Annotated in this window: 56 protein-coding genes; 29 read left to right on the top strand and 27 right to left on the bottom strand. The window is 71.4% G+C overall.

Annotated elements, in window-relative coordinates:
* The 7 genes from E1286_RS14405 to E1286_RS14375 form a co-directional block, all read left to right on the top strand.
* A partial coding sequence (locus E1286_RS14405) for a cellulose binding domain-containing protein (RefSeq protein ID WP_187368165.1) occupies positions 1–546 on the top strand: 546 nt, incomplete at its 5' end.
* Entirely contained in the window at positions 543–1,067 is a 525-nt protein-coding gene (locus E1286_RS14400; protein WP_132612603.1) for a hypothetical protein, read from the top strand. The genes E1286_RS14405 and E1286_RS14400, both read left to right, overlap by 4 nt.
* Positions 1,068–1,413: 346 nt before the next feature.
* The gene (locus E1286_RS14395; protein ID WP_246074856.1) at positions 1,414–3,729 is read left to right on the top strand and encodes a glycoside hydrolase family 6 protein; all 2,316 of its coding nucleotides are present in this window, start codon (positions 1,414–1,416) and stop codon (positions 3,727–3,729) included.
* 204 nt (positions 3,730–3,933) lie between these two features.
* Positions 3,934–4,830 (top strand): M23 family metallopeptidase, encoded by an 897-nt coding sequence (locus E1286_RS14390; protein WP_132612601.1) that lies wholly within the window; start codon positions 3,934–3,936, stop codon positions 4,828–4,830.
* A gap of 131 nt (positions 4,831–4,961) precedes the next feature.
* Positions 4,962–5,495 (top strand): PadR family transcriptional regulator, encoded by a 534-nt coding sequence (locus E1286_RS14385; protein ID WP_132612599.1) that lies wholly within the window; start codon positions 4,962–4,964, stop codon positions 5,493–5,495.
* On the top strand, positions 5,492–6,232 hold the full coding sequence (locus E1286_RS14380) for an ABC transporter ATP-binding protein (protein ID WP_132612597.1): 741 nt from the start codon (positions 5,492–5,494) through the stop codon (positions 6,230–6,232). The genes E1286_RS14385 and E1286_RS14380 overlap by 4 nt, the downstream gene beginning before the upstream one ends.
* Before the next feature lie 5 nt (positions 6,233–6,237).
* Positions 6,238–8,022 carry an ABC transporter permease gene (locus E1286_RS14375; protein ID WP_132612595.1) on the top strand — a complete coding sequence of 595 codons (1,785 nt, stop codon included), beginning with the start codon at positions 6,238–6,240 and terminating at the stop codon, positions 8,020–8,022.
* Here the strand turns inward: E1286_RS14375 and E1286_RS14370 are convergent.
* From E1286_RS14370 to E1286_RS14350, 5 genes are all read right to left on the bottom strand, one after another.
* The gene (locus E1286_RS14370; protein ID WP_132612593.1) at positions 8,019–8,417 is read right to left on the bottom strand and encodes a DnaJ family domain-containing protein; all 399 of its coding nucleotides are present in this window, start codon (positions 8,415–8,417) and stop codon (positions 8,019–8,021) included. The genes E1286_RS14375 and E1286_RS14370 overlap by 4 nt on opposite strands.
* Before the next feature lie 11 nt (positions 8,418–8,428).
* Positions 8,429–9,328, bottom strand: coding sequence for a dihydropteroate synthase (gene folP / locus E1286_RS14365; protein WP_223189951.1), 900 nt, complete (start codon positions 9,326–9,328; stop codon positions 8,429–8,431).
* A 78-nt stretch (positions 9,329–9,406) separates the two neighbouring features.
* The gene (locus E1286_RS14360) at positions 9,407–9,871 is read right to left on the bottom strand and encodes an ATP-binding protein (RefSeq protein ID WP_132612591.1); all 465 of its coding nucleotides are present in this window, start codon (positions 9,869–9,871) and stop codon (positions 9,407–9,409) included.
* Positions 9,872–9,973: 102 nt separating this feature from the next.
* Positions 9,974–11,023, bottom strand: coding sequence for an NAD-dependent epimerase/dehydratase family protein (locus tag E1286_RS14355; RefSeq protein WP_132612589.1), 1,050 nt, complete (start codon positions 11,021–11,023; stop codon positions 9,974–9,976).
* 52 nt (positions 11,024–11,075) lie between these two features.
* Positions 11,076–12,257, bottom strand: a complete 1,182-nt coding sequence (locus tag E1286_RS14350; protein WP_132612587.1) for a zinc-dependent alcohol dehydrogenase — start codon at positions 12,255–12,257, stop codon at positions 11,076–11,078.
* A 189-nt stretch (positions 12,258–12,446) separates the two neighbouring features.
* Here E1286_RS14350 and E1286_RS14345 point away from each other — a divergent pair, with 189 nt between their 5' ends.
* Genes E1286_RS14345 through E1286_RS14330 form a run of 4 tightly spaced genes read left to right on the top strand, consistent with a single transcriptional unit; the run spans position 12,447 to position 18,530 of the window.
* Positions 12,447–13,496, top strand: coding sequence for a polyprenyl synthetase family protein (locus tag E1286_RS14345; RefSeq protein WP_132612585.1), 1,050 nt, complete (start codon positions 12,447–12,449; stop codon positions 13,494–13,496).
* A 46-nt stretch (positions 13,497–13,542) separates the two neighbouring features.
* Positions 13,543–14,952 carry a family 2B encapsulin nanocompartment shell protein gene (locus E1286_RS14340; protein WP_132612583.1) on the top strand — a complete coding sequence of 470 codons (1,410 nt, stop codon included), beginning with the start codon at positions 13,543–13,545 and terminating at the stop codon, positions 14,950–14,952.
* A 3-nt stretch (positions 14,953–14,955) separates the two neighbouring features.
* Entirely contained in the window at positions 14,956–16,338 is a 1,383-nt protein-coding gene (locus E1286_RS14335; protein ID WP_132612581.1) for a family 2B encapsulin nanocompartment shell protein, read from the top strand.
* 2 nt (positions 16,339–16,340) lie between these two features.
* A complete protein-coding gene (locus E1286_RS14330) occupies positions 16,341–18,530 on the top strand; it encodes a terpene synthase family protein (protein ID WP_132612579.1) in 2,190 nt (729 codons plus the stop codon).
* Here E1286_RS14330 and E1286_RS14325 read toward each other — a convergent pair.
* Positions 18,496–18,825 (bottom strand): STAS domain-containing protein, encoded by a 330-nt coding sequence (locus E1286_RS14325; RefSeq protein ID WP_132612577.1) that lies wholly within the window; start codon positions 18,823–18,825, stop codon positions 18,496–18,498. The genes E1286_RS14330 and E1286_RS14325 overlap by 35 nt on opposite strands.
* Before the next feature lie 781 nt (positions 18,826–19,606).
* On the opposite strand from E1286_RS14325, the gene E1286_RS14320 reads away from it, so the two are divergent.
* Positions 19,607–20,173, top strand: a complete 567-nt coding sequence (locus tag E1286_RS14320; protein ID WP_132612575.1) for a C40 family peptidase — start codon at positions 19,607–19,609, stop codon at positions 20,171–20,173.
* Between the two features lie 224 nt (positions 20,174–20,397).
* On the opposite strand, the gene E1286_RS14315 is transcribed toward E1286_RS14320, so the two are convergent.
* Positions 20,398–20,667, bottom strand: coding sequence for a hypothetical protein (locus E1286_RS14315; protein ID WP_132612573.1), 270 nt, complete (start codon positions 20,665–20,667; stop codon positions 20,398–20,400).
* A gap of 399 nt (positions 20,668–21,066) precedes the next feature.
* Between E1286_RS14315 and E1286_RS14310 the strand changes: the two genes are divergently transcribed.
* Positions 21,067–21,564 carry a hypothetical protein gene (locus tag E1286_RS14310; RefSeq protein ID WP_132612571.1) on the top strand — a complete coding sequence of 166 codons (498 nt, stop codon included), beginning with the start codon at positions 21,067–21,069 and terminating at the stop codon, positions 21,562–21,564.
* Between the two features lie 65 nt (positions 21,565–21,629).
* On the opposite strand, the gene E1286_RS14305 is transcribed toward E1286_RS14310, so the two are convergent.
* Positions 21,630–22,076: a MarR family winged helix-turn-helix transcriptional regulator gene (locus E1286_RS14305; protein WP_132612569.1), complete on the bottom strand. Its 447-nt coding sequence runs from the start codon at positions 22,074–22,076 to the stop codon at positions 21,630–21,632.
* Positions 22,073–22,690: a DJ-1/PfpI family protein gene (locus E1286_RS14300; protein ID WP_132612567.1), complete on the bottom strand. Its 618-nt coding sequence runs from the start codon at positions 22,688–22,690 to the stop codon at positions 22,073–22,075. The genes E1286_RS14305 and E1286_RS14300 overlap by 4 nt, the downstream gene beginning before the upstream one ends.
* A gap of 61 nt (positions 22,691–22,751) precedes the next feature.
* On the opposite strand from E1286_RS14300, the gene mads6 reads away from it, so the two are divergent.
* Together mads6 and E1286_RS14290 are read left to right on the top strand one after the other, a co-directional pair.
* On the top strand, positions 22,752–24,098 hold the full coding sequence (gene mads6, locus E1286_RS14295) for a methylation-associated defense system protein kinase MAD6 (RefSeq protein WP_132612565.1): 1,347 nt from the start codon (positions 22,752–22,754) through the stop codon (positions 24,096–24,098).
* Positions 24,095–24,616 carry a GNAT family N-acetyltransferase gene (locus tag E1286_RS14290; RefSeq protein WP_132612563.1) on the top strand — a complete coding sequence of 174 codons (522 nt, stop codon included), beginning with the start codon at positions 24,095–24,097 and terminating at the stop codon, positions 24,614–24,616. Before mads6 ends, E1286_RS14290 begins: the two co-directional genes overlap by 4 nt.
* Position 24,617: 1 nt before the next feature.
* Here E1286_RS14290 and E1286_RS14285 read toward each other — a convergent pair whose 3' ends face one another.
* Positions 24,618–27,323 carry an AfsR/SARP family transcriptional regulator gene (locus tag E1286_RS14285; protein ID WP_132612561.1) on the bottom strand — a complete coding sequence of 902 codons (2,706 nt, stop codon included), beginning with the start codon at positions 27,321–27,323 and terminating at the stop codon, positions 24,618–24,620.
* Positions 27,324–27,435: 112 nt separating this feature from the next.
* Here E1286_RS14285 and E1286_RS14280 point away from each other — a divergent pair, with 112 nt between their 5' ends.
* Positions 27,436–28,359 (top strand): M23 family metallopeptidase, encoded by a 924-nt coding sequence (locus tag E1286_RS14280; RefSeq protein ID WP_132612559.1) that lies wholly within the window; start codon positions 27,436–27,438, stop codon positions 28,357–28,359.
* 12 nt (positions 28,360–28,371) lie between these two features.
* Here E1286_RS14280 and E1286_RS14275 read toward each other — a convergent pair whose 3' ends face one another.
* Positions 28,372–29,175, bottom strand: a complete 804-nt coding sequence (locus E1286_RS14275; protein WP_132612557.1) for an FKBP-type peptidyl-prolyl cis-trans isomerase — start codon at positions 29,173–29,175, stop codon at positions 28,372–28,374.
* Between the two features lie 170 nt (positions 29,176–29,345).
* Here E1286_RS14275 and E1286_RS14270 point away from each other — a divergent pair, with 170 nt between their 5' ends.
* Positions 29,346–30,383, top strand: coding sequence for a DUF2293 domain-containing protein (locus tag E1286_RS14270; protein ID WP_132612555.1), 1,038 nt, complete (start codon positions 29,346–29,348; stop codon positions 30,381–30,383).
* A gap of 10 nt (positions 30,384–30,393) precedes the next feature.
* Complete coding sequence (locus tag E1286_RS14265) at positions 30,394–30,768, top strand: MmcQ/YjbR family DNA-binding protein (protein ID WP_132612553.1); 375 nt, start codon at positions 30,394–30,396, stop codon at positions 30,766–30,768.
* On the opposite strand, the gene kynU is transcribed toward E1286_RS14265, so the two are convergent.
* Genes kynU through E1286_RS14235 form a run of 6 tightly spaced genes read right to left on the bottom strand, consistent with a single transcriptional unit; the run spans position 30,761 to position 36,100 of the window.
* Positions 30,761–31,957 (bottom strand): kynureninase, encoded by a 1,197-nt coding sequence (gene kynU, locus E1286_RS14260; protein ID WP_132612551.1) that lies wholly within the window; start codon positions 31,955–31,957, stop codon positions 30,761–30,763. The two genes, E1286_RS14265 and kynU, sit on opposite strands and share 8 nt — an antisense overlap.
* A gap of 4 nt (positions 31,958–31,961) precedes the next feature.
* Positions 31,962–32,960 (bottom strand): amidohydrolase family protein, encoded by a 999-nt coding sequence (locus E1286_RS14255; protein ID WP_132612549.1) that lies wholly within the window; start codon positions 32,958–32,960, stop codon positions 31,962–31,964.
* Positions 32,961–33,476, bottom strand: a complete 516-nt coding sequence (locus E1286_RS14250) for a 3-hydroxyanthranilate 3,4-dioxygenase (protein ID WP_132612547.1) — start codon at positions 33,474–33,476, stop codon at positions 32,961–32,963. It abuts the gene before it with no gap.
* Entirely contained in the window at positions 33,473–33,904 is a 432-nt protein-coding gene (locus tag E1286_RS14245) for a RidA family protein (RefSeq protein WP_132612545.1), read from the bottom strand. Before E1286_RS14245 ends, E1286_RS14250 begins: the two co-directional genes overlap by 4 nt.
* On the bottom strand, positions 33,901–34,698 hold the full coding sequence (locus E1286_RS14240; protein ID WP_132612543.1) for a 2-keto-4-pentenoate hydratase: 798 nt from the start codon (positions 34,696–34,698) through the stop codon (positions 33,901–33,903). The genes E1286_RS14245 and E1286_RS14240 overlap by 4 nt, the downstream gene beginning before the upstream one ends.
* Complete coding sequence (locus E1286_RS14235; protein WP_132612541.1) at positions 34,691–36,100, bottom strand: aldehyde dehydrogenase family protein; 1,410 nt, start codon at positions 36,098–36,100, stop codon at positions 34,691–34,693. Before E1286_RS14235 ends, E1286_RS14240 begins: the two co-directional genes overlap by 8 nt.
* A gap of 99 nt (positions 36,101–36,199) precedes the next feature.
* Here E1286_RS14235 and E1286_RS14230 point away from each other — a divergent pair, with 99 nt between their 5' ends.
* The 3 genes from E1286_RS14230 to E1286_RS14220 all read left to right on the top strand — a co-directional run bounded on the left by E1286_RS14230 (position 36,200) and on the right by E1286_RS14220 (position 38,405).
* Positions 36,200–36,904 carry a dienelactone hydrolase family protein gene (locus tag E1286_RS14230; RefSeq protein ID WP_132612539.1) on the top strand — a complete coding sequence of 235 codons (705 nt, stop codon included), beginning with the start codon at positions 36,200–36,202 and terminating at the stop codon, positions 36,902–36,904.
* Between the two features lie 119 nt (positions 36,905–37,023).
* The gene (locus E1286_RS14225; RefSeq protein WP_223189949.1) at positions 37,024–37,500 is read left to right on the top strand and encodes a VanZ family protein; all 477 of its coding nucleotides are present in this window, start codon (positions 37,024–37,026) and stop codon (positions 37,498–37,500) included.
* A gap of 152 nt (positions 37,501–37,652) precedes the next feature.
* The gene (locus tag E1286_RS14220; protein WP_132612535.1) at positions 37,653–38,405 is read left to right on the top strand and encodes a GntR family transcriptional regulator; all 753 of its coding nucleotides are present in this window, start codon (positions 37,653–37,655) and stop codon (positions 38,403–38,405) included.
* Positions 38,406–38,910: 505 nt separating this feature from the next.
* On the opposite strand, the gene E1286_RS14210 is transcribed toward E1286_RS14220, so the two are convergent.
* Entirely contained in the window at positions 38,911–39,957 is a 1,047-nt protein-coding gene (locus tag E1286_RS14210) for a hypothetical protein (RefSeq protein WP_132612531.1), read from the bottom strand.
* Positions 39,958–40,104: 147 nt separating this feature from the next.
* Between E1286_RS14210 and E1286_RS14205 the strand changes: the two genes are divergently transcribed.
* Entirely contained in the window at positions 40,105–40,626 is a 522-nt protein-coding gene (locus E1286_RS14205) for a gamma carbonic anhydrase family protein (RefSeq protein ID WP_187368164.1), read from the top strand.
* Here the strand turns inward: E1286_RS14205 and E1286_RS14200 are convergent.
* Positions 40,598–41,479, bottom strand: coding sequence for a hypothetical protein (locus E1286_RS14200; protein WP_132612527.1), 882 nt, complete (start codon positions 41,477–41,479; stop codon positions 40,598–40,600). The two genes, E1286_RS14205 and E1286_RS14200, sit on opposite strands and share 29 nt — an antisense overlap.
* A gap of 74 nt (positions 41,480–41,553) precedes the next feature.
* On the opposite strand from E1286_RS14200, the gene E1286_RS14195 reads away from it, so the two are divergent.
* A complete protein-coding gene (locus E1286_RS14195) occupies positions 41,554–42,894 on the top strand; it encodes a hypothetical protein (RefSeq protein ID WP_132612607.1) in 1,341 nt (446 codons plus the stop codon).
* A gap of 483 nt (positions 42,895–43,377) precedes the next feature.
* Here the strand turns inward: E1286_RS14195 and E1286_RS14185 are convergent, their stop codons facing one another.
* The 7 genes from E1286_RS14185 to E1286_RS14155 all read right to left on the bottom strand — a co-directional run bounded on the left by E1286_RS14185 (position 43,378) and on the right by E1286_RS14155 (position 50,071).
* Positions 43,378–43,659: a metal-sensitive transcriptional regulator gene (locus E1286_RS14185; RefSeq protein ID WP_043615428.1), complete on the bottom strand. Its 282-nt coding sequence runs from the start codon at positions 43,657–43,659 to the stop codon at positions 43,378–43,380.
* Between the two features lie 27 nt (positions 43,660–43,686).
* On the bottom strand, positions 43,687–44,751 hold the full coding sequence (locus E1286_RS14180; RefSeq protein WP_132612525.1) for a glycosyltransferase: 1,065 nt from the start codon (positions 44,749–44,751) through the stop codon (positions 43,687–43,689).
* Complete coding sequence (locus E1286_RS14175; RefSeq protein ID WP_132612523.1) at positions 44,748–45,542, bottom strand: hypothetical protein; 795 nt, start codon at positions 45,540–45,542, stop codon at positions 44,748–44,750. The genes E1286_RS14180 and E1286_RS14175 overlap by 4 nt, the downstream gene beginning before the upstream one ends.
* Before the next feature lie 148 nt (positions 45,543–45,690).
* Positions 45,691–47,796, bottom strand: coding sequence for a (Fe-S)-binding protein (locus E1286_RS14170; protein WP_132612521.1), 2,106 nt, complete (start codon positions 47,794–47,796; stop codon positions 45,691–45,693).
* A 114-nt stretch (positions 47,797–47,910) separates the two neighbouring features.
* Positions 47,911–48,498 (bottom strand): TetR/AcrR family transcriptional regulator, encoded by a 588-nt coding sequence (locus E1286_RS14165; protein ID WP_132612519.1) that lies wholly within the window; start codon positions 48,496–48,498, stop codon positions 47,911–47,913.
* On the bottom strand, positions 48,495–49,265 hold the full coding sequence (locus E1286_RS14160) for a class I SAM-dependent methyltransferase (RefSeq protein ID WP_132612517.1): 771 nt from the start codon (positions 49,263–49,265) through the stop codon (positions 48,495–48,497). Before E1286_RS14160 ends, E1286_RS14165 begins: the two co-directional genes overlap by 4 nt.
* Positions 49,262–50,071 carry a sugar phosphate isomerase/epimerase family protein gene (locus tag E1286_RS14155; protein WP_132612515.1) on the bottom strand — a complete coding sequence of 270 codons (810 nt, stop codon included), beginning with the start codon at positions 50,069–50,071 and terminating at the stop codon, positions 49,262–49,264. The genes E1286_RS14160 and E1286_RS14155 overlap by 4 nt, the downstream gene beginning before the upstream one ends.
* 91 nt (positions 50,072–50,162) lie before the next feature.
* Here E1286_RS14155 and E1286_RS14150 point away from each other — a divergent pair, with 91 nt between their 5' ends.
* From E1286_RS14150 to disA, 5 genes are all read left to right on the top strand, one after another.
* Positions 50,163–50,861, top strand: a complete 699-nt coding sequence (locus tag E1286_RS14150) for a class I SAM-dependent methyltransferase (RefSeq protein ID WP_132612513.1) — start codon at positions 50,163–50,165, stop codon at positions 50,859–50,861.
* A 118-nt stretch (positions 50,862–50,979) separates the two neighbouring features.
* Positions 50,980–51,348: a MerR family transcriptional regulator gene (locus E1286_RS14145; RefSeq protein ID WP_132612511.1), complete on the top strand. Its 369-nt coding sequence runs from the start codon at positions 50,980–50,982 to the stop codon at positions 51,346–51,348.
* 3 nt (positions 51,349–51,351) lie between these two features.
* A complete protein-coding gene (trxA, locus tag E1286_RS14140; protein ID WP_132612509.1) occupies positions 51,352–51,657 on the top strand; it encodes a thioredoxin in 306 nt (101 codons plus the stop codon).
* A gap of 41 nt (positions 51,658–51,698) precedes the next feature.
* Positions 51,699–53,105 (top strand): DNA repair protein RadA, encoded by a 1,407-nt coding sequence (gene radA, locus E1286_RS14135; protein ID WP_132612507.1) that lies wholly within the window; start codon positions 51,699–51,701, stop codon positions 53,103–53,105.
* Between the two features lie 41 nt (positions 53,106–53,146).
* The gene (gene disA, locus E1286_RS14130) at positions 53,147–54,223 is read left to right on the top strand and encodes a DNA integrity scanning diadenylate cyclase DisA (RefSeq protein ID WP_132612505.1); all 1,077 of its coding nucleotides are present in this window, start codon (positions 53,147–53,149) and stop codon (positions 54,221–54,223) included.
* A 197-nt stretch (positions 54,224–54,420) separates the two neighbouring features.
* On the opposite strand, the gene E1286_RS14125 is transcribed toward disA, so the two are convergent.
* Complete coding sequence (locus E1286_RS14125) at positions 54,421–55,098, bottom strand: hypothetical protein (RefSeq protein WP_132612503.1); 678 nt, start codon at positions 55,096–55,098, stop codon at positions 54,421–54,423.
* 79 nt (positions 55,099–55,177) lie between these two features.
* Here E1286_RS14125 and E1286_RS14120 point away from each other — a divergent pair, with 79 nt between their 5' ends.
* Positions 55,178–56,053: an HhH-GPD family protein gene (locus E1286_RS14120; RefSeq protein WP_187368163.1), complete on the top strand. Its 876-nt coding sequence runs from the start codon at positions 55,178–55,180 to the stop codon at positions 56,051–56,053.
* Positions 56,054–56,060 lie beyond the last annotated feature (7 nt).

Below are 56,060 nucleotides of genomic sequence, written 5' to 3'. Positions count from 1 at the left end.
ATAAGAGACAGCTACTGGAACACCCAGCTCCCGTCCGGCAAGTCCGGCCGGCACATCATCTTCACCCACTGGATCCGTTCCGACAGCAACGAGAACTTCTACAGCTGCTCCGACGTCGTCTTCGACGGCGGCAACGGCGAGGTGACCGGCGTCGGCCCCGGCGGCAGCGGCCCCGGCCCGTCGCAGCCGCCCACCGAGCCGCCCACCGAGCCGCCTACCGAGCCGCCACTGTCGAACGGCGCCTGCACCGCAACCTGGCGGGCCACCGACACCGGCTGGGCCGGCCACTTCCAGGGTGAGGTGACCGTCCGCAACACCGGCGCCGGCGCGATCAACGGCTGGACGGTGAAGTGGGCCTACACCGGCGGCCAGGGCTTCGACGGCTCGCCGTGGAACGGCGTGCTCACCGGCCGGCCACCGAACGTGACGGTCGGGAACGCCCCCTACAACGGCACGCTCGCGCCGAACGCCACCACCACGTTCGGCTTCAACGCCACCGGCTCGATCCCGAGCCCCGCTCCCGCCCTGACCTGCACGAGCCCGTGATCAAGCAGCGTCGCGGGCTCCTCGCGGCGATCGTCACCCTGGCCGGTCTGGTGCTGGCCGGGGTGACGCTGTTCGCCGCCAGGCAGCCGTCGTCACAGCTCGACGAGGAGCTCGCCGCCCAGGTGACCCTGGCCCTGGAAGGGGCCTCGCCCGGCGAGCACCACGCCCACGGCCACAGCTTCGACTCCCAGGTGGTGTGCGCCGTGGAGCCGTTCGGCGTCGAACCGGCGGACGCCGACTCGCTGGTCGAGGTGCGGTGGGTGTACGCCCGCCACATGTGCGCGATCACCGGGGAGAGCCCCGACTGGGCCGCCTCCGTACGGGCCGCCGGGCCGATCGCCGTCGAGATGGGCATCCCGCCCCGGATCGTGGTGCCGGAGCCGGGCGCCGGCTACCCGGAGCGGGTCCGGCGGATCGTCCCCGAGCGCTACCACGAGGAGGCGTTCGCGGACTTCTCCGACGACGCGGCGATCGAGGCGGCCCGCGAGCGGTTCGCGCCGGCCACCTCGGCCTCCCGATGAGCCGGCGAACGCAGAACGGACGCGGCCGGCAGGAGAAGCCGGCCGCGGCCGTCCCATTCGGGCGGCGGGGTGATGCCGGAGGAGCCTGCGCCGTAGACGGATCCAGGCCGCACTGTCGATGGGCCGTCGACGGAAGAATCCCCCGCGACGCCTCTCACCAGGCCGGCCGGATGAAAATTTCACCCTGTTCCGGGACGTTCGGCGAGCGTGCGGGGCGGCCGGCGCCTGCCCGGCCGCCGGCCGCTGTACAGGGCGGCGGGGGCGGCACACGATGGGAGCGCTCCCAGCCACCTGACCCTGGAGATGATCGCCTGTGAGACTCCACCGCGGCCTCCGCAGATGGGCCGTGACGACGACCGCCGTGAGCGTCGCGGCCCTGGGAATCGTCGTCGGCCAGGGCACGGCCGCGAACGCCGCCGTCGCCTGCGACGTCACCTACACCGCCAACTCGTGGACGAGCAGCCCCGGCCAGGGCGGCTTCACCGCGAGCATCACGTTGCGCAACACCGGTGACCCGCTCACGTCGTGGTCGCTGACCTTCGACTACCCCACGACCACCCAGCGGTACACGCCCAGCGGCTGGGGTGCGAACTGGAGCCAGCCGGGCACCCGCGTGACGGGGACGAACCTGGCGTACAACGGCAACCTGGCCACCGGGGCCTCCCTCAGCATCGGCTTCAACGGCACCTGGTCGGGCAGCAACCCGAACCCGGCGTCGTTCAGCGTCAACGGCACCTCCTGCGGCGGCACGACGCCGACCACCCCGTCGGTGGTCACCTCGGCCGGCTCGATCGCGGTGGACGAGGGCGGCACGGCGACGTTCACGGCCCGGCTGTCGGCGGCCCCACCCGCGAACGTCACCGTCACCACCACCAGGACCGGCGGCGACGCCGACCTCACCGTCTCCTCCGGTGCGAGCCTGACCTTCACCCCGCAGAACTGGGACACCCCGCAGGCGGTCACCCTGGCCGCCGCCCAGGACGCCGACACGACCGCGGGGACGGCCGCGTTCAGCCTCGCCGGCACCGGCGTGACCGGCGCCACGGTCAACGCGACCGAGGTGGACGACGACGCCACGGTGGAGCAGGCGATCATCGTGACCCCGGCGTCGGTGACCGTGCCGGAGGGCTCGACCGGCACGTACACCGTGCGCCTGGCCGCCCGGCCCGACGCGAACGTGACCGTCACCACGACCGCGGGCGGCGGCGACGCGAGCCTCACCGTCTCCTCCGGGGCCGGCCTCACCTTCACCCCGCAGAACTGGGACACCCCGCAGGCCGTCACCCTGGCCGCCGCCCAGGACGCCGACACGGCGAACGGCAGCCGTACGTTCACCGTCGCCGCCCCCGGCCTGACCTCGCGCACGGTCACCGCCACCGAGGCCGACGACGACGGCGGCAGCACGCCGGGCCACGTCGAGAACCCTTACGCCGGGGCCACCGGCTACGTCAACCCGAACTGGGCGGCCAAGGCCGCGGCCGAGCCCGGCGGCGACGCCGTCTCCGACCTCTCCACCGCCGTGTGGATGGACCGCATCGCCGCCATCGCCGGATCGTCGTCGGCCATGGGCCTGCGCGCCCACATGGACGAGGCCGTCCGGCAGGACGCCGCCAACGGCTCGGCGCCGCTGACCATCCAGGTCGTCGTCTACAACCTGCCGAACCGTGACTGCTCGGCGCTGGCCTCCAGCGGCGAGCTGCTCATCGCCGAGGACGGGTTCAACCGCTACAGGACGCAGTACGTCGACCCGATCGCCGCCATCCTCCGCGACCCCGCGTACGCGAACCTGCGCATCGTCACGATCATCGAGCCCGACTCCCTGCCGAACCTGGTCACCAACCTGAGCGTGCCCAAGTGCCAGGAGGCCAACGGCACCGGCGGCTACGTGGACGGCGTCCGCTACGCCCTCGACCGGCTGCACGCCATCCCGAACGTCTACACGTACGTGGACGCCGGGCACCACGGCTGGCTCGGCTGGGACTCGAACTTCACCCCGACGGTGAACCTCTTCCACAGCATGGCCACCGGCACCGCCGCGGGCGTGGACAGCGTGGACGGCTTCATCGTCAACACCGCCAACTACTCGGCCACCACCGAACCGCACTTCACGGTCAGCACCACCGTGAACGGCACGTCCGTCCGGGACTCGACCTGGGTGGACTGGAACCAGTACGTCGACGAGCAGGGCTTCGCCACCGCCCTGCGGGCCGCGCTCGTCAGCCGCGGCTTCGACGACGGGCTCGGCATGCTGATCGACACATCGCGCAACGGCTGGGGCGGCAGCGCCCGCCCGACCGGCCCGAGCACCTCCACCGACGTGGACGTCTTCGTCGACCAGTCACGCGTCGACCGGCGCATCCACGCCGGCAACTGGTGCAACCAGAGCGGCGCCGGCATGGGCGTCCGGCCCACCGCGAGCCCCGCGGCCGGCTTCGACGCCTACGTCTGGGTCAAGCCGCCGGGCGAGTCGGACGGATCCAGCAGGGAGATCGAGAACGACGAGGGCAAGCGCTTCGACCGGATGTGCGACCCGACGTACACGGGCAACGACCTGAACGGCAACAACCCGACGGGCGCCCTCGCCGACGCCCCGCTGTCAGGCCGCTGGTTCTCCGCCCAGTTCCGCGAACTCCTCCAGAACGCCTATCCGCCCATCAACTGACCCACCGAGGACGAAACCACCCCGACCCCTTCCCCAGCAGGAGAGGCCCGGCCCCAGGCCTCTCCTGCGCGTCGATCCGTCATCAACAAGACGTCGTAAAGTTTTCATTCCAACAGGGATTGATGAAGAGAAGTTTCGGGTCTATCTTCCTGATCAACGGGGCGCCCCCACTTACCCACCTGTCCAGAGAGGTGAGTAGTCCCCATGATCAGTTCCCTCAGCCGATCACCGATCCGCACATCCGCCGCCCTGGCCCTGCTGGTCACCCTGGCGGCGGCCCTGATCCCCCAGGCCGCATCGGCGCGGAGCACCGGCGTCCTCGCCAGCCACAAAAGCCCGTTCAACTGCGGAAAGACGTTCTACGCCAACAACTGGACCCCCTCGCACAACCCGTCAGGCTCCATCGACTGGCAGAGTTACGGGAGCGACGCCATCAACGGCGAGACCGTACGCGCCACCGCCGGAGGCACCGCCTACTTCAACGACGCGGGTAGCACCAGCTACGGCAAGTGGGTGGAGGTCCGTCACAGCGACGGCACCAGGACCCGCTACGCCCACCTGGCCACGATGGTGCGCGCGGCCGGCGGCTCGATGAGCGTCGGCCAGGGCACCGTGATCGGCACCGTCGGCTCGACGGGCGGCAGCACCGCCCCGCACCTGCACTACGAGCAGCGAACCTCCTCCGGCGCGGTCGACACCAGCCCGACCGTGGACGGCGTGACCGTGTCCCTGGGCCAGAAGAAGGCCATCACCAGCACCAACACCTGCGGCGGCGGGGCCAACCCCCACACGCCGGAGGAGGTCTGCGGCAGCGGTTACGCGGTCATCGACTCGGCCGCTCTCACCGGTGGCCGCACGTACCTGCTCTACAACTCCAGCAACGGCTACAACTGCGTCACGACGCTGAAGACGACGAATGTCGGCACCGCCTCGTCGATGTCGGCCTTCCTCGAACCGCAGGGCGAGGCCAGGGCGACCGACTCAGGCAGCTACGGCTACTACGCCGGGCCTGTCAGGCTTTCTGCTCCGGGACAGTGCGTCAGGTGGGGCGGCTCGATCGGCAGCAGCTCGTACACGAGTCCCTTCGAACACTGCGACTGAGCCAGAACTCCCGCTGATCGCATGACCGCCGGGCCCAGGACTACTCCTGGGCCCGGCTTCGTGGTTCTCGCGCTGGTTTGACGCCCCTTACGGCTAACCGCTATCTATTGGCTAACCGTTAGGGGGTCCGCGTGCAAGACGCAGTGCTGGCGATGCTCGCCAAAGAGCCGTCACACGGGTACGACCTGCGCGCCCGGCTGCGGCAGAGCCTCGGCCCGCTGGGCGAGTCGATGAACCCCGGCCAGATCTACGTGACGCTGGCCCGGCTGGAAAAGGCCGGGCTCGTCATCTGTGAGCGGGCGGGCGGCCTGCCCGAGCGGCCGGAGCGCAAGGTTTACGCGCTGACGCCGGCCGGGCAGCAACGGGTGACGGCCTGGCTGGCCGAGGTGGGCTGGCCGAAACCGGACCTGGCGGAGTTTCATCTCAAGCTCGCCGCTGCCGCCTCGGCCCGGCTGGCCGACCCGGTGGAGCTCATCGCGGCGCAGCGCCGTGAGTTGCTGCGCCGCTTGCGTGAGGCGCAGCACGCCGCGCTGGCCGAGCCGGCGGGGGCGGGCGCCGGCCTGCTGCTGGAAGGGGTCGTGCTGCGGTTGCAGGCGGACCTGCGCTGGCTGGATGCCTGTGAGCGGGTCTGGTCCAAGGTCGATGACGAAGTCGAGGGTGGATGAACGTGTCAGGTGCCGCGGTCCGGGCCTGCGGCCTGGTGAAGACGCATGGTCAGGGGCAGAGCCGGGTCCGCGCGGTGGACGAGGTCGACCTGGAGGTGCCTCAGGGACAGATGCTGGCGGTGATGGGCCCCAGCGGCTGCGGGAAATCCACGCTGCTGCACCTGCTCGGCGGCCTGGAGCGGCCCACCGGTGGGGAGGTGTGGGTGGCCGGGCGGCGCATCGACACCATGAGCGAGCGAGCCTTGGCGCGGCTGCGGCGCCGGTCGGTGGGGTTCATCTTCCAGGCCTTCCACCTGGTGGAGGAGTTGTCGGCGGCTGAGAACGTGGAGCTGCCCGCGCTGCTGGCCGGGCGCTCGCGCCGCCAGGCCAGGCGGCGCGCGAGCCTGCTGCTGGAACGGGTCGGGCTCGCCGAGCGCGCCCGGCATCTGCCGTCGCAGCTGTCCGGCGGGCAGCGTCAGCGCGTCGCCGTCGCTCGCGCGCTGGTCAACGACCCGCTGATGGTCCTGGCCGACGAGCCGACCGGCAACCTCGACACCGCGGCGACCCTCGACGTGCTGAGGATCTTCGAGGAGCTGCGTTCCGCGGGGCAGACCTTCGTGATCGTCACGCATGACGAACGGGTGGCGGCCACAGCGGATCGGCTGGTCTCGATGCGCGACGGGATGTTCGTCGACGACACCTGGCTGGCCGGCTCCCACGCGCGCGGGCTCGGCGGGTTGATCGGGCTGGAGGGCTGAACGTCATGGGCTCCATCGTGCTCGTCGCGCGACTCGTGCTGGCCGACCTCCGCAGGCACAAGGCCCAGGCCGCGATGCTCCTGCTCGCGGTGACCGTGGCCACCGCCACGATGGCCCTGGGCCTGTCCGTGCGCGACGTGAGCGAGGCGCTGTACGAGCAGACCCGCGCGGCCACCGCCGGGCCGGACGTGGTGGCGCTCTCCGGCGACACGGGCCCCGCCGTGGCCTCGGCCCTGGCCTCGCTGGCGGACGCTCCCGAAGTGGTCGCCCACCATGGCCCCTACCGCGTCGTCTACGCCGATCTCACCGCACGCGGCCTCAGCTCCAACGTGGTGGTGCACGGCTTCGCCGACAAGCCCGGCGCGGTCAACCGGCCGCTGGTGACCTCGGGCCGCTGGGTACGCTCCGGCGGCACGGTCCTCGAACGCGGTTTCGCCACCGCGCTGGGCGTCGGCGCCGGCGACCGCGTCACCATCGCCGGCCGGTCGTACCCGGTCGTCGGGATCGCCGTCACCGCGGCCACCTCCGTCTACCCCGGGGCGGCGCAGATCGGCCCGGGCGGCGGCCCCACCGACTACAGCGGCCTGGCCTGGATGACCCGATCAGACGCCAGGAAACTGGCGTCGTCCCGGGATCTCCCGGTGACCATGGCCCTGGACCTCAAGCTGCGCGACCCCGCCGCCACCGAGACCTTCAGCGACGCCCACCGCGACTCCGCCGTGAGGATCAACTTCCGCTCCTGGCAGTTCACGGCCCAGCAGGACATGGGCATCCTCAAGCACAGCCAGCCGATCCTGGTCGTCGGCAGCTACCTGATCAGCTTCCTGGCCATCACCGGAGTGGCCGCGCTGGCCGCGGGACGCGCCGCCGAGCAGACGCGCCGGGCCGGGCTGCTCAAGGCCGTCGGCGCCGCCCCGGGTCTGATCGCCACCGTCCTGCTCACCGAGTACCTGGCCCTGGCGCTGGCCGGCGACGCGCTGGGACTGGTGGTCGCCCGCCTGACCGCGCCCGTCATCGCCGGCCCCACCGCCAGCCGGATCGGCGATGTGGCCGGGCCGACCGCCGCCACCGTGGCGACGGCGACCGTCCTCGCCGTGGCGGTGGCGGTGCTGTCCACCCTGCGCCCCACGCTGCGCGCCCTGCGCACGGCGACCGTCACGGCGCTGACCGCCACCGCGCACCAGCCCCGTCACCGCCCCTGGATCACCGCGCTGTCCGCGCTGCTGCCCACGCCGCTGCTGCTCGGGCTGCGGCTGACCGCCCGCAGACCGGGCCGCGCCGTGCTGCAGGCGTGCTCCACCGCCACCACGGTGATCGCGATCGTCGCCCTGCTGACCATCCACGCCCAGACGGAGAGGGGCTACGGGCTGGACGGCTCCGCCGCCCTGCCCAACCTGCGCGGCGAGCACGACCGCCACCTGATGCTGGCCGTCGCCATCCTGCTGGTCGCACTCGCCGTCGTGAACACCATCACCTTCACCTGGACCACTGCCATGGAGGCCCGGGCGAACATGGCCATCGCCCGCACGCTCGGCGCCACCCCCGGGCAGATCACCGCGGGACTGTCCACCGCCCAACTCCTGCCCAGCCTGCCCGGCGCCATCGTCGGCGTTCCCCTGGGCACCGGCCTGCTCTCGCTCTTCGCCGCCAGGAACGCGGTGGACGCCCCCTCCTCCTGGCTGCTCGGCGCCGCACTCGCGACCCTCCTGGCGACGGCGGCGTTCACCGCCCTGCCCGCACGCCTGGCGGCGCGCCGCCCCGTGGCGCAGGCCCTCAGCGCCGAAGGCTAGCGCTGCCCGCGCCACTCCGAGACGACCGCGTCCACGTCGTACGGCATCAGGTTGAGCGGAGGGCCGGACAGGCCGGTTCTGATCGCTTCGCGGATCTTGTGGTTGATGTCCTCGACGATCTGCCGCACCTCGGTCTCGGAACGGGCCCCGCGCGCCTCGGCCAGCGCCTCCTCCGCCTCCTTGCGCAGCGCCAGGGTGGGCGGCAGGGGCATCGACAACCCCTCGCTCTCGATCTTCTGCTTGATCCACCACATCTCGTCGAGGTGCCGGTCGAGCCCGGGCAGCGGCTTGCCCTTGCCCGGCAGGTCGTTGAACTCGCCCCGCTCCTCGGCCTCGCGGATCTGCCGGTCGATCCAGGTCTCGAAGGGGAAGCCGACGGGCTTGCGTTCGGTCACGTACGCTCTCCTCACGCGAGGTTGTGACTTGGTGCCATGGGGCCGCGCCACCCGAGCACGGCCTCGGTCATGCGTACGGACGCGACCGTCGCGGCCACGTCGTGCACGCGCAGGATGCGGGCGCCTTTGAGGATGGAGACGACGTTGGCGGCGATCGTGCCCTCGGTCCGCTGCCCCTGGGGCCGGTCGAGGGTCTCGCCGATGAAGTCCTTGTTGGACAGCGCCACCAGCGTCGGGTATCCGATCGCGGTGATCTCCTCGAGCCGGCGCGTCAGCTCCAGGGAGTGGAAGGTGTTCTTGTTCAGGTCGTGCCCGGGATCAATGACGATCTTGTCGGGCCCGACACCGGCCTTCAGCGCGTACGCGACCCGCTCCTGCAGGTACGCGGCCACCTCGGCGACGACGTCGGCGTAGCTCGGCCGCAGGACCCGCCGGCCGGGGCCGCCGAGGCTGTGCGTGACGACCACGGCGGCGCCCGTCTCGGCCGCGACCTCGGCCATGCCCGGCTCGCGCAGCCCGTTGGTGTCGTTGATGACGTCGGCCCCGGCCTCGACGGCCGCCCTGGCCACCTCGGGCCGGTGGGTGTCGACCGAGATCACGGCGTCGGTGGCGGCCCTGACCCGGGTGATGACCGGCACGACCCGCTCGATCTCCTCGGCGGCCTCGATCGGGTCCTGTGCGGCGCTGAAGGCGAACCCGCCGATGTCGACCCAGTCGGCGCCCTGCTCCACGGCCTTGACGGCGGCCGACACCGCGCTGTCGAGCGCGAAGGTGCGGCCCTGGTCGTGGAAGGAGTTGGGCGTGCGGTTGACGATGGCCATGATCGCCACCTGGCGCTCGAAGTCGAACTCCCGCCGACCGATGCGCCGGACGGGAGAGATGATCCCGGGGGAAAGCTTCTCGCCGCTCAACGTAGTGATCCCTTTCCGTCCCCTCGAGACTACCTGGCGGCCCGCCGGCTCAGATGGGCCAGGTCAGACGGGGCGGGATCAGGTGCCGAAACGGCCGAGCAGCCGGGATCCGGGCGCCGACACCCGGATCCCTCGCATGCCCCCGCGGACGCGCCGGCGCGGTAACCGCATGGTCAGCCGGACCGTGGTGCCGCCGGGGCCGGTGCGGAAGTCGGCCTCGTCGCACAGGCGGCGGATCAGGAAGATGCCCCGTCCGTAGTCGGCGCGTTCGGACGGCGTGCGGTCCTCCCGTACGTACGCCTCGGGGATGCCGGCGCCGTGGTCGGTCGTCTCGGAGCAGATGACGCCGTTCACCGTCCACAGCTTGAGAAAGCCGCGGCCGCCCGCGTGCTCCACGACGTTGACCACGCTCTCGTGCACGGCCAGTACGAAGTCGTCCCTGCGTGAGCCGTGCAGCCCCGCCTGTTCGGCCTTCTCCGCCACCGCTCGGCGCAGCCGGGTCACGTCGACCTCGGTGAAGGGTTCGGCCATCAGCGTGCGCATGCGTCTCCTCGTGTCATGACCGACGACACGGAAGCCGCGCTGCGCGGCCTCGCGCAGCCCCCTCCCTCGCCTGCGGGGAACGGGCTGCGCGAGGTCATGACGTCACGGCCGCCGGCCGATCCCCGTCGCGAGCTCGCGTACCCGGCCCGCCGGCCCCTTGTCGGGCGCCAGCGGGGCGGTCTCCATGCCGGCGCCGTCGTGCAGTCCGTCGAACAGTTCGCGCAGGGCCTGCAGGGACGAGTGCCGCGGCGTCCACCCCAGCACCTCTCTGGCCCGGTCGGTCTTCATGATCGGCATCCGCAGGACGAGCTCCAGCAGCCCCGGCGCGGCGGGCAGCAGCCGCAGGTGCCAGCCCGCGGCCATGACCGCCTTGGCCATGCGCTCCGGCACCCGCACCGTGCGGGCCCCGAGCAGCCCGGCGAGCTCGTTCGGGCCGATCACCGGCTCCGCCGCCAGGTTGAACGCGCCCCGCGCCCGCCCGGTAACGGCCAGCCGGTACGCCTGCGCGGCGTCCTCGGCGTGCAGCACCTGCATCCGCAGCCCGGGGATGTCAGGGACGAACGGGATCCGTCCGGTCTTGACCAGCCGCCCGGGCACGAACGGTCCGCCGAACAACCTCCGCTGCTCGGTGGCCGCCGCCCGCTGGAAGATGAACCCGGGACGCATCCGCACCACGCGGACGGTCGGGTGGTCGTGCTCGAAGACGTCGAGCACCCGCTCGACGTACGCCTTCTCCCGCCCGTACGCGGCGCCGGGCCAGCCGTGTGTGGGCCAGCTCTCGTCCACCGGCTGGTCCTTGGGCGCCGGCGAGTACGCCCCCACGGAGGAGGCGTGCACCAGGGACGGCACTCCGGCCTCGGCGACCGCGCGGAAGACCCGCATGCTGCCCAGCACGTTGGCCCGCCACGTGACCGCGGGGCTCCTGGTCGGCTGGAACAGCCACGCCAGGTGCACCACCGCGTCGGCGCCGTCGAAGATCCGCGTCAGGTCGGCGGTGGCCACGTCGGCCTGACGCCAGTCGGTGCGATCGACCCGCCAGCCGGGCAGCCGCCGGGCGACACCCACGATCGAGGTCACGCTGTCGTCCGCGGCCAGTGCGCGCACCACGGAGGTGCCGACGTTCCCGGTGGCTCCCACCACAACGACTCTCATGCGTGCTCCGCTGCCCGGGGCGGGGCCCGTGAAACGCGCGTGAACTGCCCCGTTACGGCTTCAGCAGGATCTTGACCGCGCCGTCGGCCTTCTTCTGGAACATCTCGTACGCCTCGGGCGCCTGCTCCAGCGGCATCCGGTGGGTGGTGAAGTCCATCACGCCGAGCGGGTCGGTGTCGTCGGTGAGCAGCGGCATGAGCGCGCTGATCCACTTCCTGACGTTCGCCTGGCCCATGCGGATGGTGATGCCCTTGTCGAACATGCGCAGCATCGGCATCGGGTCGGTCATGCCGCCGTAGACGCCGGTGATGGAGATGACGCCACCGCGGCGGACGGAGTCGATGGCCTGGTTGAGCGCCGCGAGCCGGTCCACGCCGGCGTTCGCCATGAGCGGCGCGGCGACCACGTCGGGCAGCAGCCCGGTGATCGTCTGGGCGAGCTTGGCGGCGGGCGAGCCGTGCGCCTCCATGCCGACGGCGTCGATGACGGAGTCGGTGCCGCGCCCGTCCGTACGCTGCCGGATCTCCCCCGGCACGTCGGACACCTCGCTGGCGTCGACGACCTCGATGCCGTGGCGGCGGGCCATCTCCAGGCGGGCGGTGACGCCGTCCACGCCGATGACGCGGTGGCCCAGGTGGCGGGCGATGCGGGCGCTCATCTGGCCGATGGGGCCGAGGCCGAAGACGGCCACGCTGCCGCCCTCGGGGATGTGGGCGTACTCGACGGCCTGCCAGGAGGTCGGCAGCACGTCGGACAGGTACACGAAGCGCTCGTCCGGCGGCCCCTCCGGGACCTTGATCGGGCCGAACTGGGCCTCGGGCACCCGCAGGTACTCGGCCTGCCCGCCGGGCACGTGGCCGTAGAGCTTGGTGTAGCCGAACAGCGCCGCGCCCATGCCGTGCTCGCGCACCTGGGTGGTCTCGCACTGCGCGTAGAGCTCCATCCCGCACATGTGGCAGTGACCGCAGGCGATGTTGAACGGGATGACGACGCGGTCGCCGGGCTTGATGGTGCTGATGCCGGACCCGACCTCCTCGACGATCCCCATGGGCTCGTGCCCGAGGATGTCGCCTTCGGCCATGAACGGCCCGAGCACCTCGTACAGGTGCAGGTCGGAGCCGCAGATGCCGCTGCTGGTGACCCTGATGATCGCGTCGTTCGGTTCCTTGATGGCCGGGTCGGGGACCTCCTCCACCCGTACGTCGCGCTTGCCGTGCCAGGTGACTGCTTTCATGCTCGTCTCCTTCACTGCCGGGGGCACAACTGCCGCATACCCCTACATAGAGCCTCAAACGGCGAGCCTTTCTGGGCCGGTCGGTACATCTGAGGCAAGAGAAATCTCGAGTGGCGGAAGACTCTTTACACGATCCGTATTCGATGAGTAACTGATGGTAGTCACCGACGTACCGAAGGAGCCGCACCCATGCCGGTGGGCCTCACCCAGCAGACCTTGGGTTCACGTATCGACGAACGCCTCAGCGGCTTTCTGGGGTCCTGCCGGACTCCCATCTCCGATCCCGGCGTCGAGGCGGCGTACACGCTGCTGACCGACTTCATCCTGGGCGGCGGCAAGCGCGTGCGGCCTCAGCTGTGCTACTGGGGCTGGCGCGGCGCCGGCGGCGACGACTGCGACGAGATCGTCAGCGCCGCCGCGGCCCTGGAGCTGTGCCACGCGGGCCTGCTCATCCACGACGACATCATGGACGACAGCGACCTGCGCCGGGGCCGGTTCACCGTGCACCGCAACCTCGCCCTGCTGCACCGCGGCCCGGGCGCCGACGCGTTCGGCCGGGCCGGCGGCATCCTGCTCGGCACGCTCAGCCTCGCCTGGGCCGACGCGCTGCTGTCGTCGTGCGGCATCGACCCGATACGGCTGCGCGCCGCCCACCACCTGTTCGACGCCATGCGCACGGAGGTCATCAGCGGCCAGTACCTCGACGTCCTCGCCCAGCTCCGCTCCGGGGCCACCGAGGCCGAGGCTCTGACGGTGATCCGCTACAAGAGCGCCAAATACACCGTCGAACGGCCGCTGCAGATCGGCGGCGCCCTGGCCGGCGCCGACCTCGACCTGCTCGACGCCTACTCGCGGTTCGGTGTGCCGCTCGGGGAGGCGTTCCAACTGCGCGACGACGTGCTGGGCACGTTCGGCTCGTCGCGGGAGACCGGCAAGTCCGCGCTCGACGACCTGCGCGAGGGCAAGCAGACGGTGATGTTCGCCTACGCCGTCCAGCAGGCCACCCCCGCCCAGCTCGCCCATCTGCGGACCTGGCACGGCAACCCCGAGCTGACCGAGGACCGCGCCGCCGAGCTGCGCCGGATCCTCGTCGAGACCGGCGCGCTGGCCAGGGTCGAGACGCTGATCGGCGAGCGGGTGCGGGAGGCCATGTCGGCCCTCGCCGAGGCGCGCGTCGCCCCCGAGGCGGCCGACGAGCTGGCGCTGATGGCCGACCGGCTCGCCCACCGCACCAAGTGATCTTTCCTCCCACCACCAGGCCGCACTCTGAGATTGGCGGAACACCATGACGGAAACGACGCACTCGACCATGCCCGGAAACGGGGACGGGCAGCTCAGTCTGAGCACCGACGCCGCGAGGCAACTTTCGACCACGACCAAGACCCCGCCGCAGATGCAGGAGATCACCTCCCGCTGGCTGCTGCGGCTGCTGCCGTGGGTGCAGTGTTCCGGCGGCGTGTTCCGGGTCAACCGCAGGCTCACCTACACACTGGGTGACGGCCGGATCACCTTCACCGCGACCGGGTCGGAGGTGCGGGTCATCCCGGCCGAGCTCACCGAGCTGCCCCTGTTGCGCGGCTTCGACGACATGGAGGTGCTCGAAGCGCTGGCCGGCCGTTTCACCCAGCGGGAGGTCGAGGCGGGCGAGAGGATCGTCTCCGAGGGCGCTCCCGCCGACCGGCTCGTGCTGATCGTCCACGGCCGCGTGGCCAAGATCGGGCGCGGCGCGTACGGCGACGAGCAGGACCTCGGCGTGCTGGCCGACGGCGACCACCTCGGCGAGCAGTCCCTGACCGACGGCGGCGAGTACGCCTTCACCGCGCGCGCCAAGACGGCCACCACCGTGCTCAGCCTCTCCCGGCACGACTTCGACCAGATCGCCGCGCAGTCCCCCGCCCTGCGCGAGCACGTCGACACATGGCGCGCCGGCGGCTCGCGCGCCACCAACGACTACGGCGAGGCCGCCATCGACCTGTCCGCCGGCCACGTCGGCGAGGCTGTGCTACCCGGCACGTTCGTCGACTACGAGCAGAGCCCCCGCGAGTACGAACTGAGCGTGGCCCAGACCGTCCTGCGCGTGCACAGCCGGGTCTCGGACCTGTACAACCAGCCGATGAACCAGCTGGAGCAGCAGCTGCGGCTGACGATCGAGGCCCTGCGCGAGCGCCAGGAGCACGAGCTGATCAACAACCGGGGGTTCGGCCTGCTGCACAACGCCGACTTCAGCCAGCGTATCCGCACCCGCTCAGGCCCTCCCACCCCCGACGACCTCGACGACCTGCTGGCGCTGGTGTGGAAGGAGCCGGCGTTCTTCCTGGCCCATCCGCAGGCCATCGCCGCCTTCGGCCGCGAGTGCAGCAAGCGCGGCCTCTACCCGCAGGCCAGTGAGGTCGGCGGGCACCGGGTGCCGGCCTGGCGCGGCGTGCCGATCTTCCCGTGCAACAAGATCCCGGTCTCCGCCACGCGCACGACGTCGTTCCTGCTGATGCGTACCGGCCAGGAGAACCAGGGCGTCGTCGGGCTGCACCAGACCGGCATCCCGGACGAGTACCAGCCGAGCCTGTCGGTGCGGTTCATGAACATCAACGAAAAGGCGATCATCTCCTACCTGGTCAGCGTCTACTACTCGGCCGCCGTCCTGGTGCCCGACGCGCTCGGCGTCCTGGAGGACGTCGAGCTCGGCCGGAACGACTAGCCGATGACGGGGGCCGAACGGCTGAGCCTCGACACCGCGGCGGCGCGCGCGCTCGCCACGACGACCAAGACCGTCCCGCAGACGCTGGAGGTCACCCCGCGCTGGCTGCTGCGGGTGCTGCCGTGGGTGGACGTCGAGGCCGGGGTCTACCGGGTGAACCGCCGGCTGACGTACCCCGTCGGCGGCGGCCGGGTGAGCTTCTCCAACGCCGGCTCCCGCGTCCGGGTCGTCCCGCCGAGCCTGGCCGAGCTGCCCCCTCTGGGCGGCCTGGCGGATGACCCGGTGCTGGACACCCTGGCGGGGCGCTTCGAGCAGCGGGAGTACGACCGCGGCGACACGATCGTCCAGGCCGGACAGCCGGCCGGCGAACTGCTGATCATCGCGCACGGCAAGGCGATCAGGCTCCAGACCGGCGCGTACGGCGACCGCGTCGTCGCCGGCTCGCTGGCCGGGGGCGACCATGCCGGCTCCGGCCCGCCCGCCGAGGGCGCGGTGTGGGAGCACACGCTGGAGGCCGGCACCCCGTGCACGGTGCTGGCCCTCCCGTGGACCGAGCTGCACGCCCTGGCCGAACGGTCGCCGGCGCTGCGCGAGGCGCTCGACCGCCACCGCGCCCTGCTCGCCCGGCCGCGCAACCGGTGGGGCGAGGCGGCGATCGTCACGGCGGCCGGGCATCGCGGCGAGCCGGCGCTGCCCACCACGTTCGCCGACTACGACCCCGGCCCCCGCGAGTACGTGATGAGTGTGTCGCAGACCGTGCTACGCCTGCACACCCGGGTCACCGACCTCTACAACGACCCGATGGATCAGAAGGAGCAGCAGGTCAAGCTGACCGTCGAGGCGATACGCGAGTCGCAGGAGCGAGAGCTGCTGAACAACCGCGACTTCGGCCTGCTGCACCAGGCCGACCCGCGCCAGCGCGTCCAGACCCGCACGGGCCCGCCCACCCCCGACGACCTGGACGAGCTGCTCTGCCGCAGGAAGAAGTCGCGGTTCTTCCTGGCCCACCCGCGCGCCATCGCCGCCTTCCACCGCGAGTGCAGTGCCCGGGGCATCTACCCCGACAGCGTCGAGCTGCACGGCTCCCGGCTGACCGCGTGGCGCGGCGTGCCCGTCCTGCCCTGCGACAAGATCCCGGTGAGCCGGACCGGCACCAGCTCGATCCTGGTGCTGCGCACCGGCGAGGACGACCAGGGCGTCGTCGGCCTGCGCCCGGCCGAGCTGCCCGGCCAGGTCGAGCCGGGGGTGAGCGTGACGTTCACCGGCATCGACCGGAGAGCCGTCGCGTCGTACCTGGTCAGCGCCTACTACTCGGCCGCGGTGCTGGTGCCGGACGCCCTCGGAGTGCTGGAGGGCGTCGAGCTGAACTCTCACGTCAAGGAGTGACCTTGTCCCAGCCGTTCGTCCTGCCCGACTTCTACGTGCCGTACCCCGCCCGGCTCAACCGGCATCTCGAAGAGGCGCGCGTGCACTCCAGACGGTGGGCGCGCGACATGGGCATGCTGGAGGGGTCGGGCGTCTGGGAGCAGGCCGACCTCGACGCCCACGACTATCCGCTGCTGTGCGGCTACACCCATCCCGACTGCGACGCCGCCGAACTCTGCCTGATCACCGACTGGTACGTGTGGGTGTTCTTCTTCGACGACCACTTCCTGGAGGTCTTCAAGCGCACCGGCGACCTGGCGGGCGGCAAGGAGTACCTGGCCCGGCTGGCCGCGTTCATGCCGATGGGCGACGGCGGGGCCGTGCCCGAGCCGGTCAACCCGGTCGAGGCGGGGCTGGCCGACCTGTGGCCGCGTACGGTGCCGGGCATGTCGGCCGGCTGGCGGGCGCGCTTCGCCGAGAGCACCCGCAACCTGCTCAACGAGTCGCTCTGGGAGCTGGCCAACATCAACCGGGGCCGGGTGGCGAACCCGGTCGAGTACATCGAGATGCGGCGCAAGGTCGGCGGCGCCCCCTGGTCCGCCGGGCTCGTCGAGCACGCCGTGGGGGCCGAGGTACCGGCCCGCATCGCCGCGACCCGGCCGATGCGGGTGTTGCGCGACTCCTTCTCCGACGCCGTCCACCTGCGCAACGACCTGTTCTCCTACCAGCGGGAGGTCGGCGACGAGGGCGAGCTGAGCAACGGCGTGCTCGTGCTGGAGAAGTTTCTTGGCTGCGGCACACAGGAGGCGGCCGACGCGGTCAACGACCTGCTCACCTCGCGACTGCAGCAGTTCGAGCACACGGTCTTCACCGAGCTGGGTCCGCTGTTCGCCGAGCACATGATCGACCCCGTCAGCGCCGCCGGGGTGATGGCCTACGTCAAGGGGCTGCAGGACTGGCAGTCGGGCGGGCACGAGTGGCACATGCGCTCCAGCCGCTACATGAACCAGGACGTGCGCAAGGACCGGCCGTTCGGCATGTCGCCGCTGACCGGCCTGGTGGGCGCCAAGCGGGTGCGCAGCCATACGCACGTGCCGTACCAGCGGGTGGGGCCGTCGGTGATCCCCGACCTGTACGTGCCGTACGAGCTGCGCCTGTCACCCCACCTCGACCACGCGCGGCGCAGCACGGTGACCTGGTGCGCGAGCATGGGCATGCTCGAACCCCAGAACGGCGCGGCGGTGTGGGACGAGCGCAAACTGGTCGACTACGACCTGCCGCTCTGCGCGGCGGGCCTGCACCCCGACGCCACCCCGGAGGAGCTCGACCTGGCCTCGTTCTGGCTGGCCTGGGGCACGTACGGCGACGACTACTTCCCCGTCGTCTTCGGCCGGACGCGCAACCTGGCGGCGGCCAAGGTCACGGTGGACCGGTTCGGCGGCTGCATGCCGCTCGACGGCACGCCCGCCCCTCCGCCGGCGAACGCGCTCGAACGCGGGCTGGCCGACGTGTGGGCGCGCACGGCCGGGCCGATGCCGCCCGAAGACCGGCGCAAGCTGCGGGCGGCGGTCGAGGAGATGTGCGAGGGCTGGCTGTGGGAGCTGGCCGGCGAGATCGCCCACCGCGTCCCCGACCCGGTCGACTACCTGGAGATGCGCAGGCTGACCTTCGGCTCCCAGCTCACGATGAGCCTGTCCCGGCTGCGCCACTCCAAGGGCATCCCGGACGAGTTCTACGCCAGCGGGCCGATGGTGGCCGCCGAGAACGCCATGATGGACGCCGGCGCGCTGCTCAACGACGTCTTCTCGTACCAGAAGGAGATCGAGTTCGAGGGCGAGGTGCACAACTGCGTCCTGGTGGTGCAGAACTTCTTCGGGTGCGACCACCCCACCGCGCTGTCCATCGTCGACGACCTGCTGGCCGCCCGCGTACGGCAGTTCGAGCACATCGTCGAGCATGAGCTGCCGATCGTGTGCGACGACTTCGGCCTCGGCGACGGGGCGCGGCGCGACCTCGACGCGTTCGTGACCGAGCTGCGCGACTGGCTGGCGGGCATCTACAACTGGCACCGCGGCTGCTTCCGCTACGACGAGGCGACGCTGCGCCGCCACCACCAGCCGCGCCCGTTCCGGCTCGGTGGGCCCACCGGCCTCGGCACGTCGGCCGCGCTGATCGTGCCTAGGGTGCCGTCGGCCGGCAGGACCACCCCATGATGTGAAGAAGCCGCTGCTGGTACGGCGTGACGTTGTGCAGGCGGATCCACCGCTGTGACGGCGGCAGCGCGGGCAGCGCCAGCACCCGCAGGCCGGAGACGTCGACGAAGGTCAGCCGGCCGATGTCGACGACGATGTGGGGGCCCGTGCGGCACTCGGCCAGCGCACTGGCCAGCGCGGGGCTGTTGCTGGCGTCGATCTGGCCGAACAAGGTGACGGTCGGCACGCCCGGCGCCATGGCCACCGTGATCCTGAGTTGCTCGTCCTGGTAGAGCAGCCGCTCCTGGATGTCCACGCTCCACGCACCCCCCAACACGCGCTCTGGGGGTTGTCCTGCCGTACTGTCGGCGGCCGGGATGACCACCGAACAATTCCGGCGATTAGCCCGAATCCAGGCTACACGAGCTATGTGGCACTATGTATTTTTCGCCGTGATATGACCGTATTACGGGGAAAGTATGGAGGGGAGCGCTTTCCGAACAGGCCGGCCGTACCCGCGCCGACCACGGACGTGACAGACGATGGCCCGTTCGGAAGGGTGATCTACCTCGACGGGCCTCACCGCGTCCCCGCCCGGCGGGGCAGAGGTGCCGCCAAGGGTGTTGACCTGCGGCGGAGTCGCCTCGCGGACGGAGGGTCCCGGCGCTCGCCGGGGACGTGTAGGCCGAGGCGCTCTCGGCCGGGGCCGCTGCGGGCGGCCCGCGGAATGCTCCGCCTTTCCTCCTCCTTCTTCACCGGGAATCAGCACGGGATACGCGTCGCCGAGAGCCATCATGGGCCGGCGATATTTCCGGAAACATCCGTGCGCATCATCGGCGTGTCACGATCCGGCCCCGACGCGACAGCCGGCAGCCCGCCGGCATTTTTCACGCCCACAAATCACCATCGATCTCGACATATCCAGAATGGTGGGGTTTTGTCCGGAATCGGCTGAACGGTAATTTTTCAGCTTATGGCCATATGTGCATCTCACGCGACCAAAGGACGTTTTATCCCCATAGAGGTGGCGGAATGATCGACCTTGCCACGTGCCGCACAAATCGGCACGGACGACCACGGGGAGCGCTGAATATGCCATGAATGCACTGAGGCCGCTGCTGCCCATAGCGCTGGCGCAGGCGATGTTGTTCACTTCGCAGTCCACCGCGGCGGCGGGCGCGCACGACTGCGCGACGACGATCTGCCGGCCGTCCGAGGCACTCGCCGCACGGTCGCCGGCCGGGGCCATCGTGGCGCGGGCGGCGATCGAGATGATCGGAATCCCGTACTCGTGGGGCGGCGGCGGTGTGCGCGGCCCCGGCTACGGGATCGGCAAGGGGGCCAGGACGTGGGGCTTCGACTGCTCGGGCCTGGCCGAGTACGCGTGGGCGCGGGCGGGGGTGATGATCGGCACGACCACGCAGGAGCAGTGGCGCTCCGGAGCCCGCGTCCCGAAGGAGCAGGCGGAGCCGGGGGACCTCGTCTTCTACGACAACAACGCGGACAGCCCGGGGCCCGAGCACGTGGGGATCGTCCTGGACGCCACCCGGATGGTGCACGCGCCGTACACCGGCCAGTCGGTGCGGGTGGACCCGCTGGAGCGGCGGACCTTCATGGGGGTGGTCCGGCCCGGCGAGAGCGCCGCCTTCACCGAACGCGGTTGAACGGACGAGGCCGCGCGGCCCCGGTCGTCCTGCAGTGATCGACCGGGGCCGCGCGGCGTCTGAGAACTCGGTGCGCACCAAGCCCGTGCCGTGGCTTCGCGACTTCCCACGACAGTTTCCCGTTCATCTCGCGGGCGCCCAGGAGGGCGACCTTGGCCGGGCGGTCCGCGGGGGTCCCACGGGAATCGCCGATCGGCCTCCTGTCCGCTCCGCGCGCGGAGCCGTCAGCTCCGGTCGCTGGCCTTGACGTCGTGGAGGTTGCTCAGGACGTTCGCGTTGACGTCCTGGATGTCCAGGATCGAGACGAGGTCGACGTACTTGATCGAGTCGTTCAGGACCTTGTTCAGCACCGACACGTCATTGAGGGCGCCGAACTGGCTCAGGATGTTCTGCCCCGAGTTGTACGTGTTGGGGCCGTCGGCGAGCGCTCCGGAGGCGGAGAAGCCGAGGGCCGCGGCCGCGATTGCGGCACCGGCCAGAATGCGACGGATCATGTTTTGTTTCCTCCATGGAACGGCGCGGAAATCCAGCGCCATAGTCGTTTTTGCAGGGCTGTGAGGTGCCGCCCATAACCATTGCGGCAGGCAGCTGAAACCGCAACCCAGATAGCCATCTTCGGGGTCAAGGCGACACCTCGATTTCTTGGTGCTGGGTTTTCCCGCCCTTCGGCGAAACGCGAGGAGAATCGTCGCCCGGAAATACCTGGGCCGGTTTAGTTTGGCTGTCCGCGAGAATTGCGTGGTGGCCGTTCACCGGCCTTTAGGAAACGATCGCCCGAAACTTGGGGGTCGTCGTACGCCGACCGGCGTAGCCGGGAAGCCCACTTCCGGCCGATGCCCCCGGCGGGCGGCGCCGTGACGATGGGCGTGGATTCCTTGAAGGAGGTGAGCGCGATGCGGCCACGTATCCGCAAGACGATTGTGGTCATTCACGTCATCGCGTCCGTCGCGCTGCTCGGCGAGGTGTGGGCGCTGACCGTGCTGAACACGGCGGCGGCGCTGACCGAGGACACTGGCCTGGCGCACGCCGCCTACGGGCTGATGCCTGCTCTGGTGTTCGCGGGCGGGATGCCGCTCAGCCTCGTCGCGCTGGCCACCGGCGTCGTGCTGGGCCTGACCAGCCGGTGGGGGGTGTTCCGGCATCTCTGGGTGGCGGCCAAGTTCGTGCTGCTGGTGGGGGTGATCTGTCTGGGCATGTTCCTGTTCGACCCCGAGGGGATGGCCGCGGCGACCGCGGGCGGGCGGGCCGCCGGCGACGCCCGTCAGTGGGGCCAGGTCGCCGTGCCGGCCACGCAGGCCGTCCTGCTGGTGACGGCCACGGCGCTGTCGGTCTTCAAGCCGCGCCGCAGGCCCCGCCCCGTCCAGGCGGCGGCCGTCACGGCTGGTCGGTGAGGAGGCCGGGGCCGATGACGGCCCTCACGGCTACTGGGCGAGGAGGCCGGGGCCGATGACGGCCCTCACGGTTGCTCGGTGAGGCCGTCGAGGGCCGCCGAGAGGCGCTGGAGCGCCTGGAGGCAGTCGCGCGCGGTCTCGACGCCCAGTTCGTCCACCAGGCGGTCGGCGAAGGCCTGGTGGGCGGGGACGATCTCGGCGATGGCCGCGCGGCCGGCGTCCGTGGGCTGCAGCAGTTTGGCCCGGCGGTGGGCCGGGTTGGGCCGGTATTCGGCCAGCCCCCGCTCCACCAGCAGGTCGGCGATCCGCTGAACACCCTGCCGGGTCATCCCCATGGCCCTGGCGATCCCCGCGACCGGCAGCGGCTCGCGCAGGACGGCCCCGAGGACCTGCCACCACGCCGCCGTCATCCCCACCGGCCGGGCCAGCCCCTCGGCCACGTGCAGGAACTGGCCGTTGAGCCGGAACGCCCCGAGCGCCAGCCCCGACAACAGCTCGGCGCTCTCGCTCATGCCGCCGCCAGCACCTCGAAGGCCGTCGCGTCGCTCCTGGCGAACAGCCGGAACCAGGCGTCGAGCACCTCGGGCCGGCAGACGTCGAGCCGGCGGAAGATCTCCCTGGCGAAGGCCACCGGCTCCGTCGGCCCGGCCGTGATGAGGTCGCCCCCGAGCACCGCGTCGGCGTCGACGTAGCGGGCGGCGCCGGCGTACCCCTCCTGGGCCATCAGGTAGTGCACCACCGCGCTGGTGTGGTCGCGGTCGTCGAGCAGCCCCTCGCGGGCGAGCCCCGCGGTGGCGCCGCAGATGGCCGCGACCGGCACCCCCGCCGCCAGGAACTCCCCCGCCTTGCGCGCGAACGGCGCCAGCGTGTCACCGGTGTCCCACAGGTCGGCGCCGGGAAGGATGAACAGTGCGCTGTCGGCCGGCGAGAGCTGGTCGAGCGTCAGGTCGGGGGCGACGCGCACGCCGCCCATGGTGACGACCGGGTCCGCGGTCAGGCCCACGGTGACGATCTCGTAGCCGCCGGGCTCGCGGTGGTAGCGCCCGCTGTGCAGGTGTGCGGTCGCGTGCCCGGTCTCCCAGTCGGCGAGCGTGTCGTAGACGGCGTGGTGAACGATTCGCTTCATGACAACATCTTGTCATTACGACAACATGTTGTCAATAGGAACCCGTGCGAGGATAGACGGCATGGCACAGATCGTCGGCGGAGGACGTCCGGTCAACGACGCGGAGCGGCGTGTGATCGCCTATCTGCGCGACCACGCCCCCGCCGACTGGCTGCTGCTGCACAACGTCGAGGTCCCGCGCGGCCACGACGTGTTCGAGGTCGACCTGATCGTCCTGACCGGCCACTCGCTCGTGGTGGTCGACGTCAAGGGCACCCGCGGCCGCATCGAGGTGTCGGGCGTGCGCTGGTTCCCGCCGCGCAGGGAGGCGTTCGGCTCTCCCGTGACGAAGCTGCGCGGCACGGCCAAGGCGCTCAAGGGCCTGCTCGTCTCCAGAGCCACGCAGCTCGAACGCGTCTACGTCGACAGCCTGGTCGTGCTCACCTCGCCCGACGCCGAGCTGGTCGACCCGGCCGGGCGCGACGCGGTCAACGTCACCGACCTGCCCCGCCTGATCGCCACGATGAGCGACGTCTCGCGGGTCAGGCGCGGCTGCAGCCCCGACGTACGGCCGTATCTGACGGCGATCCTCGACGCGCTCAACCAGACCGTGCGCCGCAGCGAGGCGCCGCCCCGGTTCGGCAACTGGGAGGTCGAGGAGCAGCTCGGCGGCGACGCCAAGGTCACCGAATATCGCGCGTTCAACGCCACGCTGCCGGGCAGCGAGACGGTGCTGCTGCGGGTCTACCAGGCCGACCCGCTGGCGGACAACGAGGCGCGGGCGGCCGAGCGGCAGCGCATCGCCAACGCCTACCAGACGCTGGCCCGCATCCCGCCCCACCCGTGCGTGGTGCGCTCGCGCGACTTCTTCGCGATCGACGACGAGAGCCGGTTCGTGCTGGTGCTCGACGACGTGCACGGCCAGGCCCTGCACCTGGCGCTGGGCCAGGGCGCCCGGCTCGGCGTGATCCAGGACCTGCTGAGCGGGCTCGCGCACGCCCACGCCAACGGTGTGATCCACCGGGCGCTCACCCCCGCGTCCGTGCTGGTCACCGACGACGGCCACGCGGTGCTGACCGGCTTCGACTACGCCAAGCCGGGGCCGCGCAACTACACCCTGGTCCACGAGCTGGGCAACGTGCTCGACGCCCACTACGTCGCGCCCGAGTGCCAGGAGCGGGCCGACCAGATGAGCACCGCCTCCGACGTCTACGCGGCCGGCGTCATCGCCTACCAGCTGCTCACCGGCCACCTGCCGACCAGCGCCGACGCCCACGGCCCCGACGTGCCCGAGGTCGTGCGCCGGATGCTCGACCACTCCCCCGGCAAGCGCCCGAGCGCGGCCGAGGCGCTCGCGGCCCTGCAGCACGCCCCGCTTCATGAGTCGCGGCTCAGACGGCTCGTCCGTCGCATAGTGTCCGGCTCATGACCATTCGCCTTCGACCTGTCAGCGAGAAAGATCTTTCCCTCCTCCACCGCCTCACGAGCGACCCCGAAGGCGGCGGCGAGTTCGAGTGGTACGGCTTCCAGAACCCGCACGCGATGCGCAAGCGGTGGGCCGAGGACGGGCTGCTCGGCGACGACCACAGCATGTTGATCATCGCGGACGGCGACGACCCGGTGGGCTTCGTCTCGTTCCGCAAGCGGGTCGCCAACCGGGCCAGCCACTACTGGGAGATGGGGCTGATCGTGGCCCCGGAGCAGCGCGGCAAGGGCCACGGCACCCAGGCGCAGCGGCTGCTCGCCCGCTACCTCTTCGAGCACTCGACGGCCAACCGCGTCGAGGCCTCCACGGAGATCACCAACGTGGCCGAGCAGCGGGCGCTGGAGAAGGCCGGTTTCACCCGCGAGGGCGTCCTGCGCGGTGCCGGCTTCCGGGCCGGCGAGTGGCGTGACGGCGTGCTCTACAGCATGCTCCGCTCCGACCTCGGCCCTTCGTCCGATTGATTCAGGCGGGCAGGTTGCGGCGCAGGGCGCCGGCGTGCCTGAGGTAGTCGAGCGCGAGCCCCGTGCGCCCGGCCGACCGGTGCAGCTCGCCGAGGAGCTGGGTGGCCGACGCCTCGCCGCTGCGGTCGCCCAGCTCCCTGAAGACGGCGAGCGAGCGTTCCAGCCCGGTGAAGGCCCGCACCAAATCGCCCTGGGCGGCCTGCAGCCCGGCCAGACCCTGCAGCGCGTACGCCCCGCAGTGCCGGTCGCCCAGCGACTCGAAGATCTCCAGCGCGTGCCGGTGGAACGACATCTCCCGGTGCAGCCGGCCCAGCTGCAGGCAGACGCAGCCCTCGCGGTGCGCGTCCCCGAGCTCCCTGGCCAGGAGGACGGCCCGGGTCAGCGACTCCCGCGCGCCGTGCTGGTCTCCTGACTGCAGGCACACGCGGCCGATGGCCTGGCGGGCGAACGCCTCGCCGTGCCGGTCGCCGATGGACAGGAAGACCGCCAGGGCCTGGCGGAAGCGGGCGAGCGCACGGGCGTTCCGGCCGCGGAACTGGGCGACCGCGCCGAGCCCGCAGATGGAGATGGCCTCGGCCCTGCTGTCGCCTAAATCGCGAAATATCCGGCGGGAGCGGGTGAAGCCGGCGGCCGACTCGTCGTACCGGTCCTGGTAGAGGTCCACCTGGGCCAGGCCCCTGAGCATGGCGGCCTCGCCGTACGTGTCGCCGGCCGCGCGGGCGGCGGCCAGGGCAGCCGTGTGCGTACGCCGCCACGTGCCGAGGTGACAGCGCAGATCCAGGTACGGCACCATGGCGGCGGCCAGCCCCCACGCGGGCTCCGCGAGCCCGAGCCCGGCCGCCGCCTCGACCGCGTCCGCGAGCGCCTCGTGCTCGGCCTCGAACCACGTCACCGGGTCGGCGGTCAGCCGTTCGAGCTGGTGCGCCGGCAGCGGGCGGCGCGGCGCCCGGTCGGCGGTGAGGCTGAAGACGGTGGTGGGCAGCCGGGCCATGGCGTGCTCGGCGGTCGCCGTCCACGCCGCCAGCATCCGGCTCACACCGTCGAGCGCGCCGCCGAGCCCGCCGTCGAGCCCGATCACGCCGTCGCCCAGCAGTGCGGGGCCGCGTTCGAGGGCGTGGCGGCCGATGAGGTCGGGCACCCGGTAGCGTGGCTGGCCCGCCGGGTCGGTGCCGACCGGGTCGAGCAGGTTGACGTCCACCAGCAGGTCGGTGACGTGGCGGCCGAGTGCCGCGTCGACCACCCAGCCGGGCTGGGCCCGCGCGCCGAGCCGGCCCAGCGTGCCGAGAGCGTGGGCGGCCTCGCGAGGCAGGCGGGCGTACCCGTGGTCGAGGGTGGCCCGTACGTCACCCAGTTCGGCGAGCCAGTCGTCCTGCAGCCGCTGCCGCAGCACCGCCAGCGACCAGCCGGAGCGGGCGGCCAGGCGGGCGCCCGCGTTCCTGACGGCCAGCGGCAGCCCGCCGCAGGCGGCCACGATGGCGCGGGCCGCCTCGCGTTCGCGCGCCACCCGCTCGGCCCCCGCCACCCGGCCGAGCAGCGTCAGCGCCTCCTCCTGCTCGAACGGCCCCAGCTGGACGCACACCGCGCCGGGCAGCTCGGTGATCCTGCGCCGGCTGGTGACGATCACAGCGCTGCCGTTGCCGGGCAGCAGCGGCCTGACCTGGGCGGCGTCGCGGGCGTCGGCCAGCAGCACCAGCATGGGACGTTCGGCCAGCAGCGAGCGCAGCAGCGCCGAGCGCTCGGGCACGGTCGGCGGCGGCTGCTCGACGCCGAGCGCCCGCAGCGCCTCGGCCAGCGGCCCGGCCGGGTCCCGGCCGCCGAGCTCCAGGTAGAGCTGCCCGGCCGGGTACGCCGTGCGCAGGGCGTGCGCCGCGTGCACGGCAAGCGCCGACTTGCCCACCCCTGGCGGCCCCGAGATCACCGCGACGGAGAACGGCCCGCGCAGCTCGGCCAGCGCGCCGGCCCGTCCGGTGAAGTCGGGCAGATCGGGCGGGAGCTGGCGGGGCGCGGCCGGGAGCGCGTCGTCCGCCAGGATCACCTCGTACGCCGCCCGCAGCCCCGCCCCCGGCTCGACGCCGAGCTCGTCCACGAGCCGGTCCCGCACGGCGGCGTACGTCCGCAAAGCCTCGGCCTTGCGCCCGCCGCGGTGCAGGGTCAGCAGGAGGTGCCTCCACAGGTCCTCGCGGTAGGGGTGCTCGGCCAGCAGCGCGCGCAGCGCGGAAACGGCGCCGTCGTGGTCGCCGCCCTCGATGCGGCGCTCGGCCAGCGCCTCGGCGGCGCGCAGGCGCAACGCGTCGAGGGCTTCGATCCTGCGGTCCCACAGCGGGCTGCCGGGCAGGTCGCACAGCGGGGCCCCGCGCCACAGGGCGAGCGCCCCTGCGTAGTCGCCCCGGTCGACCAGCTCCTCGAACACCAGCAGGTCGAGCGCGCCGCCGGGCACGTCGATGGCGTAGCCGCTACCGTCCGCGCGCAGCCACCCTGCCCCGAGGCCGGAGCGCAGCGAGCTGACGTACGTGCGCAGGTTGGCCTGCGCGGATCGCGGCGGGCGCTGCGGCCAGAGCACCTCGACCAGCCGGTCGGCGGAGACCACGCGGCCCGCGTCGAGCAGCAGGGTGGCGAGCAGCAGCCGCGGCTTCCTGCCGGAGATCCGGAGGGGACGCCCGTCGGAGCGCACCTCTAGCGGCCCGAGCACGTGGAAGGTGACCGTCATCCGCATCAGCTCCTCTACAGAGGCCTGACAGCTCTTTGTATCGGTTCTGGACGATTCTTGTACGGGCCGCGCGGACCCTGTTCTCAGATCTCCCTCGGGAAAGGATCACCCCATGAAGCTCAGCGGAGCAATGGCCGCGGGCCTCGCCCTGTTACTCACCCTCGCGACGGCCCCCGCTGCCGCCGCGGATCCCCAGCCACAACCGCAGCCCGAACAGGCCCAGGACCCGATCCAGACACTCGCCACGAACTTCCAGCTGCCGTTCCCCTGCGGCCAGAGCTGGACGGGCAACTCCAGCGCCAGCAGCGCGCACCAGTCGTATGAGATCGACTTCAACCGGGGCAGCACCGCGGACGCCGATCTCGGCGACCCGGTGGTGGCCGCCGCGGCCGGCACGGTGGCGATCTCCGCCCACCAGGGCTCCACGAACGGCTTCGGCAACCTGGTCAAGATCGACCACGGGGGCGGCTGGTCGACGTACTACGCGCATCTCAACACCCGTTCGGTCAGCGCCGGGCAGTCGGTCTCGCAGGGCCAGCGGATCGGCACCCTGGGCAACACGAGCCGGCCGGGCAACAACATCTCGCCTCACCTCCACTACGAGGTACGGCTCGGGAGCAGCTATCCGTCCAACATCCAGCGGGCGGTCTTCAACGGCGTCACGTTCGGGTACCCGCAGCAGACGCTCACCTCCCGCAACTGCGGCGGCTCGGCGAACCCGTACACGCCGGAGCAGGTCTGCGGCTCGGGCTACAACGTGATCGACTCGGCCGGCCTCACCGGCGGCACGGTCTACCTGCTCTACAACACCGGCAACGGCAACAACTGCGTCGTCACCCTCAAGTCGACCTCGGTCGGCACGGCCTCGGCGGTCAGCGCGTACCTGGAGGTGCAGGGCAGCACGAGACGGACGGACTCCGGCAACTTCGGCTACTACGCCGGGCCGGTCACCGCGCAGGCGGCGAGCACGTGCGTCAAGTGGGGCGGCTCGGCCGGGTCGTCGCGGTACGACAGCCCGTTCGAGCACTGCGGCTGACGCCCCCGGGCGCTAGGCGTGGCCGATGGTGTCGAGGACGTCGATGACGTACAGCATCGGCGGTTCGCCCGCCGACGCCACGGCCACGCGACTGCCCACCCGCTGCCCTGTGAGGGCGCCGAGCCAGGCCGCCGGCACGGCGCCCTCCTTGAGCGTGAACGCGCTGGGCCCTCCCCTCCGGTACGAGGAGTCCACGACGGTCCTCTCGGGCCACGACGCCGCCACGTACTGGACGACCACCTTCGACCCCGCCTCGACCGTGCGGCCCGACCCGTCGATGAGCGTGCGCGCCGGCTCTCCCGGCGCGAGGTCGGCCGGGACGACCGGCAGGGCGCGCCCGACGAGGCGGGCGTCCGGCGGGTAGCCGCCGAGGATGTCGAAGACGAGCACGAGCATGTCGGCGGGCGCGAGCCCGGTCAGCGGCACGTCGGGACCGAGGGCCTCGGCGGCCGGGCCGACCAGCATGACGCGGCTGCCCGCCGGCCGGCCGATGAGCGACTGCCGCCAGGTCTCCGACACCCGCCTGCCGTCGAACACCACGGTGGTCGGCTGGTTGCCGTCGTAGGTGCTCATGTACGGCTGGTTGCCGGACCAGCGGCGGATGTCGACGTCCGCGAGCACCACGTCTCCCGGGACCGTACGCCGTCCGGTGCCCATGGACAGCACGGTGATCCGCGGCGTGCGGCCGGGCTTGCCCTTGGGGATGGCGACCTTCGGCTTGCTGCCGAACTCGCCGGTGACGACGGGTTGCGTACCGCCCTCCGCCACGCCGCACGAGGTGGCGAGGATGAGAAGGGCGGGCCAGAACAGACGCACGATTTCCTCCAGGCCCGTGGTTCTGCGGGGCCGAAGGGGTTACTTGCCGCAAGTCGTACAAGGAAAGCCGCGTCACGCGCAAAGGCGCGGGAAACTAGGGCCGTGAGAGAGCGGAGCGAGCGAACCGACAGACACAGCGCCATGCTCACCGGGCCGACGGAGCAGGCCCGGTGAGCAAGCCCAACCTGGCGCGCCGGGTCGCCGAGGCGGCCGAGGTCGCGCTGACCACCCGGAAGTACGTGACATTCATCGACGTGGTGACGGGCCTGCGCTGGCTGCACTCCCGCCACGTCGACATCTGGCGGCAGGGCCGGGCGGCCACGCTGGCCGAGCTGGCCGCGGTCGACGAGGAGCGCCTGCTCACCACGGCCGTCCTGCTGCGTGACTGGGCGCAGGCCAAGGGTCTCAAGCCGGTGGAGACGCCGTACGTGGCCGGCACCCGCGACCGGCGCGAGCTGCGTTTCACCTCGGGGCCGGAGCAGGAGCCGTTCCGGGTGCACTGGCTCTCCCCCGACCTCGGCGAGGCCCGGGTGCGCCGGCTCACCGAGGCGCAGAGCAAGGCGCCCGACCTGGTCGCGGTGGCCCCACTCGACGCCTGGACGTGCGCGTCGTGCGGCGACACCGGCCCCTACCTGATCATGGAGGACGACAGGCCCCACTGCCTGACCTGCGCCGACATGGACCACCTGGTGTTCCTGCCGTCGGGCAACGCGGCGCTGAGCCGCCGGGCCAAGCAGGAGAGCGGCCTGTCGGCGGTGGTGGTGCGCTACAACCGCCGGCGCAAGGTCTACCAGCGTGTCGGCGTGCTGGTGGAGGAGGCGGCGCTGGCCGCGGCCGAGGAGCGCTGCCTGGCCGACGAGGAGGTACGGCAGCGCCGCCGCGAACGCGACCGCGAGCGCAGGGAGCAGCAGGACGTCGACTTCCAGGCACGGATGGCCGCCGAGATCGCCCGGCTGTTCCCGGGCTGTCCGGAGGAGCGGGCGCGGAAGATCGCCGGGCACGCCGCCCAGCGCGGCAGCGGCCGGGTGGGCCGGACTGCGGCGGCCAAGGCGCTCGACGAGAACGCCATCACGCTCGCCGTCATCGCCTCGATCCGCCACCTCGACACCGACTACGACCGTCTGCTGATGGCGGGCGTGCCCCGCATGGAGGCCCGCGACCGCATCAGGGACGCCATCGACCGCAAGCTCACCGAGTTCCGAGGTTAGGGGCGCGAACATGAGCGACTGGCACGAGACCCGCGAAGAGCTCCGAGCGTTCGCGCTCGGGCTGCCCGAGGCCCGCGAAGATCACCCGTGGGGCGACACGGTGATCAAGGTCGGCAAGAAGATCTTCCTCTTCCTCGGCGTGGACGAGCCGACCGACAAGTGGCGGCCGACGTTCGGCGTGAAGCTGCGCTCGGCGGCGCACGGCCACGCGCTGAGCGTCGAGGGCGCGGCCCCCAGCGGCTACGGCCTGGGCAAGGCGGGCTGGGTGACCGTGCCGTTCCAGGCGGAGCTGCCGCCGTCGGAGGTGCTGCGCGACTGGGTCGAGGAGAGCTACCGCGCGGTCGCGCCCAAGCGCGCGGTCAAGCTGCTCGACGAGCTCAGGTGACCGACAGCCGGCGGGCGTACTTCTCCTGGCGCCAGAGCTCCTCGCCGAGCACCTCCAGCAGCGTGGCGGCGGCGTCGTGGACGTCGGTGTAGGAGGTGTAGAGCGGCGCGAAGCCGAACCGGAGGATGTCGGGCGCCCGGAAGTCGCCGTGCACGCCGCGGTCGATCAGCGCCCGCATCACCGGGTAGCCGTCGGGGTGGCGGAAGCTCACCTGGCTGCCGCGCGCCTGCGGGTCTGCGGGCGAGGCCAGCTCCAGCGCGTCGCCGACCAGCTCGACGAAGAGCGAGGTCAGAGCCATGCTCTTGGCCCGCACCTGCGCCATCGGCACGCGTTCCCAGATGTCGAGCGCCGCCTCCAGGGCCGCGAACGACACCACGTGCGGCGTGCTCACCGCGAACCGCCTGATCCCCTCGGCCGGGCGGAAGCCCTCCTCGAACGCGAACGGCTCGGCGTGGGCGAACCAGCCGGACAGCACGTTCTCGGCGGTGGCGTGGTGGCGCGGGTTCACGTAGAGGAACGCGGGCGCGCCGGGCCCGGCGTTCAGGTACTTGTACGTGCATCCCACCGCGAAGTCGGCTTCGGAGACGTCCACCTCCATGACGCCGGCGCTGTGGCACAGGTCCCAGACGATGAGCGCCCCGGCCGCGTGCGCCTCGGCGGTGACGGCGGGTACGTCCTGGCGGGCGCCCGTCCGGTAGTCGACCTCCGACAGCAGCACCACGGCCGCGTCGTCGAAGCGCCGCTCGGCGAGGTCGCGCACCTCGTAGCCGCCGAGCAGCCCGGCCAGCCCCTGGACGATGTAGTGGTCGGTGGGGAAGTTGTGCACCTCGGAGACGATCACACGGCGGTCGGGCCGCAGCCGCAGCGCCGCCGCGAGCGCCTGGAAGATCGCGATGGAGGTCGTGTTGCCCGCGACGACCTGGCCGGGGCCCACGCCGATCAGCGGGGCGATCCGGTCGCCGGCCCGCAGCGGCTGGTCGTACCAGCCGGCGGTGTTCCAGCCGCCGACGAGCTCCTTGCCCCATTCGTCCTCGACCGTCCGCCGTACCCGCTCGGCGGTACGGCGCGGCAGCGCGCCTAGCGAGTTGCCGACGAGGTAGACGACACCCTCGGGGAGCACGAACTCGTCCCTGAACGCCCGCAGCGGATCGTCGGCGTCGAGGGCGAGGCAATGGTGACGATCAGGCACCGGATCACTCCTGTTCCGTTTTCACCCCATTGTCGCAACCCAGGAACACCTCGGCGTTGCCCCCGAGCAGCTTGGCCCTGGCCGTCTCCGACAGGAAGCCCGCGCGCCGGATCAGCCCGCCGGACGGCGACTCCCCCAGCGGGTACGGGAAGTCGCTGCCCAGCATCACGTGGTCCGTCCCCAGGGTGTCGACCAGCAGCCGCAGCGCGCGCTCGTCGAAGACCGCGGAGTCGACGGAGAACCGGCCGAGGTAGTGGGACGGCGGGAACGCGGAGACGCCGACCACGCCGGGCCTGCGGTGCCAGGCGTTCTCGAACCGGCCGAGCCAGAACGCGAACGAGCCGCCACCGTGCGCGAAGCAGATCCGCAGGCTGTCCGGCACGCGGTCGAACACGCCGCCGAGGATCATCGCCAGGATCGACAGGTGCGTCTCGGCGGGCATCCCGACCAGCCACTGCGCCATCCACCGGGTGACGCGCGGTCCGGCGGGCATGTCCCACGGGTGCACGAAGACGGGCACGTTCCGCGCGGCGCACTCCTGGAGGAACTCCACCACGCCTGGGTCGTCGAGGTCGCGGTCGCCGACGTGGTTGCCGATCTCCACGCCCCGGTGCCCGTTCGCCAGGCACCGGTCGAGCTCGGCGCAGGCCAGCCCGGGGTCCTGCAGCGGCACCTGGCAGAACGGGATCAGCCGCTCGTCCCGGCAGATCTCCAGCGCCAGGTCGTTGAAGACCTTCGCGATGCGCACGCCCTCGGCGGCCGGCCGGTCATAGCCGAAGAAGACCGGTGTGGGCGAGACGACCTGCCGGTCCACGCCGTCGCGGTCCATGCGCTCCAGGCGGACTCGCGGGTCCCAGCAGTCGTCCCGGATCGTGCGGAACTCCCGGTCGCCGACCAGGATCGTCGCCTCACGCCCGGAGTCGACCCTCAGCCGGGGAGCCCCGGGCCAGCCCAGCTCGGGCCAGCCCCGGGGCACGTAGTGCGTGTGGACGTCGGTGACCATTCAGCCCTTGCCCGGGTGGAGCGCGCCGCACCGGCCGCAGGTGCGGGCCCGCTCGTCTCCGTAGAAGGCCTCGAAGACCGGCGGCAGGTCCTTGACGATGTCGCGCACCTGCAGCTCGACCTCGTGGACGAGGGCGCCGCACTCCATGCAGTACCACTGGTACCTCTCCAGTGTGCCCTCCGGCCTGACGCGCTCGACCACCAGCCCCACCGACCCGGCCTCCGGCCGCTGCGGCGAGTGGGGCATGCGCGGCGGCAGCAGCCACATCTGGCCTTCGCGGACGTGCACGGTCTCGGGCCCGTTCTCGGTGACGACGTTCACGTGCATGTTCCCCCGCACCTGGTAGAAGAGCTCCTCGTACGGGTCCACGTGGAAGTCGGTGCGGCTGTTGGGGCCGCCGACGACCATGACGATGAAGTCGTCCGCCTGCTCGAAGACCACCTTGTTGCCGACCGGGGGCTTGTGCAGGTGGGCGTGCTCGTCGATCCACTTCGTGAAGTCGATGGGGGAAATCATGATCGCTCCAGGGGGTGGTAGGCGACGGCGCGCATCTCGATGAGCAGATGGGGGTGCGGGAGCTGGTGCACGGCGACGGTGGTGCGGGCGGGGCCCTCTTCGTCGAAGAACTCCGCGTAGACCTCGTTGTAGCCGCGGAAGTCGTTCATGTTGACCAGGTATGTGGTGATCTCCACGAGGTCGGCCAGCGAGCCTCCGGCGGCCTTGAGGATGTCGCCGACGTTCTCGATGACCGCCCGTGTCTGGGCGCGGATGTCGAGGGTCGTGGCGCCGTGCTTGTCGACCTCGACGCCCACGAACGTGTCGTCGGGGCGGCGACAGCTCGTGCCCGAGAGGTACAGGAAGTCACCGGCCCTCTTGACGTGCGGGAAGCGCCCGCGCGGGGTGGCCTTGCCCGGCACGCGGATGGCCCGGGCCCGCTCCCTCACGTGCCGAACACCGCACGTACGGCGCCCAGCCCCTCGATGCGCGCCTCGAACACGTCTCCGGGCCCGGCGGACACGACCGGCCCGAGCGCCCCCGTCAGCACCACGTCGCCGGCCCGCAGCGGGTAGCGCGTGCGGCCGAGCCGGGTGGCCAGCCAGGCGGCGGCGTTGAGCGGGTTGCCCAGGCAGTCCGCGCCGGAGCCGGCCGAGACCTCCTCGCCGCCGCGCGTCATCGTCATCGCGGCCGCCCGCAGGTCGAGCCCCATCAACGGCATCGGCGTGCCGCCCAGCACGAACGCGCCCGCCGAGGCGTTGTCGGCGATCGTGTCGGCCTCGGTGATGTCCCAGTCGGTGATCCGCGAGTCGGCGATCTCGATCGCGGGCAGCGCGAACTCCACCGCCCTGATCACGTCGACCACCGTGAACGGGCCGCCCTCCAAATCGCGGCCGAGCACCAGCGCCACCTCGGCCTCGGCGCGCGGCTGCAGGAACCGCCCGATCGGCACGGGCAGCCCGTCGCCGTAGCACATGTCGGCGAAGAGGATGCCGAAGTCGGGCTGCTCGACGCCGAGCTGGCGTTGCACGGCCAGGTTGGTCAGGCCGATCTTCCTGCCTACCGGCCGCCTCCCCTCGTCGAGCGCCCGTCTCGTGCCGATCTCCTGGACGGCGTACGCGTCGGCCGCCGTGCTGACCAGGTCCCTGATCGGCGCGCACGGTTCGCCGGAACGCGCTGCCTCGGCCAGCCGGTCGGCGGCCTGGGCGGGCACGTCCACCGCCTGGGACCATTCGTCATGCATCCGATTGCTCCAGTTTGATGGTGATCGTGGTGGGTTCTGAGTAGAAGTCGAGCGACCGGGCGCCGCCCTCCCGGCCGATGCCCGACAGCTTGACGCCGCCGAACGGCGTGCGCAGGTCGCGCAGATACCAGGTGTTGACCCAGACCAGCCCGGCCTCCAGCCGCTGCGCCACGCGGTGCGCCCGGTCGAGGTTCGTGGTCCAGAGCGTGGCGGCCAGGCCGTAGTCGCTGCCGTTGGCGAGGTCGATCGCCTCGGCCTCACTGTCGAACGGCGCGACGTGGCACACGGGACCGAAGATTTCCTCGCGATTGAATCTCGACCATTCCGACAAGCCTGCCACTACTGTCGGTTCCACGAAATATCCGGAATCGCGGTGATCGTTGAACACCGGGACGCCGCCTCCCGTGAGCACCTTGGCTCCCTCCGAGCGGGCCAGGGCGTAGAAGGACAGCACCTTGTCGCGGTGTTCCGCCGAGATCATCGGCTGCGGCTCCACCTCCCGGGCGCTCTGGGCCAGCCTGCCGCAGAACTCCTCGAAGATCGAGCGTTGCACGTAGAGGCGCTCGGTGCACAGGCAGACCTGCCCGCCGTTGGTGAAGACCGACCGCGCCGTGCCCTCCACCGCCCGGTCGAGGTCGCAGTCCTCGAAGACCAGACCGGCGTTCTTGCCGCCCAGCTCGAACGAGATCGGCTTGACCCGCTCGGCGACCGTCCGCATGATCGCCGTCCCGGTGGCGGTCGAGCCCGTGAACGTGACGGCGTCCACGCCGGGGTGCTCGACGAGGAGCCGGCCGGCGGAGCCGTACCCGAAGATGATGTTCACCACGCCGGGAGGGAGGCCGGTCTCGGCGCAGATCTCGGCGAACACGGCGGCCGAGCCCGGCGTGTGCTCCGACGGCTTGACCACCACGGTGTTGCCCGAGACGAGGGCGGGCGCGAGCTTCCAGGTCATCAGCAGGAACGGCAGGTTCCACGGGACGATCACCGCGACGACCCCGAGCGGCCTGTGCACGGTGTAGCTGAGCACGCCCGCCAGGTGGAAGGCGTCGTCCGGCCGCTGGGCGGCGATCTCGGCGAAGGCGCGGAAGTTGGCGATGCCCCGGGGGATGTCGAGGGTGCGGGTCTGCTCCAGGGGTTTGCCGGTGTCGGCGATCTCGGCCGCCACCAGGTCGTCGAAGCGCCGCTCGATGCCCTCGGCCAGGCGGCGCATCCAGCCGGCGCGCTCGCCGACGGGCAGCGCCGCCCAGTCGCGCGCCGCCTCCCTGGCCGCCCGCACCGCCCGGTCGGCGACCTCCGGGTCGGCCTCGTGGACGTGCCTGACCACCGCTCCGGTCACCGGGTCGTGGACGGGAAAGGACTTTCCGGCGGCGAGCGGCCCGCCGCCGATGAAGTGGGTCAGCACAGCGCTCTCCTCATGTCTGCCTCCCTTCCGGGACACGGAACCTCTCCTGCGCATCGTCTCGCCGGATCGCTGAGCGCGCCATGCGCGATGCTGGTGGACATGCGGACCCGTACCGATCACATCACCGCCCACGACGGCTCCTTCGACGTACGCCTGTGGCTGCCGGACGCGACGTCCGGCCCCGCCCTGGTCCTGGTCCAGGAGATCTACGGCGTGGGGCCGTACATCGAGAAGGTGGCCACGGAGCTGGCCGGGCGGGGCTACGTGGTGGCCGCGCCCGACCTGTTCTGGCGGTTGACCCCCAACTGGCTGGCCGAGCACACGCCGGAGGGCACGCAGGCGGCCATCGAGCTGTCCAAGGGCTTCGACCTCGCCCACGGGGTGTCCGACTGCGCGCTCACCGTCTCCCATCTGCGGGCGCTGCCGGGGGTGGACGGCCGCGTCGGCGCGGTCGGCTTCTGCCTGGGCGGCTCGGTGGCGTACATGCTGGCCACCCAGATCGAGCTGGGCGCGGTGTTGTCGTTCTACGGCTCGGCCGTGCCCGACGCGACCGGGCTGATGGAGCGCATCGCCGCGCCGCTGCTGCTGGTCTTCGGGGGCAGCGATCCGTACATCCCGCGCGAGTGGGTGGCCGCCGTCGAGCGGGCCGCCGCGGGCCGGCCCAACGTCGTCGTGCACGTCGAGGAGGAGGCCGGTCACGCCTTCCACAACAGCGAGGCGCCGATGTTCCACCAGCCGGCGCCGGCCGAGCGTGCGTGGGCGGTGGCGACGGCCTTTCTGGCCGAGCATCTGCCGGCCGGGTGACCTGTCCGGAAGGACAGCTTCCGGTACCCCTAGATCATCGGGATGATGGCCGGATGGCGCACACATGGGAATTGTGGGGAAATGTCATTATTGCTGGTACTTTTACCGCCCTTCTGGCGGTGCCGGCGATCATGGCGCTCTCCCGCCGCCGTGCCCGCGCCGGCCACCCCGCACCCCTGCGTACGGCCCTCGCCGACGTCGGCATCGTGGTCGGCACCACGCCCTGGGTCTGGATGATCCTGACGCCCTCCGACGGCCCGACAGGCGTCGGACTGATGCCGTTCCACGACCTCGCCGACCTGGCGGGGGCGCCGTGGCAGACGGTCTTCGTGCAGGTCGGAGGCAATCTGCTGGTCTTCGCCGCGCTCGGCGCCCTGCTGCCCGTACGCAGCCGCGCGCTGTCGTCGGCCGCCCGCGTCGCGGCCGTCGCGGCGGCGTTTTCGGTCACCGTCGAGGCGCTCCAGTACGCGCTGAGACTGGGCCGATTCTCGTCCGTGGACGACGTGCTGCTCAACACCGCGGGCGCCGTGATCTTCTCTTTGGTTACCCACCGCTGGTGGGCCGGTCGAGATCCGGCTGGGACCGTTCCACGATAACGGCCCGCTGAAACACTCCGTAGTTCACCACATAGGCACGATCCGCTCAAAAGAAGCTCGCGACCAACCTCTGTATCTGTGCGATCGTGGACAAGACGGGGCAAGTTCTCTGGAGACGCCACTACCTGGTTGGTGACAGAGGGTGATCAAAGTTGTCTGAATCCCCGGTACCCCACGAGCCCCCTATCTATCGACGCATCGCCGACGGCCTCCGCGCCCGGATTCTGTCCGGCGAACTGCGCGACGGGGACCGACTACCGGGCGAGAACGCGCTGATGGCCGAACACGCGATCGCCAGAGCCACCGCCAGGCAGGCGCTTGCCGTGTTGATCAACGAAGGTCTGGCGGTGCCCAAACGAGGCTCGGGGGTTTATGTGCGGCTGTTCAAACCGATCCGCAGGCACGGCTCACGCCGGCTGTCACGCGAGCAGTGGGGCCAGGGCCGGTCCATCTGGGACGCCGACACCCGCGGCCGGACGTTCAGCGTGGACCGCGTGGAGGTGACGCTGGAGCGGGCCGGCGAGGAGGTGGCGGCCGTCCTGGAGAGCGGCCAGGTCTGGGTGCGCCGCCGCCGCTACTGCGTCGACTCGCGGCCCGTGCAACTGGCGACCTCGTACTTCCCCGCCCACCTCGTCGAGGGAAGTGCGATCACCCTCCCGGACACCGGACCGGGCGGCGTCTACGCCCGGCTCGGCGACCTCGGCATCCCGCCGGCCCACTTCACCGAGGAGGTGCGCGCCCGCATGCCGGGGCCCCGTGAGAGCGCGCTGCTCGACCTGCCCGGCGGCACACCGGTGATGGTGATCTCACGCACCGCGTACACCTCGGGCGGGGTGCCGGTCGAGCTCAACGAGATGGTCCTGGACTCGGCGGCGTACGTGCTGCAGTACGACTTCGACGCCTAGGTCACGACAGGCTATCCATCACGATCATTGAATTCTCTAGAGAGGTGCCGCATCTTCGGAAAGGAGATGGAAACCTCGCCTGGGGGTCCGGGAAGGGTGGACAGGATGTCCTTTGATCGGCATCTTGCCGAAATCGCCCGGGACTACCCCCAGTGGACCATCTGGCGGAGCGATGCCGGCCGCTGGTGGGCCACGAGACACCATCCGCTGAGCGCGGCGCAGCGCGATGCCGGATGCGCGATGACCATCGACGCGGACGACCCGGAGGGCCTGCGCGACCTCCTCCGGGACCAGGAGAGGCGGGCCGGCGAGCAGCACCCTCGGCAATCCGGCCCCGCCCCTCCTTGACGCGGGCCGTGGACCGTTCCGCGGCCGGCGTACTCAAGCAGCCCGGTGCCTGGTCCTGCGTCCAGGCGGCCCCGGCACCGGGCCCCCAACCCGGAGGGGCCACGAACGCGGAAGCCCCCGACCCAATCGGGGGCGGGGGCTTCCGCCCGCTGTTCGCCTACTTGCCGGCTTCCGAGAGCCGGCCGATGTTCACGTCGGTGTCGTCGGAGACGGGCGTCTCGCGCGGCTCCTCCTCCACCTCGTCCTCCTCGACGATCACCCGCACGTCCTCCTGCGCCTGGGCAGGCTGAGCGGGCTGAGCCACCGGCAGCGCGGCGGTCTCGGGCACCAGCGGCCCCGCCGCCGACTCGGCGTGCATGAGATCCCCGAGCACCGAGCTGATCTCCGTCAGCCGCCGCACCACCTCGGTGTGCGTGTTGCTCAGGTATTCGACCCGGCGCCCCGCCTGCTCGTCCAGCACCGCGGTGCGCTGCTGCGCCGCCGCCAGCATCTGCTCGGCCTCGGCACGCGCCCCGGTCACGAGCTGCTCGGCCTCCGCGTGGGCGCCCGTCACGAGCTGCTCGGCCTGGGCGTTGGCGGACTGCAGCAGCTGCTCGGCCTCCGTGCGCGCCGACGAGAGCACGTGCTCGGCCTCGGCCTGCGAGGACGAGAGCAGGTGCTCGGCCTCGGCGCGCGATTCCCGCTGCACCTCCTCGGCCTCGGCGCGGGCCGCGCCGCGCTGCTCCTCGGCGTCGGCGCCCGCCTGGGCGAGCATGCGCTCGGCCGCCTGCGTCGCCTCGCCGACCCGCCGCTCGGCCTCGGCCTGCGCGGAGGTCAGGATCTTGTCGGCCGTCTCGCGCGAGGACGTCAGCAGCCGGTCGGCCTCCGTCTTGGCGGCCTCCCGGAGGGCGGCGGCCTCGGCCTCGGCGTCCTCCCGCTTGGCCTGGGCCTCCTCCTCGCCGAGCCGCAGGATCTGCGCGAGCCGGGGGCTGAGGTCCTCGTAGCTCTGGGGCGTCTCGACCATGCGCCGCCTGGCCTCCGCCAGCTCGATCCGGCCCTGCTCGGCCTGGTCGAGCGCCCGCGCCAGCCGCTCTTCCAGATCCCGTATCTGGTTACGGGTACGGATGATGTAGTCGTGGACCTGACGGCGGTTGTAACCGCGCATCACGACCTCGAAGGTGTCCTCTTGCATCAGGTCGGGGAAGCTCTCGTGCTGGTTCGTCATGGGGGTTACCTAAGGGTTTGCGTGAGGCGGGGGAAAACTGCAGGTTGTGAGGGTCTGGCGACGAGACGTCAGGAAACGACTTTCCTGCCATCTGCCCACGTCCGCAACCCGAACGCCATACCCGGACCTGGAATTACGATGTGTCGAATGTACATAGCAGCGTTGGACAACGGGGCAGTCCCGGACATTCACCCCGAGGCGTACATCGCGCCCGGCGCCGTCGTGGTCGGCGACGTGCGCATCGGCAGAGCGTCCAGCATCTGGTACGGCTCCGTGCTCCGCGGCGACGACGAGCGCATCGAGGTCGGCGACGAGTGCAACGTCCAGGACCTGTCGTGCCTCCACTCCGATCCCGGCGAGCCCGCCATCCTCGAAGACCGGGTCAGCCTGGGCCACAAGGCGATGGTGCACGGCGCCCACGTCGAGTCGGGCGCGCTGATCGGCATCGGCGCGATCGTGCTGGGCCGCGCCCACATCGGCGCGGGCACGCTCGTGGCCGCCGGGGCGCTCGTGCCGCCCGGAAAGAAAATCCCGGCCGGCGTGCTCGTGGCCGGGGTGCCCGGCAAGATCGTCCGCGAGCTCACCGACGACGACCGCGACTCCTTCGCCCGCACGCCCGACACCTACATGGCCAAGGCGCTCAGGCACCGGCGGGCGTCATCGCTTTGATCAGCACCTGGTCCGGCACCGAGGCGTCGTTGAGCGGATCGGCGTATTCGGGCAGCTCGGGCCGCAGGAAACGCACGAAGTCGACGGTGAGCTTGAGGTCGGGCGTGCCCTTGACCTGCTTGGCGTTGCCCTTGTCGGCGTCCTTCTTGAGCGTGCTGTAGCTGTCCCAGTCGGTGTAGGCGGTGACGCCCCACTGGAGCACGTCGGGCAGGGTCGAGGGCCAGCGCCGGCCCACCTTCCACTGGCCGCCCTCCTCCTTGTACAGCGCGACGAAGACGCGGCCCACCCGGGCCAGCACCAGGTCGACCCACCCCTCCTTGACCGCCAGTTCCTGCGGCTTGGAGCTGCCGTCCTGGGTGTACTTCACCTCGACCTGACCGCTCTTCTCGCCGGTCCCGACGGTGATCGACACCCAGTTGGGCTTGGCGTACGAGTTCGGCTGGCGGGCCATCAGGCCGCCGAGGGAGAACTTCCGCTTGGGCCACCCGGCGCTCTTCCCGGTGACCTTGACCCGGGCGTGCATGACGATGTCGCCGGCGAGGTCCTGGTAGACATACGGCCCGCGGAACACGTCGAACCAGGCCGACGTGTTCGGCTCCAGGTACATCGCGCCCTTGGCGGTCTTGTTCACGTCGAGCTTGGTGATGCGGTCGACGTCCTTCTCGGTCTCGCTCAGCTTCGTCCACATCGACAGGTCGTCCGCGTCGTCGAACTCCGTCGAGGCGCCGCCCACCTCCCCGCCCGGCGCGGGCGGCTTGGCGTTCTCCAGCGTGAGCACACCCGGCCCGGAGAGCGTCGGCTGCGCCGACGTGGTCGTACCGCATCCGGTGAGCACGCACACGACTGCCAACATTCCTGCAACCTTCGCCCTCATAGGGGACATTCTGCCGTGAGAACCTGAAGGATGATCCGAGGATGCCCAGTACGATGACGGCCGTGCCACCCTGGGATGCGTTCACCGCCACCGAGGCGGAGGTCCGCGCGATGGTCGCCGACCCACGCTGGCAGGGGCTCTCGGTGCCCGACCGGGCCCACGTCCTGGCGGCCAGGATTCTCGTGACCCCCGACGGCGACCGGTGGTTGTTCGGCGCACACGCGCGCTGGCGCCTGCTCGACCCGGCCGACGGCCGCTGGCTGCCGGCCCCTCCGCCCCGTGGCACGCGGGCGCGCCAGGTGGGGCATCCGGCGGCGGGGCTGCCCGACACCGTGGTGCCCGACGGCTACGACTTCCACGCCGAGCCCGGCTCGACCCAGGCGTTCATCGGCCCCGACGTGCCCGAGCGCCTCACCGAGCAGCTCAGGGTGCTGCTGCGGGCCAGCGGCCGCAAGTCCGAGCTCGACTACCCGCTGACGGCCTTCGGCGACGTGTTCGGCTCCGACGTGCCCGGCACGGTCGCGGCCGTCTGGGGCACGATCATGTGGTCGGCGTACGCGCCGGCGTTCGACGGCAACGAGCGGCTGATCACCGTGTTCGGCGAATACCTGCGCCGTTCGCTGCCCGGCGACGACTGGGTGCGCTGGCTGCCCGCGCCGCCGCTGCTCGACCTCGTCACGCTCGTGGCCGAGCGGATGCGCGCGGGCCGCACGCGCGAGGCTCTGCGGTTGGCCGCCGTGATGGCCGACACGGCGCAGCTCCTGCTGCTCGACACCCGGTTCAGGCCCCGGGCGCTCGCGCTGCTCACCATGGTCGAGCCCATGCTGCGCAGGCCCGAGCTGACCGACCCCGACGACGCCGCGGCGCTGCGCCGCGTGTGGCTGGAGCGCTGCCCGGCGCGGCTGTGCCGGGCGCTGCTGGTCGAGAACGACCCCGAGGCGCACTTCTCCCACACCCTGTACGACCTCGTGGAGGCGCTGGAGTTCCTGCCCGATCCGCGGGCCGGCGCGGCCGCGTTCCTGGCCGACCTGTCCGACTCCGGCGGGAGGCTGCCCAGCCTGCTGGACCACCGGCTGCGCGCGGCGTACGAGGAGCTGCGGCGGGCCGGCCTGACCGGCGCCTCGGCGGCGGAGTCCACGGAGCCCGACGGGTTCCCGGTGCAGGCGCGGGCGGGTGGGGTCTCGACGGCGCCCGCACCGGTGCCTTCGCCGGTGCTGGAGGTGGCGCCGCCGGACCGGTGGAGCGCGGCGGCGGTGCTCGGGGCCGCGTACGCGATGGGGCTCGCCTGGGAGCGGCTGACGGGGGCGAAGGTGCCCGAGCGGGGGCTGCCCGGTCAGTCGGCGCTCGTCGCACGACTCATCCACGAGCGCGACGACCACAGCGGTCTCAAGTAAACCACTAATGTCGTCATTTCCCACTTACTTCGCCCATATCGTTCTAACACTTGCGATAACAGCTCATTCGCTGAATTGTGATCTCGGATTGGGGAAATGACCCAGAGGAGCCCCGAGGCTCCGAAAGGAATGACTCCGATGGGCCATGTCGCCCGGAGGGGCGTCCGCCGTAACCTCGTAGAGGGTGTGGGCTGCGGAAGGAAGGACGACGCGGTGGGGCACGATGACCTGGACTCTCGGGTCCACGACCGTGTCGCGTTGGACGAGATTGCGCTCTACGCCGAGGTGCTCACGGCCGTGGCTGTCAGCGAGCGGCGGCTGACCTTGGACGAACTCGACGACGCGCTCGGATTGCGGACTTCGGCGAGCCGCTGAAGGACCAGACGATTACTAGCCCCGGGAACCTAGTTCCCGGCTCCTGAGGGGTCGGGAACGGCGGTTTCCGGGGTTTACCCCTAACTAGTCACCTTGCCCCGGCGAGGGCTACGACCGCACGAGACGGGCGATCGCCGCCGAGGCCTCCTTGACCTTCGCCTCGGCCTCAGGACCGCCGCTGTTGATGGCGTCGGCCACGCAGTGGGAGATGTGCTCCTCCAGCAACCCCAGCGCCACCGCCTGGAGCGCCCGCGTCGCCGCGGAGACCTGGGTGAGCACGTCGATGCAGTAGGCATCGTCATCCACCATGCGCTGCAGGCCCCGGATCTGACCTTCGATTCGCCGGAGGCGTGTCAGATATGCCTGCTTGTCTCCGCTGTACCCATGCATGGTTCTACGGTACCCGTAACCGGTATTTCAGCGGAGCTCGCCGATCAGCTTCTCCCACTGGCCGGCCACCTCGGTGGCCGCGTGGCGCACGGCCGTGTCGAGCGCCCCTGCCGCCAGCGAACGCCGCCGCCGCTCGTCGTCGATCAGCGCCAGCAGCGCCGCCGCGAACGTCAGAGGGTCGTCCTGGTCGGGCACCAGCACGCCGTTGTAGCCCGTCGCCACGAACTCCTTCGGCCCCCGCGCCCCGTCGAACGCCACGACCGGCACCCCGCAACCCATGGCCTCCAGCACCGTCATGCCCTGGTCCTCGCTGCGCGAGGTGTTGGCCACGATCGACGCCTTGGCGAACTCGCCCGCCAGGTCGGACGTCGTGCCCATGAAGTAGACGTGGTTGTGCAGGTCGAGCTCGCCGATCAGCGCGCGCAGCCGCCGCTCCTCGGGGCCGGCGCCGTACAGCCGCAGCCGCCAGTCGGGGCGCTGCGCGGCCACGAGCGCGAACGCCCGGATGAGCCGGTCGTACGCCTTCACCGCCACCCACCGCCCGCCGGCCGCCACGATGCGGTTGTCCATGCGCGAGCGCGGCCACGGGCCGTCCGGCAGCGCGTCGGGCAGGCTGTGCACGACCGGCCCCGCGCCGAGCAGCCTCGCCCACTCCTCCAGCGCCGACTCGGTGGCCGTCACGACGGCGTCGAGGCGCGGATAGAAGCGCATCACCGGGCCGGGGACGGCCGGCCGCCCCCACTCCCTAGCGATCTTGATGGTCTCGCGCGGCGCGTGCCTGGCCGCCTGGACGCCGACGCCCGGCCGGGTCGTGATCAGCACGTCGGACTTGAGGTTGCGCAGCACCCGCCAGAGCGCCACCTCGGTGCGGACCTGACCGCGCGGCAACAGATGTCTCACCCCGGGCCGGGCGTCGACCACACTGCGCATGGACACCTTGGGCCCGATCGGGAAGAACGGCTTGTCCTTCTGCCGCCGGATGCTGATGACCTCGACGTCGTGCCGCTCGGACAGCGCGGTGGCGAGGTTGAGCGTGGCCCGAACGTCGCCCCGCATGCCGTAGGCGGAGGCGAGCACCAGGCTGATCCTCATCCCCCCACCTCGATGCGCAGCTCGTCGTCGGCGGTGTAGCAGGGCCTGATCAGCACGCCGTCGACCCGGGCCGACGGATAGTGGAGCCGGCGCCGTTTGCCGTCGACGTCGTCGAGCCGCGCCCCCAGCGGGAGCGGCGCGGGCACCCCCTCGACCTCCAGCGCGGGCTCCCACATGCCGGACTCCTCGGGATCGGCGGCCAGCACGTCGACCAGCGACACGGCCGCGTGGAAGCGCACGCCCTGCACGGTGGCCGTGGCCGACACCCGGGAGCTCGTCGGCCGCCGGTCGAGGGTGAGCACGGCCTCGTGGCGGGAGTCGTCGTCCTCCAGCCCCGTGTAGGCCAGCAGGCCCGTCACCTCGAAGCGGCCCTCGCGGAACCAGATCGCGCGCACTTCGGCGACGGGCTCGGCGTCGGAGATCTTCAGCGCCAGGAACCCGTTGCGGGTGCGGTAGGAGCGGTAGGCGAGAGTGCGTTTGCACAGCGCGTACGCGTCGAGATGGTCGAGCGAGAAGCCGGGATCGACGCTGCGCAGCCGGCTGCGCGTGTCGCCGGAGCGCAGGTAGGCGTCCCAGCGCCCGGCGGTGAGCCGCAGCGGCGCGAGCGAGACCGCGAGCGTGGCCTCGCGCGCCCGCACGCCGGAGGTGCCGATCCGCACGTCGCGCTCCACCCCCGTGGTGCGGTGCCGGAGCACCAGCTCGGTGCCGTCTTCGAGTGGTCCGTCGATGGCGAGTCGCAGGGAGAGGACGTCGGCCAGTGTGACTTCGGCGTCCGTGACGACGACGCCCATCACGAGCCCCCTCCCCGTCGAATAAGGCCATGCGTCGTTGAGGTTACCGTGATTTTCCCGTTATGTGGATGCCGGGTTTCTTCTGATCACGCCTGTTGACATGGGAAACTCCTCCACCACACGGGTGGAGGAGTTTGACGAACATCGGTCAGGAAGCTCCCTTGACCGATTTGATCAACAGCTGGGCCACGTCCACGACTTCGAGCGATTCCTTGGCCTCGCCGTTGTTCTTCTTCTCGTTGATCGCGTCGCCGAGCATCACCATGCAGAACGGGCACGCGGTCGACACCGTGTCGGGATTCGTGGTCAGCGCCTCGTCGACCCGCTCGGTGTTGATGCGCTTGCCGATGCGCTCCTCCATCCACATGCGCGCGCCGCCGGCGCCGCAGCAGAAGCCGCGGTCCTTGTGGCGGTGCATCTCCTGGGTCTGCACGCCCGGCACCTTGGACATGATGTCGCGGGGCTGGGAGTAGACCTTGTTGTGGCGGCCGAGGAAGCAAGGGTCGTGGTAGGTGATCTTCTCCTCGATCGGCGTGATCGGGGTGAGCAGGCCCTCGTCCACCAGCTTCGACAGCAGCTGCGTGTGGTGCACGACCTCGTACGTACCGCCGAGCTGCGGATACTCGTTGGCCAGCGTGTTGAAGCAGTGGGGGCAGGTGGCGACGATCTTCTTGACGCCGGCCTCGTTGAGCGTCTCGATGTTCTGCTGGGCCAGCATGTTGAACAGGTATTCCATGCCCAGCCGGCGCGCCGGGTCACCGGAGCAGGCCTCCATCGGGCCGAGCACCGCGAACTTCACGCCCGCGATGTGCAGCAGCTCGGCGACGGCCTTGGTGGTCTTCTTGGCCCGGTCTTCCAGCGCACCCGCGCAGCCGACCCAGAAGAGGTACTCGGTGCCCTCGGGCATCTTGTCCTCGACGATCTCGACCTCGAAGTCGAGCTCCTCGATCCAGTCGGCCCGCTTCATCTCGGACATGCCCCACGGGTTGCCCTTGTTCTCCAGGTTCTTCACCATCACTCCCGCCTCGGACGGGAACGACGACTCCACCATCACCTGGTAGCGGCGCATGTCGAGGATGTGGTCGATGTGCTCGATGTCCACCGGGCACTGCTCGACGCAGGCGCCGCAGTTGGTGCACGACCACAGCACGTCGGGGTGGATCACGCCTTCCTCGCCGACCAGCGGCTTCTCCAGCAGCGCGAGCACGTCGGTGTCCTTGTGCTCGACGCCCTGCTGGGCGGCCATGAGGTACGGGGCCACCTTGAAGGCGTGGTCGCGCTGGTCGAGGATGAGCATCTTCGGCGACAGCGGCTTGTCGGTGTTCCATGCCGGGCACTGCGACTGGCAGCGGCCGCACTCCGTGCAGGAGTAGAAGTCGAGGAAACCCTTCCAGGTGGTGTCGGCGATGTTGCCGCGGCCGAGCTTCTCGGGGTCGAGGTCCTCGTCCTCGAAGTCGACCGGCTTGCCGCCGACGCGCATCTCGGGCGCGCCGCCGAGGCCGTCGGGGCGGCGGGAGAAGAGCACGTTGAGCGGCGCGGTGAAGATGTGCAGGTGCTTGGAGTTCACCACGATGACCAGGAACACCAGCATGAAGCCGATGTGCAGCAGCAGCGCGATCTCTTCCAGCAGGTGACTCCGCGGCAGCACGTCACCGAGCCCGAGCGAGACGAACGCGCCCGAGCTGTAGGGGAGGTTCCCGTTCGCGGCGGCGGCGCCGCGGGCGAGGAAGAGCGTCCAGATGATGTTGAAGATCATGAACAGGACGAGCCACGCGCCGCCCAGGTGCGAGCCGGAGAAACGCGAGCTGCGGCCGAGCGCCTTGGGGGAGTTCTTGACCCGGATGATCGCGAAGGCGACCAGGCCGGCGAGACACGCGACCGCGATGAAGTCCTGCAGGAAGCCGAGCACGCCCCACTGCCCGATGAACGGGATGTGGAAATCGGGCCTGCCGGTGATGGCGCCCTGGATGATCGCGCCGTACGCCTCGATGTAGACGGTCAGCAGGATGAAGAAAGCCCACATGACGAAAAAGTGCGCCACGCCGGATGGTGTCCACTTGAGCAGCTTCTTCTGCCCGAACACCTCGACGAGCTGCGCCTTGATCTCGTCACCCGCGTGGGTCTTGGCATATTCGATGCGTTCCGGCGCAGGCGGCCCCACGGTCGCGAGCTTGTACAGGAACAGCGCCCTGCGGCCGGCCAAGGCGACCGCCACGACGGTCATGACCAGCCCGATGATCGCTACCCAGAGCACGGGGTCCTCCCACAGACGACGTTGGCTGTCCAGCCACCCCGAAATCCTACCCATGGGTAACATTACCGGGGTACAGACATACCCTAAGGTCACCGGCCTGTGTAGAACAATGCTCTAGACGCTGAAGTACCGCTGGATCGTCGGCGCCAGCAGCTCGACGAGCTCGTCCTCGCTCGCGCTCGCGATCGGCTCCAGCCTGAGCACGTAGCGCGCCAGCACCACGCCGATCATCTGCCCGAACGCCGCCTCGATCCGCAGGTGCGGCACCTCCAGCCGGTCGGCCACCTGGAAGAGCAGGGCGTTCGTGATGAACTCGCGGAACATCGCGGCCGCCTGCTCGTTGGTCATGGCCGAGCGGATCAGCGCCACCAGCGGCTCGCGCGTCTCCGGCGCGGCCGTGACCCTCAGGATCAAGCGTACGAGCCGCTCCGCGAGCTGCTCGCGGGGGCCCTCCACCACCAGCGGGAGGATTTGCTGGGGCGTGATCGGCAGCTGCATGGCCGCGGCGAACATGCCCGCCTTGGTGTCGAAGTAGTGGTGCACGAGCGCCGGATCGACCTGGGCCTCCCTGGCGATGCCGCGCACGGTCGCCTTGTCGAAGCCCTTCTCCGCGAACACCCTCCTGGCCGCCGCGAGGATCTCCCCGCGCGTGTCGGCCGAGCCGGGCCTGCGCCCGGGACGCCGCCTGGCCGGCTCGGTCACCGGCCCACCGCCAGGTAGACCCGCATCGGCACCGACAGCACGCCCTCGGGAAACTCGCCACGCAGCTCCGCCCGCTGCCGCTCGACCAGCTCGTCGGCCCGCTCCGGCGACAGCGCCGCCATGTAGGAGTGGGACCGCAGGCCGAGCAGGAAGTCCTCGATGCCGACCAGCCTGGTCCACGGGAGCCAGCGCTCCTCGACCACCTCGAACGCCGCGGCGATCGGCGGCGCCGACCACTCGTCGAGGGCCGGCCCGTTGTAGGACGGCACGGCCTCGGCCAGCCGGACCTCGTACGCGGCCAGCCAGTCGGCCTGCGCCGCGTGGTGGAAGTTCCAGCAGCCCGCGATCACGCCCCCGGGCCGCAGCACCCGCCGGGCCTCGGCGATCGAGGCCACCGGGTCGAGCCAGTGCCACGACTGCGCGTACGTCACCAGGTCGGCCACCCCGTCGGCCAGCGGCAGCGCGTTGCCGTCAGCCCGCACCGCGACGACCGGCGCCCCCTCCTCGTCGATCCTGGTCACCAGGCGGGCCAGCATCGCGGCGCCCGGATCGACCGCGATCACGTGGGCGCCGCGGGCCCGCAGCCCGCGGGTCATGATGCCGGTGCCCGCCCCCACGTCCACCGCGGTCGCGCCGGCGAGACCGACGGCGGACAGCTCGCCCAGCGCGCGGTAGAGCTCGTCGGGATAGCCGGGGCGGCCCGCGTCGTACGCGTCGGCCACGCGGTCGAACACCCTGCCCAGCTCTTTGAGCGGCCCAGCGCTCACCGGGAGGCCGCCAGATGGAGCCGGGCGAAGGCCAGCCCCTCCGCCAGGTCGTCCACCCGCTCGGTGCGGCTGGTCGCCTTGCGCGTGTTGACCTCCAGGACGACCAGCCCGGAGTAGCCCGTGTTGGCCAGGCGCTCCAGCAGCTGCGCGCACGGCTGGTTGCCCCGGCCCGGCACCAGGTGCTCGTCCTTGTTCGTCACGCCGAGGCCGTCGGCCAGGTGCACGTGGGCGAGCCGGTCGCCGAGCTTGCCGGCCATCTCCATGGCGTCGGAGCCGGACACCGCGGTGTGCGACAGGTCGAGCGTGACCTTCGGGAAGTCGTAGTCGATCGGGTTCCAGTCGGGCGAGTAGGGCACCACGTCGTTGCCCCTGGCCCGCAGCGGGAACATGTTCTCCACCGCGAACGTGACGTCCGTCTCGTCGCGCATCCTCGCCAGGCCGGTCTCGAAGTCGCGGGCGTAGTCGCGCTGCCAGCGGAACGGCGGGTGCACCACGACCGTCGAGGCGCCGAGGCGTTCGGCGGCCTTGCGCGCCTTGACCAGCTTGGCCCACGGGTCGCGCCCCCAGACGCGCTGGGTGACCAGCAGGCAGGGCGCGTGGATCGCCAGCACGGGCACGTGGTAGTGGTCGGAGAGCCGCTCGATCACGTCGATGTCCTGACTCACCGGGTCAGCGCCGACCATGATCTCGACGCCGTCGTAACCCAGGCGCGCGGCCAGCTCGAACGCGTCGGGAGTGCGTTCCGGATATACCGAGGCGGTGGACAATGCGATCTTCGCATTGGGCACGCGGATGACATCAGCCACCTTGCCAGCCTAAGCCGGAGAAGCCGCTCTGGTGCGCCAGGCCCTTTGTCGAGCCGCTCACACGCTCTCCGGTGCGCCATACGGTTGTGCCATGTCACGGATCGCCAAGGGCGCCATCCCGAGCCCGAACATCTGGAACACGCCCCAGATCTACGAGCTGGAGAACCGCGCCGTCGACCCCGAGGGCGCGGCCGACGCCGCCATGCGTTCCCTGCGCCCCTGGGACGGCGCCACCGTGCTCGACATCGGCTGCGGCACCGGCTACCACCTGCCCGTCCTGGCGGCCGAGGCGGCGCGGGTGATCGGCGTCGAACCGCACGGCGACCTGGCCGCGCTGGCCCGGCGCCGCTGCGCGGCCCTCGCCAACGTGACGGTGCACGCCGCCACGGCCCAGGACCTGCCGCTGCCGGACGCGTCCGTGGACGTGGCCATCGCGCGGTGGGCGTACTTCTTCGGCCCGGGCTGCGAGCCGGGGCTGCGCGAGCTGTCCAGGGTCGTACGCCGCGGCGGCGCCGCCTTCGTCCTCGACCTCGACGCCACGCGGGGGTCGTTCGGCCGGTGGTTCTCGCGCACCGTGCCCGCGTACTCCGCCCGCGAGGTCGAGGCGTTCTGGGTCCGCCACGGCTGGCAGCGGCGGCCGCTCGACCTTCGCATGGCGTTCGAGCGGCGAGCCGACCTGGAGGCGGTGCTCCGCATCGAGTTCGCCCCCGAGGTCGCCGAACAAGCCATCGCCGAGACGCCGGGCCTGGACCTGGAGTACCCGAACGTCCTCCGCTGGCGCTACTACTGAGCCGTCTTCATGGGGCTCCATGCGGCGGGCTCGTTCACCAGAGGCCGCCGCCTTCCCCCGCTCTGGTCCTCGCTCGCCACTTGACATTGACGCCGACGTCAACGTTTACCGTGGGCGCATGCGCATCGGTGAGCTGGCGGAACGCACCGGAGTGAGTACCCGCTCCCTCCGCTACTACGAGGAGCACGGGCTGCTGCACGCCCGCCGTACGTCCAACGGCTACCGCGACTACGGCGAGGACGACGTACGCCTGGTGTCCGAGATCCGGGCCCTGCTCGACATCGGGTTCACGCTGGAGGAGACCCGGCCGTTCGTCGACTGCCTGCGCCGGGGTCACAGCACCGGCGGCTCGTGCGCGGAGTCGGTCGAGGTCTACGAGCGCAAGCTCGCCGAGATCGACCGGGAGATCCGCGTGCTGCTCGCGCGCCGCGCCGAGGTGGCCGCCCAGCTCGCCCAGTCCTGCCCAGGTTGCTTCGTAAGGGGATAAATCATGATCACGTTGACCACTGACAACTACGAGGAGCAGGTGATCAAGCGCGACGAGCCGGTGCTGGTCGAGTTCTGGGCCGAGTGGTGCGGGCCGTGCAAGATGGTCGGTCCGGTGCTGGAGCAGATCGAGGCCGAGCACGGCCTGACGATCGGCAAGCTCAACACCGACGAGAACCCAGAGATCATGGCCCGCTACGGCGTGATGGCCGTGCCCACCATGCTCCTGTTCGAGAACGGCGAGCCCGTCAAGCAGGTCATCGGCGCCAAGCCCAAGCGCATGCTCGTCTCCGAGCTCGGCCTGGCCTGACCTCTCGATGATTGTCGGCGCCAGCCGCTAGCCTGCTCGGCATGGCCAAGACAGCCCAGAAGCCCGGATACCGCTGTGCCGAGTGCGGCTGGCGCACCACCAAGTGGGTCGGCCGGTGCGGCGAGTGCCAGTCGTGGGGCACGGTCGACGAAGAGGGCGCCCGCGCGGGCGTCAATGTCGTCCAGGCCGGCGCCACCACCGGCCCCGCCCTGCCGATCGGCCAGGTCAAGGCCGAGACGGCGACCGCCCGCACGACCGGCGTCGCGGAGCTCGACCGGGTGCTGGGCGGCGGCCTGGTGCCCGGCGCCGTGGTGCTGCTGGCCGGCGAGCCCGGCATCGGCAAGTCCACGCTCCTGCTGGAGGCCGCGGCCCGCATCGCCGAGCGCACCACCGTCCTCTACGTGACGGGCGAGGAGTCGGCCGCCCAGGTGCGTCTGCGGGCCGACCGCATCGGCGCCATCCAGGACAACCTCTACCTCGCCGCGGAGACCGACCTGTCGGCCCTGGTCGCCCACGTGGAGAAGGTCCAGCCCCAGATGCTGGTGGTCGACTCCGTCCAGACGATCGGCTCGGCGCAGACCACCGGCGTCCCCGGCGGCGTCACCCAGGTCCGCGAGGTCGCCGCCAATCTCGTCCGCCTGGCGAAAGAGCGCAACATGGCGACGGTCCTCGTCGGCCACGTCACCAAGGAGGGCTCCATCGCCGGCCCCCGCACTCTCGAGCACCTCGTCGACGTCGTGCTCAACTTCGAGGGCGACCGCCACTCCAGGCTGCGCATGGTCCGCGCGATCAAGAACCGGTTCGGCCCCACCGACGAGATCGGCTGCTTCGACCTCCACGAGCGCGGCATCGAGGGCATCACCGACCCGAGCGGCCTGTTCGTCTCCCGCCGCAGCGAGCCCGTCCCCGGCACGTGCGTGACCGTCACGGTCGAGGGCACGCGCCCGCTGCCCGCCGAGGTCCAGGCCCTGGTCGCCCGCACGGAGGCCCAGCAGCCCAGGCGCACGTCCTCCGGCCTCGACACCTACCGCGTGCAGATGATCCTCGCCGTCCTGGAGCGCCGGCTCAACGCCCGGCTCGGGGGCTGCGACGTGTTCACCGCGACCGTCGGCGGCATCAAGCTGGCCGACCCGGCCGTCGACCTGTCGGTCATGCTCGCCGTCGCCAGCGCCGCCGGGGACAAGCCGCTGCCCGCCGGTCTGGTCGCCCTGGGCGAGGTCGGTCTGGCCGGTGAGTTGCGCCCGGTCAAAGACGTGCGCAGGCGGTTGACCGAGGCTGCCCGGCTGGGTTTCAAGCGCGCCCTCGTGCCCGCCGGATCCCTGGAAGAGCCGGGCCGCAGACGCGACGGTCAGCGCGCTCTGGTGCCGGTGGGGCCGGTGGCGTTCGCACCGGGGTTCGAGGTCGTCCAGGCGGAGAACGTCTGGGACGCTCTCACGCACGTGACATAGCGCGGCTAAGCTGAGCGGTGACCGATCGACACGGGGGTCAGGTGGATAGGAGTCTGGACGACCGTCGCCGCGAGGCCCTGGCGGCCGTGGCGCCGGGCACACCTCTGCGCGACGGCCTGGAACGAATCCTGCGCGGCCAGACCGGTGGGCTGATCGTGCTCGGCTACAACAAAGAGGTCGAAGAGGTCTGCAGCGGCGGTTTCGAGCTCGATGTCGACTTCTCGCCCACCCGCCTGCGCGAGCTCGCCAAGATGGACGGCGCCATCGTCGTGAGCAACGACCACAAGATCGTCCGTGCCGCCGTCCACCTCGTGCCCGACCCGTCCATCCCCACCGACGAGTCCGGCACCCGCCACCGCACCGCGCAGCGCGTCGCCCTGCAGACCGGCCTGCCGATCATCGCGATCAGCAAGTCGATGCGCATCATCGCCCTCTACCTCGACGGCATCCGCTACGTCCTGGAGGAGTCGGCGGCCATCCTGTCCAAGGCCAACCAGGCCCTCGCCACCCTCGAGCGCTACAAACACCGCCTCGACGAGGTCTCCGGCACCCTGTCGGCCCTGGAGATCGAAGACCTGGTCACGGTCAGAGACGTGGCCGCGGTCGCGCAACGCCTGGAGATGGTCCGCCGCATCTCCGACGAGATCAAGGGCTACGTGGTCGAGCTCGGCACCGACGGCCGCCTGCTCTCGCTCCAGCTCGACGAGCTGGTGGCCGGCGTCGAGTCCGAGCGCGAGCTGGTCGTGCGCGATTATCTCCCCGCCCCCGGAGGCCGCCGCCAGCGGCGCCTGATGGAGGCCATGCACGACCTCGACCAGCTGTCCGGCAGCGATCTGCTCGACCTGTCGGCGGTGGCGCGCGTGATGGGCCACAACGGCACCGAGCAGCTGGAGAGCCCGGTCAGCCCCCGCGGCTTCCGGCTGCTGGCCAAGGTGCCTCGGCTGCCCGCGACGGTGGTCGACCGGCTGGTCAACCACTTCGGCAGCCTGCAGAAGCTGCTCGCGGCCAGCATCGACGACCTGCAGGCGGTGGGCGGCGTCGGCGAGTCGCGTGCCCGCAGCGTCCGCGAGGGCCTGTCCCGCCTCGCCGAGTCCTCCATCCTCGAACGCTACGTCTGACCGCAACACCCGAGCCGCCACATCCGGGGCGCCACATCCGGGCCGCCACGTCTGAGCCGCCCGCGTCGGAGCCGCCCGAAGCCGCCACGTCAGAGCCGCTGGTCGGCAGTGGCGGAGCCGGAGCCTGGAGCCGGGCCTTGGCCGGGCCCGGCCCCGCCACGCCGTCTGTCGCACCGGCGGCGCGCCGGTGACGGCCTCTAGCGGAGGTGGAAGACGCCCTTGCCGCCGCGCAGCTTGCCCATGCGGACCGTGGCGACGTACGTGCCCGGCAGGGCGGTGGGCGGGCTGGCGCGGCAGTCGTCGCTGGAGCGCCGCCGGTCCCACTCCAGCGAGTGCACGTACGGCACGCCGCGCTCCAGCTTCCTGACGTCGGCGCCGGGGCCGCTCACGCAGTCGGCGGTGGACCAGATGCGGTCCGCGCCCGAGGTGATGCGGACCTCCACCGCTCGCGGCCCCACGTCGGCCGTGCACATCACTGAGCCGGTGTTCACCAGCGTGACGATGAAGCTGGGCCGCGCGTCGCCGGCGTAGATCGGCTCCTTGCCGCTCTGGAGGCTGAGCACGAGGTCTTTCTCCTCGCACGGCTCCCCCGGCCGCTTCGGGCGCGGGGAAGGCGTCGCCTTCGGGGTGGCGCTCGGGGTGGGCGACGGGGAGGCCGTGCCGAGGGCGAGCGTGCGCAGCCCGGCCAGCAGCGGGTCAGCGGACGGCGTGACGCTCGGTGAGGACTGCGCGCTGGAGGCGCGTTCCGGCCCGCTGCCCCCGCTGGAGCACGCCCACGCCACAACGGCCACCACGACGAGCACCGCAACCAGCACGCTCATGCGGCGCCGCCAGTAGATGTCGCCGCCGTCGCCACGCATCGTATCCGGGTCCATAGGCCCAGCATGGTAACCGGTTCTGCACGCACAGTGACGACACGCCGGGCCGCGCCGTTTCCCGAATACGCTTGACCCCGTGGTCGAGCCGAACCTCCTGCGCACCCCCGTTCTGGACTGGTACGCGCACAACGCCCGCGACCTCCCCTGGCGCGCCCCCGACGCGAGCCCGTGGGGTGTGCTCGTCAGCGAGATCATGTTGCAGCAGACCCCGGTCGCCCGCGTCCTGCCCGTCTGGCACGAATGGATGGAACGCTGGCCCGTCCCCAAGGCGCTGGCCGCCGAGCAGCCGGGCGAGGCCGTACGCCACTGGGGCCGGCTCGGCTACCCGCGCCGGGCGCTGCGCCTGCACGCCTGCGCCCGGGCCATCACCGACGAGCACGGCGGCGAGGTGCCGTCCGACCACGCGACGCTGCTGTCGCTGCCCGGCATCGGCGAATACACCGCCGCCGCGGTCGCCAGCTTCGCCTACGGCGGCCGGCACGCCGTCCTCGACACGAACGTCCGGCGGGTGTTCGCCCGGGCCGTCCGCGCCGAGGAGTACCCTCCGACGGCCACCTCCGCGGCCGAGCGACGGCTGGCGGAAAGTCTGCTTCCCGAGCTGGGCGCGGCCCGCTGGGGCGTGGCCGTCATGGAGCTCGGCGCCCTGGTGTGCACGGCCCGCGCCCCGCGCTGCGGCGACTGCCCGATCACCCACCTGTGCGCCTGGCGCCTGGCAGGCAAGCCACCCCACTCGGGCCCCGCCCGCAAGGGCCAGACCTACGCCGGCACCGACCGCCAGTGCCGAGGCCGCCTCCTCGAGGTGCTGCGCTCCTCCCATGGCCCCGTCCCGAAGGCCGCCCTCGACGCCGTATGGGACGACGCGGTCCAACGCGAACGCGCCCTCGACGGCCTGGTGTCCGACGGCTTGGCGGAGGTCCTCGACGACAACACCTACCGCCTCCCCCACGCCTGACCCCGCT

This window comes from Nonomuraea terrae, assembly GCF_004348995.1.
In the GTDB taxonomy this organism is placed as follows: Bacteria; Actinomycetota; Actinomycetes; order Streptosporangiales; family Streptosporangiaceae; genus Nonomuraea; species Nonomuraea terrae.
Note: the sequence above shows the minus strand (reverse complement) of the source record. Positions and strands in the feature narration are given on the sequence as shown.

What these genes read in the sequence shown, in the direction of transcription:
- E1286_RS14390 (WP_132612601.1), top strand. Translation starts at nt 3,934, where the DNA reads ATGATCAGTTCCCTCAGCCGATCACCGATCCGCACATCCGCCGCCCTG.
- E1286_RS14380 (WP_132612597.1), top strand. Translation starts at nt 5,492, where the DNA reads ATGAACGTGTCAGGTGCCGCGGTCCGGGCCTGCGGCCTGGTGAAGACG.
- E1286_RS14375 (WP_132612595.1), top strand. Translation starts at nt 6,238, where the DNA reads ATGGGCTCCATCGTGCTCGTCGCGCGACTCGTGCTGGCCGACCTCCGC.
- E1286_RS14360 (WP_132612591.1), bottom strand. Translation starts at nt 9,871, where the DNA reads ATGCGCACGCTGATGGCCGAACCCTTCACCGAGGTCGACGTGACCCGG.
- E1286_RS14355 (WP_132612589.1), bottom strand. Translation starts at nt 11,023, where the DNA reads ATGAGAGTCGTTGTGGTGGGAGCCACCGGGAACGTCGGCACCTCCGTG.
- E1286_RS14350 (WP_132612587.1), bottom strand. Translation starts at nt 12,257, where the DNA reads ATGAAAGCAGTCACCTGGCACGGCAAGCGCGACGTACGGGTGGAGGAG.
- E1286_RS14345 (WP_132612585.1), top strand. Translation starts at nt 12,447, where the DNA reads ATGCCGGTGGGCCTCACCCAGCAGACCTTGGGTTCACGTATCGACGAA.
- E1286_RS14340 (WP_132612583.1), top strand. Translation starts at nt 13,543, where the DNA reads ATGACGGAAACGACGCACTCGACCATGCCCGGAAACGGGGACGGGCAG.
- E1286_RS14335 (WP_132612581.1), top strand. Translation starts at nt 14,956, where the DNA reads ATGACGGGGGCCGAACGGCTGAGCCTCGACACCGCGGCGGCGCGCGCG.
- E1286_RS14320 (WP_132612575.1), top strand. Translation starts at nt 19,607, where the DNA reads ATGAATGCACTGAGGCCGCTGCTGCCCATAGCGCTGGCGCAGGCGATG.
- E1286_RS14315 (WP_132612573.1), bottom strand. Translation starts at nt 20,667, where the DNA reads ATGATCCGTCGCATTCTGGCCGGTGCCGCAATCGCGGCCGCGGCCCTC.
- E1286_RS14310 (WP_132612571.1), top strand. Translation starts at nt 21,067, where the DNA reads ATGCGGCCACGTATCCGCAAGACGATTGTGGTCATTCACGTCATCGCG.
- E1286_RS14305 (WP_132612569.1), bottom strand. Translation starts at nt 22,076, where the DNA reads ATGAGCGAGAGCGCCGAGCTGTTGTCGGGGCTGGCGCTCGGGGCGTTC.
- E1286_RS14300 (WP_132612567.1), bottom strand. Translation starts at nt 22,690, where the DNA reads ATGAAGCGAATCGTTCACCACGCCGTCTACGACACGCTCGCCGACTGG.
- mads6 (WP_132612565.1), top strand. Translation starts at nt 22,752, where the DNA reads ATGGCACAGATCGTCGGCGGAGGACGTCCGGTCAACGACGCGGAGCGG.
- E1286_RS14290 (WP_132612563.1), top strand. Translation starts at nt 24,095, where the DNA reads ATGACCATTCGCCTTCGACCTGTCAGCGAGAAAGATCTTTCCCTCCTC.
- E1286_RS14285 (WP_132612561.1), bottom strand. Translation starts at nt 27,323, where the DNA reads ATGACGGTCACCTTCCACGTGCTCGGGCCGCTAGAGGTGCGCTCCGAC.
- E1286_RS14280 (WP_132612559.1), top strand. Translation starts at nt 27,436, where the DNA reads ATGAAGCTCAGCGGAGCAATGGCCGCGGGCCTCGCCCTGTTACTCACC.
- E1286_RS14265 (WP_132612553.1), top strand. Translation starts at nt 30,394, where the DNA reads ATGAGCGACTGGCACGAGACCCGCGAAGAGCTCCGAGCGTTCGCGCTC.
- E1286_RS14255 (WP_132612549.1), bottom strand. Translation starts at nt 32,960, where the DNA reads ATGGTCACCGACGTCCACACGCACTACGTGCCCCGGGGCTGGCCCGAG.
- E1286_RS14250 (WP_132612547.1), bottom strand. Translation starts at nt 33,476, where the DNA reads ATGATTTCCCCCATCGACTTCACGAAGTGGATCGACGAGCACGCCCAC.
- E1286_RS14240 (WP_132612543.1), bottom strand. Translation starts at nt 34,698, where the DNA reads ATGCATGACGAATGGTCCCAGGCGGTGGACGTGCCCGCCCAGGCCGCC.
- E1286_RS14230 (WP_132612539.1), top strand. Translation starts at nt 36,200, where the DNA reads ATGCGGACCCGTACCGATCACATCACCGCCCACGACGGCTCCTTCGAC.
- E1286_RS14210 (WP_132612531.1), bottom strand. Translation starts at nt 39,957, where the DNA reads ATGACGAACCAGCACGAGAGCTTCCCCGACCTGATGCAAGAGGACACC.
- E1286_RS14205 (WP_187368164.1), top strand. Translation starts at nt 40,105, where the DNA reads ATGTACATAGCAGCGTTGGACAACGGGGCAGTCCCGGACATTCACCCC.
- E1286_RS14200 (WP_132612527.1), bottom strand. Translation starts at nt 41,479, where the DNA reads ATGTTGGCAGTCGTGTGCGTGCTCACCGGATGCGGTACGACCACGTCG.
- E1286_RS14195 (WP_132612607.1), top strand. Translation starts at nt 41,554, where the DNA reads ATGACGGCCGTGCCACCCTGGGATGCGTTCACCGCCACCGAGGCGGAG.
- E1286_RS14185 (WP_043615428.1), bottom strand. Translation starts at nt 43,659, where the DNA reads ATGCATGGGTACAGCGGAGACAAGCAGGCATATCTGACACGCCTCCGG.
- E1286_RS14180 (WP_132612525.1), bottom strand. Translation starts at nt 44,751, where the DNA reads ATGAGGATCAGCCTGGTGCTCGCCTCCGCCTACGGCATGCGGGGCGAC.
- E1286_RS14175 (WP_132612523.1), bottom strand. Translation starts at nt 45,542, where the DNA reads ATGGGCGTCGTCGTCACGGACGCCGAAGTCACACTGGCCGACGTCCTC.
- E1286_RS14150 (WP_132612513.1), top strand. Translation starts at nt 50,163, where the DNA reads ATGTCACGGATCGCCAAGGGCGCCATCCCGAGCCCGAACATCTGGAAC.
- E1286_RS14145 (WP_132612511.1), top strand. Translation starts at nt 50,980, where the DNA reads ATGCGCATCGGTGAGCTGGCGGAACGCACCGGAGTGAGTACCCGCTCC.
- trxA (WP_132612509.1), top strand. Translation starts at nt 51,352, where the DNA reads ATGATCACGTTGACCACTGACAACTACGAGGAGCAGGTGATCAAGCGC.
- radA (WP_132612507.1), top strand. Translation starts at nt 51,699, where the DNA reads ATGGCCAAGACAGCCCAGAAGCCCGGATACCGCTGTGCCGAGTGCGGC.
- E1286_RS14125 (WP_132612503.1), bottom strand. Translation starts at nt 55,098, where the DNA reads ATGGACCCGGATACGATGCGTGGCGACGGCGGCGACATCTACTGGCGG.